Below are 56,870 nucleotides of genomic sequence, written 5' to 3' on the forward strand. Positions count from 1 at the left end.
TTTGAGCTTCAGCTTGCCTTTGAAAAGCTCGGTAGCCGGTGCATGGCCGATGGCGACGAAAACGCCGTCGATCGTCACGTCAGTGACAACGCCGGTGCGGGTGTCGCGCAGGCGCGCGCCGGAAACCGACGGCGGCATCGGCGGCTTGGCCGGCGTGCCGGTGATTTCGGCGACTTCGGTGTTCCAGAGGACCTTGACGTTCTCTTTGGCGAACAGGCGCTCCTGCAGGATTTTTTCGGCGCGGAACGAATCGCGGCGATGCACGACGGTGACCGACTTCGCGATGTTGGAAAGATAGAGCGCTTCCTCGACAGCGCTGTTGCCGCCGCCAACCACGATCACATCCTTGTTGCGATAGAAGAAGCCGTCGCAGGTGGCGCAGGCGGAAACGCCGAAGCCCTGGAAATGTTGTTCGCTCTCAATGCCCAGCCACTTGGCCTTGGCGCCGGTCGCAATGATCAATGTGTCGGCGGTCCAGACCTGGCCGCTGTCGGTTCGAGCCACAAAGGGGCGCTGATTGGTGTCGACTTCCGTGACGAGATCGTTGACGATCTCGGCGCCGACATGTTGTGCCTGCTTTAACATTTGCTCCATGAGCCACGGCCCCTGGATCGGATCGGCAAAGCCCGGATAGTTTTCGACGTCCGTGGTGATCATGAGCTGACCGCCCTGTTCAAGGCCGGCGATCAAAACCGGCTTCAGCATGGCGCGCGCGGCATAGACGGCAGCCGTATAGCCGGCAGGGCCGGAACCGATGATGAGCACCTTGGTGTGGCGGGCAGGCATAATAAGTCCTTTCAATCTCAGCGTTTCGCAAGCGTCGGCTTCAAAATGGGCAAAGCAGGCGATTTCACGATCCGCCGACCCATTTATGATTGCCTTATGCATTTATTCAAGGGCAGCCTTGCATTACCAACAGGGCAAATCTGCTTTGTGTAAGATTCGGTTACGCGAGGGAAACTTTCTTGCGTATTTCCCCGCTTTATATAGAAGCTGCCGGTGGGGATTTAAAGAAAGTATAGAAACTGCCGGTGGGGAATTAAGGAAAGGCAATAAAAGTGCTGCGGGCTGAACTCGACGCCATCGATATCAAGATCTTGCGGGAACTGCAGCGCGACGGTCGCATGACCAATGTCGAGCTCGCCGATCGCGTCGGCATCTCCGCGCCGCCCTGTCTACGCCGGGTGCGCAAATTGGAAGAGGCTGGCGTTATCGAAGGTTATCATGCCATGCTCAACAGCCCGAAGCTCGGTTTCGATCTCGTTGCGTTCTGTATGGTCGGCCTTAAGCACCAATCGGAAGCCAATCTGAAAGCCTTTGCCAGTGCGACGGCGCAGTGGCCGCTGGTGCGCCAGGCATGGATGGTGTCCGGCGACAGCGACTTCCTGCTGCATTGTGTTGCGGAAAACCTCACCCGGTTCCAGGATTTCGTCATCGAAGTGCTGACAGCGAATGAGCATGTCGATACGGTGCGCACCATGCTGACCATCCGGCAGGTGAAGAAACTCGGCCTAGTGGAGCTCTGAGACGATGGCTGACCGCCCCTGGCACCGATCGCTGATCAAGACCGGCGCGCGCCTGCTGCTCGGCGGTTCGCGCGCTCATGCGCAGGACGGGTTTCCAGGACTGAATATCGTCCGAAGTAACGGCCCAGGGGAGGTGTTTTATCGCCGCACCAAGGTTGCCGACCTTTCTTCCGCAGACCGTTTGCGCAAGCAGTCCGGTTGGATCATCCATTTGGTCGGTTCCGGCCCGTCGATCCGCGACTGCGATCTGGCTGAACTGGAGAAAGGCAGCGCCATTCTATTGAATGGCGCCATTGGATTGATCGGCGAGCAGATCGCCATGCCGCTTGCCATCGCCGTCGAGGACGAGCGTTTCGTCTGGCGGCATTCGGAGATGATTATGGACAAGATCAGGTCCGGCACGATCTGTCTGTTTTCCGTCGCCGTGCTGAGGGCGATTTCGGAGCTCGATAGCCGCTGGCTCAAGGACAAGACGGTCATTCTGATCGACGACATCCGCAAACCCTATGGCGGACGGCGTCGTTCCGTCGACGAGTCGAGAGGACTTGATTTTGTTAGGCTTAATACCACCGGCTCCGCCGGCTTTTCCTTTGCGCCAGATCGCGGCGTCTTCCAAGGCGGCTCGGTCGCGGTGTCAGCGCTGCAGTTTGCGCTTTACTGCCTACCCACAAGGATTGGCTTCCTCGGCATCGACATTTCCAATGCCCATGAGCCCCGTTTTTATGAAACCAGCGATGAAACCGCCTTTTCCGGTATCGCGCGGGCTGAAGCTCGCATCCTTGAACATTTTGTTCTGGCAAAGCAAATCGCGTCGGAGCGAGGCGTGACATTTGTCAACCATTCGCCGGTTTCGGCGCTATTGAAGTATGGATTCGGCTATGATGCACGGTTTGCCGCGCTATCGACAATCTGAGTTGCAGGGAACGCACATATGGTTTGGCTGAAGCCAAAGATCTCGGCCAAGCAGCTCACAATCGATCCGCCAAAGCCGCAGGAGGGTCGGCACGGCATCGCGATTGCCGTTTGCGTCAAGGACGAGGCGCGCTACATCGAGGAATGGGTGCGCTTCCATCAGGCCGTCGGTATTCGTCACTTCTATATCTATGACAATGGCTCGACAGACGAGACTAACGCCATTCTGCGCGATCTCCTGGATGCCGATAGGCTGACGATAATCCCTTGGGCGGGACGTATGACCGACGCAACTACGCGCGCGCCTCTGAGCGGTCAGGTCATCGTCTTTGCCCACGCCATCCTCAATTTCGGCGGCGCGTACCGCTGGATGGCCTTCATCGACGTCGACGAGTTCCTTCTGCCGAAAAAGGGGCTGACGGTGGAGGAGGCGCTCCAAGCCGTGGGCGACTTTCCGAATGTTTCGCTGCCATGGCATATGTTCGCCACCAGCGGTCATGAGACGCCGCCTGATGGCCCGCTGGCGTTGAACTACACGAAACGCGGTGCCGATCCGATGACTCCTAAGGAACATGTCAGCAATTTCAAGTGTATCGTCGATCCCTGCGAGGTGATCGAAGTCAGCGTGCATCAGTTCAAGACACGTGCATTCGGCGATCTGACGGTAAACGATGCCGGAAAGCGCTTCACGCGCCGGCTACGGAGGTCGCCGGATTTCTATTCGAACCGGTTCCTGCAGCTCAATCACTACTACACCAAATCCCGTGAAGAGCTGATGGCCAAGCTGGCGCGCGGATGGACCTATGATGCCTCGCCGACCAAGTATCGGGACAAGGTTTTGTCTATCGTCAAAAGCGTCGAGGAAGATCTGGTCGAGGATCGGGCCATGGTCGAGTTCATCGAGCGCAACCATATCGACCTCGGCCAGTTAGTTCGCAAGGCTCAGCGGGCGGCGTCAAGCAATCGCCGATAGATGTCGCCGATCGCGGTGGCTTCCTTTTCGAGCGCGAATTCGCTGCGCACATGACGCACGGCGTTTTCACCCTGTTGAAGCGCCTGTTCGGGATTGGCGAGATACCAGGCGATGGCCTTGGTCAGGGCCTCTCCATCGCCCGCCGGCACGATCGCACCGGTCTCGCCAGGCACGATCAATTCGGCATAGGCGCCCGCATCGGAGGCAACGACGGCGGTGCGCGAAGCCATGGCTTCCAGCGGCGTCAAGCCGAAACCTTCGTTGCGGGAAGGGGCGACGTAAAGTGTCGACCGGCGATACCAAGGCCTGATATCGTCGACTTCGCCGAGGAAGCGGATGCGATCACCAAGGCCGGCTGCAGCCACCATCTTTACCAGTTCGTCGCCGAAGCCGCGATGTTCAGCGGTTACCCGACCGCAGACGACGGCGGTCCAGTCCGGGTAGCGCGGCAGTAGGTCGATCATCGCCTTGACGAAGAGATCCGTCCCCTTCTGGTGGCGAACGCGACCGAAGCAGCCGATCAGATAGGTGCCGGGCAGGCCGGTGGCGGCCATGCGATCGCTCGGCACTTCCGGCGGATGAAACATATTCAGGTCGACGCCATGCTGGATGACGGTGTGCGGCACCTGCAAGAAACTGCCGGAGCGGTTGCTTGTGGCGATCACGGCGTCCATGCGGCGGATCAGAAAACGCGTATAGGCGGTGTGACGACGTTGGGCGGCTGACGTGAAGACCAGTTTCAGTGGCATGCGCAACACGGAGCGCAGCACCAGCCCGACCAGCATCTCGTTATTGCGGCGGGCATGCCAGACGCGCACACGATGGCGGCGCGGCCTCATCCAGAGGCCGGGAAGCCGCGCCCAGCCAAGCTTGGGCAGATCTTCTGGCAAGCCCGGACCAAGTGTCGCGATATGGCAGCCAAGTTCAATCTGCTTCGGGATCAACTGCACGATCGTCGAGGTAACGCCCGAGAGCCGGCGTTTGAAGTTCGTCGCAATGACCTCGATCTCGCTGAGATCGCCTGAGTGCGATGCGTCGCGATCGCGCACGGGCGATCAGCCCCAGGTGACGGAGAGGATTTCGTAGGCCTTGGCGCCGCCAGGCGCGTTGACCTCGATGGAATCGCCGACTTCCTTGCCGATCAGGGCGCGCGCGATCGGCGACGAGATGGAGATGCGGCCAGCCTTCACGTCGGCTTCCTGATCGCCGACGATCTGATAGATCTTCTCCTCCTCGGTGTCCTCGTCGACGAGTTTCACCTTGGCGCCGAACTTGATCTTCGAGCCGGACATCTTGGCGAGATCGATGACTTCGGCGCGCGCCGTCAGATCTTCGAGTTCGCTGATGCGGCCTTCGTTGTGGCTCTGGGCTTCCTTGGCGGCGTGGTACTCGGCGTTTTCGGAAAGGTCACCATGGGCGCGTGCTTCCGAAATTGCCTCGATGATTCGCGGGCGCTCCTCCTGCTGACGCCAGCGCAGCTCTTCCTGCAGCTTGACGAACCCGTTTTGCGTCATCGGCACCTTTTCAACCATTTTTCTTGTCCTTCACTCCCTGCGTTGCTCTGTCGCAGACACAAAAGAAAACAGGTCCCGAAGCGGTACCTCGGAACCATACAGAGCCATTATTCTGTCATCTATAGCAGATTGCGACAGACGATTGCCAGAAAATTCGGTGACTTATGGTGGGGCGGGTCTTGGCCGATACGCGCTGAAGCCAGAATTTATGTACCCATCGGCCGACTGTTTGGAGCGCCTGCCAATCGCTGAGCGGGCAGAAAGATGGCTTCGCTAATGTTCCGTCATTGCGCTCATCGGTAGGGCCTGCGCATGACGCAATGTCGGCATGATCAGGGTCACGCAGGCCGCAGCACAGATCAGGCCAGCAGCGGAGATGATGCTCGCGATAGGCGTTTCGGCGACGAATTGGCTGCCGACCGCCGTACCGATGATAGCGCTGAACAGGGCGATGCCGATCGCGCCGCCAGATGCCTTGCGGCATTCACAACGCCCGAAGCGATGCCAACGGATTGGGGATCGGCATAGGCCAGTGTCGCTGCCATCAGCGAGGGGATCGCGAGCGCTATGCCTGCTCCGGCGACCATGAAGGTGGGAGCGACCAGGAAGGCGCTGGGGTCGGGTCCGATGAAACACATGGCGGCATAGCCGATCGTCGCCAACAAAGGCCGACGATCATGCTCGGACGAATGCCGAAATGAGCAGCAAGCCGGCCGGCCGCGACGTTGACGATCATGATCGCCGCGCTCATCGGAACAAAGGCGACGCCAGAAGGAAGCGAGCGTTATCACGGGCGATGACGAAGCCGCTGTGAAAGCTCCGTCACCGTCAACAACGCCTCAGAAATAGTTCTGCAAAGGCTGGACTTCGAGGTTGCCGGCCTTGAGCGCCTTGATCGCCATGGCAGCAGCTTCCGCGCCGGCCATGGTGGTGTAGTAGGGCACCTTCTGCATCAGGGTTGCGCGGCGCAGTGACTTCGAGTCCGAGATTGCCTTGTTGCTGTCGGTCGTGTTGATGACGAGCTGAACCTGGCGATTGCGGATGGCATCCTCGATATGCGGCCGGCCTTCCAGCACCTTGTTGATCTTGGCGGCGCTGATGCCCTGCTCGGCGAGATAGCGCTGGGTCCCGCCGGTCGCGAGCACCTTGAAGCCCAGCTCGGTCAACATGCGGATGGCGGGAAGGACACGCGGCTTGTCGTCGTCGCGCACGGAGACGAAGACGGTTCCGTCACGCGGCAGTTCGACGCCGGCGCCGAGCTGCGACTTAGCAAAGGCCAGGGCAAAATCCGTATCCAGGCCGATGACCTCGCCGGTCGAACGCATTTCCGGTCCAAGCAGGGTATCGACGCCCGGGAAGCGGGCGAAGGGGAAGACGGCTTCCTTGACGGCGATATGCTTCAGCTTGCGCGGATCGGGCTTTTCGCCATAGGCGGCGAAGGTCGCGTCCAGCTTTTCGCCGGCCATGACGCGGGCGGCGATCTTGGCGATGGGCGCGCCGATCGTCTTGGCGACGAAGGGTACGGTGCGCGACGCACGCGGGTTGACTTCCAGCACGTAGACCGTGCCGTCCTTGATGGCGAACTGCACGTTCATCAAACCGCCGACGTTCAGCGCCTTTGCCATGGCCTTCGCCTGCCGCTCCAGTTCGTCGATCATTGCCGGTGACAGCGTGCGCGGCGGCAGCGAGCAGGCCGAGTCACCCGAATGGATGCCGGCCTCTTCGATATGCTCCATAATGCCTGCGACGTAGACGTCGGTGCCGTCGGAAAGGCAGTCGACATCGACTTCGATGGCGTTGGCGAGATAGCTGTCGAACAGCAGCGGGTTCTTGCCGAGCAGGGTGTTGATCTGGCCGGTCTTGTCATTCGGATAGCGCTGCTTGATGTCTTCCGGCACGAGCTCCGGAACGGTGTCGAGAAGATAGGTCTGGAGCATGCTTTCCGAGTGAATGATCTGCATCGCGCGGCCGCCGAGCACGTAGGACGGGCGCACCACCAGCGGAAAGCCGATTTCGGCGGCGACGAGGCGAGCCTGTTCCACCGAATAGGCGATGCCGTTGTTGGGCTGGTTGAGGTCGAGCTTCATCAAAAGCTTCTGGAAGCGGTCGCGGTCTTCGGCGTGGTCGATTGCATCGGGCGCAGTGCCGAGGATTGGAATGCCGTTCTTTTCCAGGGCTTCCGCAAGCTTCAGCGGTGTCTGGCCGCCGAATTGGACGATAACGCCGACCAGCTCGCCCCTTTCCTGCTCCATCTTCAGGATCTCGATCACGTCTTCTGCGGTGAGCGGCTCGAAATAGAGCCGGTCCGAGGTGTCGTAATCCGTTGAGACGGTTTCCGGGTTGCAGTTGATCATGATCGCTTCATAGCCGGCATCTTTGAGCGCGAAGGCCGCGTGGCAGCAGCAATAGTCGAACTCGATGCCCTGGCCGATACGGTTCGGACCGCCGCCGAGGATGACGACTTTCCTGCGCTCGGAAACCTGCGCTTCCGAGCGGGCAGCGCCGACAAAGGGCGTTTCGTAGGTCGAATACATATAGGCGGTGGGCGAGGCGAACTCGGCGGCGCAAGTGTCGATGCGCTTGAAGACCGGGCGAACATTGAGGCTGTTGCGCAGTTCCGCGACTTCCTTCGGCCGCTTACCCGTCAGCGTCGCAAGGCGCGCGTCCGAGAAGCCCATGGCCTTCAGCATGCGCAGGTTGGAAGCGTCGTCCGGCAGGCCGTGTTCGCGGATGCGGGCTTCCATATCGACGATGTTCTTCAGCTGTGCGATGAACCAGGGATCGATCTTGCAACCTTCGTGCACCTCTTCCGGCGACATGCCGAGGCGCAGCGCCTGGGCAACCATGCGCAGGCGATCCGGCGTCGGCGTGCCGATGGCGGCGCGGATGGCGTTCTGGCTGCCTTCGCCTTCTTCAATGCCGGGGATTTCGATCTCGTCGAGGCCGGTAAGACCGGTTTCCAGGCCGCGAAGCGCTTTTTGCAGCGATTCGGCAAAGGTGCGGCCGATCGCCATGACTTCGCCGACCGACTTCATCGCGGTGGTCAGCACCGGAGAGGCGCCCGGGAATTTCTCGAAGGCAAAGCGCGGAATTTTCGTCACGACGTAATCGATCGACGGTTCGAACGACGCGGGCGTTGCTCCGCCGGTGATGTCATTATCGAGTTCGTCCAGCGTATAGCCGATCGCCAGCTTGGCGGCGACCTTGGCGATCGGGAAACCGGTGGCCTTGGAGGCAAGGGCCGAAGAACGCGACACGCGCGGGTTCATTTCGATGACGACGAGGCGGCCGTCTTTCGGATTGACGGCGAACTGCACGTTCGAGCCGCCTGTCTCGACGCCGATCTCGCGCAGAACCGCGATCGAGGCGTTGCGCATGATCTGGTATTCTTTATCGGTCAGCGTCAGTGCCGGGGCGACGGTGATCGAATCGCCGGTATGGACGCCCATCGGGTCGATGTTTTCGATCGAGCAGATGATGATGCAGTTGTCCGCCTTGTCGCGGACCACTTCCATCTCGAATTCCTTCCAGCCGAGTACCGATTCCTCAATGAGGACTTCCGTGGTCGGCGAAGCGTCGAGGCCGCCGCCGACGATCTCGAAGAATTCAGAGCGGTTATAGGCGATACCGCCGCCGGTGCCGCCGAGCGTGAACGAAGGACGGATGATGGCCGGCAGGCCGACATGATCGAGCGCTTGGGCGGCGACCGCCATGGCGTGGTTCATGTAGCGTTGCTTGCGGTCGCTTTCGCCGAGGTTCCACTGGTTTTCCAGCTCGTCGAGCGCAGTGTCGAGTTCGGCGCCCGAGAGCTGGGCCTTCAGCTTGGTGCGCTCGGCCTCATGGGTCTTGCGGTCGCCATCCTTGATGTCGGTGGCATTCGCCAGCATCGAGCGGGGAGTTTCGAGGCCGATGCGGGCCATGGCTTCGCGGAAGAGGGCGCGGTCTTCGGCCATGTCGATCGCGGCCGGCTTGGCGCCGATCATCTCGACATTGTAGCGGTCTAGCACGCCCATGCGCTTCAGCGAGAGCGCGGTGTTGAGCGCCGTCTGGCCACCCATGGTCGGCAGCAGCGCGTCCGGTCGTTCCTTGGCGATGATCTTGGCGACCACTTCAGGGGTGATCGGCTCGACATAGGTCGCGTCCGCCAGCCCCGGATCGGTCATGATCGTCGCGGGATTGGAATTGACGAGGATGACGCGATAGCCTTCCTCTCTGAGCGCCTTGCAGGCCTGTGTCCCGGAATAGTCAAACTCACAAGCCTGGCCAATGACAATCGGTCCTGCACCGATGATGAGGATCGATTTGATATCTTGGCGCTTCGGCATGGGCTCACATCCGTTTTTTTGTTGCGCGAAAAACCGGCCAGGGTGGGAGGTCACCGGCCGGGGCGCATGGGCAAATATTTTCAGGCTAGAAGCGGCTTATAGGCAAATGTATCTGCAAACGGAACCCCATAAATCGCGGAATCGACAGGAATCGGAAGAGAAGGCCGTTGCCGCGTTTGGCGCTGTCGGCGCGGGCATTGACCGCTGAACGGCGGCCGCCTCGCCAATATCCGTCAATCCAGTATATAGTGCGGCACAAAGCGCGAGGTGTCGCGTGTGATCGGCGTGTCGTCTTCGCGGATGCCGATGCCGGCCGGCTGCCCGGCGATAATCCAGGAACCGATGACGGTCCAGTCGTCGCCGAAGCGGGGAAGGAGTCTAAGCGCCTGCCTGATATAGCCTTCCGCGCCATAGGGGCCGTCGACGCGATAATTGCCTCCATCTGCCTGATGGTTGACGAGCGTTACGTTGGCGCCCTCACGGGAGAGCAGCGGCTTGCGGACATATGTCTCGCCAAGGGCTTCGGCACGGGGATCATCATCGAAATATGCGGGAAGCAGATTTTCGTGATGGGGAAACATATCCCATAGAACCGGCAATAGTCCCTTGTTTGAAAGCGCCAATTTCCACAAGGGCTCGACCACTCTCGTCGGCGTCGCCGGTAGATGGCGAGCGAAGGGCTCGCGCACCATGTCCTCGAGCGGATAAAGCTTGAAGAGGCAATCGACGCGCTGATCTTGTAAGTCGGTCAGCCAATGTTTGGCATCAACGCCGATATCGGCCATGCCGAGCAACATCGCCTCGCACCCCGCCTGGGCGGCGCAGTCGACGAGGTAATTCAGCGTCACCAGGTCCTCTTCCGAGCCCAGAATGCCGGCGAAATGCATTCGTCTGGATGGGCCGGGGAGAAACCGCAGGGCATCGATCAGTCGCTCGTGGATCGAGTTGAATTGGTCGGCGGTCCTCGAAATTTCTCCACGCGCCTTCATGTCTTCCAGCCATCGCCACTGGAAGACGGCGCTCTCGAACAAGCTCGTCGGGGTGTCCGCGTTGAACTCCAAAAGTTTCGCCGGTCCGTCGCCGCCGTAAGCCAGGTCAAAGCGGCCATAGAGATCGCGCTCCCGGTTGCGCCAAGACCGGAAAACGGCCCCATGAAATTCTGGCGGGATCGCCATGCGGGACATCAGACCGGCATCGGCAACGATCCGGTCGACCGCACTGTAGCACATTTGCAGGAGCGTAGCGGACGGGTCCTCGAGCCTGGTTTCGATCTCGTCCAGAGTGAAGACGTAGGCGTGGCGCTCGTCCCAATAGCGCTCGTCGTTGATGGAGTGGATGGTAAAGCCGCAGTTCTCCGCATCGGCCTGCCAATTTGGTCTTTCGTTGACGACCACGCGTTTCATCGGCGGCTGTTCCTCAACCGGCAAGGTGAAAACCGCGGAAGCCCCAGCCGCCGCGTTCCACCGTTGTCGTCGAATTGACAGATGGTTTCGAATAGCCGCGCCAGGATCCTCCGCCACCGCCGGATGACGAAGAATGGGAAGGCTGGGTGCCGTCATCCTTCTTCCGTGACGCAAAATCGGTGTTGGCGATCGGCTTGCTGTTGGCGAGACTTTGCCCGGCAGCGGTTCTAAGATCGCTACTGCCACGCGGTTGGTACAGTGCATTGGCATTGTAGGTTTGCGCGACGTTGCCAACGACGTAGCCGGCCATGAAAGGAATGAAATGGCCCAGGCCGGCACGGTGGGCACCTGTTGTCGGCTGGCAATCGTTGACGCCATAGTCCTTTTCACATGCCGCCACCGTTTCGTAGGCCGGCGCATTTTGGAGGCGTTCTTTTTCGGCTGCCGCAAAATCGGATCGGCACCTCTCAGCCGTATAGATGTCTTCGGCGATGCAGGCATCGACGTCCTTGTAAATTTTTGCGGTGTTGTTGTCCTTCTGGCCACAGCCCGTCAGTGCCGCCGTTCCCATCACAAGCAGCGACACACTCATCGATCGTTTCATCAAACCCTCGGTGCATAGTTATGACGCGCATATACTTGCGCAACCGCAACGCGCCGCGAAATGCCGAATTGCGGTTGTCCACATGGTAATAAAATGCAACGTATCGGCGCGTGGAAAGACGTAGGTGGGCACCCGAGATATTTAAAGAATGCTCGCCCAGATTTTGTTACTGTCTGAGGTCCGATGGACATAATGGTGAAAATTTTCTTTCCGGTTTTCATAATTTATAGTGGGACGATGTATTTCAGAATGAGTTAGACTTTATTGTCTCAAGGACCTGCATCGCTGGAGGTGCAATCATGGATTGGAAGGGACGTCGGCAATCCGACAATATCGAGGATGAACGCGGTTCTTCGCAGATGGGCGGCAGTTCCGGGGGTGGTCCCTTCGGTGGCGGCGGCATGGGCTTTCCCGGCGGCGGCATGCGGCGCGGCGGCGGCTTGAGCATCAGCACCATTGTCATCCTGGTGGTGATTTTTCTGGTGCTGAGGGCCATGGGCGTTGACGTCATTGGGCTGTTGCAGCAGAGCGGCGCCTTGGATGGCGGCACCGGCCCTGGCTACCAGCAGAGTAATTCAAGCGGCGGCAGTGGCGCGCCTGCCAACGACGAGATGAAGCAATTCGTTGCTACGGTGCTTGCCGATACCGAAGACACTTGGACAGGCATCTTCAAGTCGATGGGCAAAACCTATACCGATCCGAAGCTGGTGCTGTTTTCGGGTCGTTTCCCTTCAGCTTGTGGCACGGCCTCTGCCGCGACGGGGCCGTTCTATTGCCCGAGCGATCAGAAGGTCTATCTCGATATGGCCTTCTTTCAGCAGATGAAGGATCAATTCGGCGCATCTGGTGATTTCGCGCAAGCCTATGTGATCGCCCATGAAGTCGGCCATCATGTTCAGGATTTGCTGGGGATTTTGCCGAAGTTCAATCAGGCGCGCCAGAATATGAGCGAGGTGGACGCCAACAAGTTGTCTGTGCGCATCGAGCTGCAAGCCGATTGCTTTGCTGGCATCTGGGGTAAGTTCACCCAGCAGAAAGGCATCCTGCAGGCTGGCGACCTCGAAGAGGCGCTGAATGCCGCGCAGCAGATCGGCGACGATACGCTGCAGAAGCGCAGCCAGGGCTATGTCGTCCCGGATAGTTTCAACCACGGCACTTCGGCGCAGCGTGTGAAATGGTTCAAGCAGGGCTTCCAATCCGGCAAGCTCAGCGACTGCGATACGCTGAATAATCCGGTTTGACTTCTGGCGCCTTCTCCCCTCTTATCCGAGGGGAGAAGGCAAAGCCCTTATTTTTCGCTATCTATATGCGCCAACTGCGCTTCCGGATAACGGCCGCCAGCGGCGGCGTCCTTCGGGACTGCGCGTTCGATCGCCGCGAAATCTGCTGCGGACAATTCGACAGACAGCGACCCGAGGGCCTCGGTCAGGCGATCGCGGCGGCGGGCGCCGATCAGGGGGATGATGTCCTTGCCCTGGGCTGCGACCCAGGCAATGGCGATCTTCGCCACGCTAACACCCTTGGCGTCTGCGATCTGGCGCAGGGCTTCCACAAGTTCCAGGTTCTTTTCGACATTTCCCGCCTGGAAGCGCGGGCTGAAGGCACGGAAATCACCGCTCTGCGCCGCGTCCTTCTGCCAGTGACCGCTGATCAGGCCGCGCGACAGAACGCCATAAGCGGTAATGCCGATGCCGAGCTCGCGGCAGGTGGGCAGGATCTGATCCTCGATACCGCGTGAGATCAGCGAATATTCGATTTGCAGATCGACGATCGGATGTACGGCCGCGGCACGGCGGATGGTGTCGGCGCCGACCTCGGAAAGGCCGATGTGCCGGATATAACCTTCCTTGATCAGCTCGGCCATCGCTCCGACCTGATCCTCGATCGGCACCTTCGGATCGAGGCGGGCAGGGCGGTAGATATCGATATGGTCGACGCCGAGGCGCTGTAGCGTGTAGGCGATGAAGTTCCTGATCGCGGCTGGACGGGCATCATAGCCCAACCAGGCGCCGGCCGGATCGCGCAGCGCGCCGAACTTGACGCTGATCAGGAAATCGTCGCGCTTAAGGCCTCTGATCGCCTCGCCGATCAGCATTTCATTATGGCCCATGCCATAGAAATCGCCGGTGTCGAGCAGGTTGATGCCGGCATCGAGGGCGGCGTGGATGGTGGCAATGCTTTCGGTACGGTCAGACGGTCCGTACATACCGGACATGCCCATGCAGCCGAGGCCGATGGCGGATACTTCGGGGCCAGTCTTGCCCAATTGACGCATCTGCATTTCAGTTCTCCTTGGTCAGCGGCGCCGTCAGACTTGTTAGATCAAGTTCCTCGCGGACGGCGTCTTCGTGATCGGTTTTACTCCATCGGCTTTTGTGCGATAATCCTGGCAAATCGAAACGGGTTGTTTGGAATTTCGTACAATGGATGATTTGCCACTTGCCGACCTCGATGCCTTCGCTGCTGTCGCCCGCGAGCGCAGTTTTCGTGAGGCGGCACGCAAGCGTCACGTCTCCGCGTCGTCGTTGAGTGAGGCGCTCCGACGGCTCGAGGAGCGGCTCGGCGTACGCCTGCTCAACCGTACCACCCGCAGCGTCACGCCGACAGAGGCCGGCGAGCGGCTGATCGAGCGGTTGGCGCCGGCGATAGGCGAGATCGCGACCGCGCTCGACGACATCAACACATTTCGCGACAGTCCTGGCGGGACGCTGCGGCTCAACGTGCCGACAATTGCCGCCATCGTCATCATGCCAGGGATCATCAACCGCTTCCTGCAAGCCTACCCGGGGATCTCGGTCGAAGTCGTCGCCGAAGACAGTTTTATCGATGTGCTGGCGGCGGGTTATGATGCCGGCGTTCGCTATGATGAGCGACTTGAACTGGATATGATCGCCGTCCCAATCGGGCCGCGGCAACAACGCTATGTCACCGCGGCGTCACCGGCCTATCTATCGGCGAACGGTACGCCCCGTCACCCGCGCGACATTCTGCACCATCGCTGCATCCGGCACCGCTTCGTCAGCGGCTCGGCTTTTCCCTGGGAGTACGAAAGGGAGGGCGAGACGATCGCCATTTCGCCGCCCATGGTTCTCGCGACGAATTCGGTCGACATCGAGCGTAGTGGCGCGGTGGAGGGGCTGGGCATCATCAGAACTTTCGCGGAATTCGTTGCACCACAGATCGAAAGCGGTGAGCTGATACCGCTTCTCGAAGATTGGGAAGCAGCTTTTTCCGGCCCGTTTCTCTATTACGCCAGTCGCCGCCACATGCCGGCGCCGCTTCGGGCCTTCGTCGACTTTGTGAAATTGGAGCAGCGCCGGCCGAACGAAGCATAAGCGCCGTCCACATGCCAAGGATCAAAAAAATCGTTCGATAAATCAGGAAGATTGAAGCGTTCACTGATTGTTTCCGGCAAAATCTTTAGGTAAGGGGAACGCTTCGTTTTTTCGTTCACGTTCTGTCTCTTCATGGAGATGGGGCCCCCCAGAGGCAAACTCCATGATCGACCAGAAATTCGTACGTCGCGGCCTGTTCCTCGTCTTCGTCATCCTATTCCTGGACGTCATCGGCATCGCCATCATCATGCCGGTCATGCCGAAATACCTGGAAGAGCTGACGGGCGCTTCGGTCAGCGAGGCGGCCACCGATGGTGGCTGGCTGCTGCTTGCCTATGCGGCGATGCAATTTCTGTTCTCACCGCTGATCGGCAATTTAAGCGATCGTTTCGGCCGCCGGCCGGTCTTGCTTGCCTCTGTGTTAACTTTCGCGATCGACAATTTTATCTGCGCCATGGCCGGCAGCTATTGGATATTGTTCGCCGGCCGCATCCTGGCCGGCATCAGCGGGGCGAGCTTCTCGACATGTTCGGCCTATATCGCCGACATCAGTACGGACGAGAACAGGGCAAAGAATTTCGGCCTGATCGGCATGGCCTTCGGCTTGGGTTTCGTGCTCGGGCCCGTCATTGGCGGGTTCCTCGGCGAACTCGGCCCGCGCGCACCCTTCTTTGGCGCGGCGGCGCTGGCGTTCCTAAACTTTATCGGCGCCTATTTCCTACTGCCGGAAACGCTGGAGCCGAGGAATCGCCGCCGTTTCGAGTTCTGGCGCGCCAGTCCGCTCGGGGCGCTGCGGCAGGTGCGCCGTTATCAGGGGCTCGGCTGGGTATTCATCGTCATGTTCTTCAACTGGCTGGCGCATGGTGTCTTTCCGGCAGTCTGGTCCTTCGTCACCTCCTATCGATATGGATGGACCTCGTTGGAGATCGGCATTTCGCTTGGCACCTACGGCATTGGCATGGCGCTGGTCATGGGGCTTGCTTTGCCTCGCATCGTGGCCGTGCTCGGCGAATGGAAGACCGTCGTGCTCGGGCTTAGCTTCTCGGGCCTGGGCCTGCTGGGATATGCCTTCGCCTGGCAGGGCTGGATGGTCTATGTCGTCGTCGTGTTAACGGTGATCGAAAATGTGTCGGATGCGCCATTGCGCTCCATCGCCGCAAGCAAGGTGCCGCCGTCGGCGCAGGGCGAGTTGCAAGGCGCTCTCGGCAGCCTCACCAGCATTACTGCGATCATCGGGCCGGTGCTGTTTCCCTATCTGTTTCGGTATTTTACCACGCCGACCGCACCCGTCGTATTCGCCGGTGCCCCGTTCATCATGTCAGCGATCCTGATCTTGGCAGCCGTGGTTGTCTTCGTTGCCAGGGTGCGCAAGGAAGAACCAAAGGCCATCGTCGAGCCGCCTGTTCAGGAAGTGGCCTAAATAATCATCAGATATTTTGATGATCTGATGAATTCTTCAGCATCAAGGTCTTGCCGACTGGCTTTTTAGGCCAAGTTGCGTTAAGTCGACAAGCTTGCGCACCCCTAGGTAGGGCGATTTGCGCTGTCTTAAAATCGAGTTTTAGAGATGGATATGCCAGTGGCTGCGCGCCCGTTCGCGCACGACAACAATAATTCGTGGTCTGCGCATCTTCGCGCCACCCTGGCGCTCGGCATCCCGCTGATCGGGGCGCAACTGGCGCAGCTTGGCATCAACACCACGGATGTGATGATCGTCGGCCGTCTCGGCGCCGAGCAATTGGCCGCCATGGTTCTTGCGGGCCAGTTCCTTTTTACGATTCTACTCTTCGGTTCCGGCTTTGCCATCGCCGTCGTGCCGCTGGTGGCGCAGGCCTATGGTCAAGGCGATGTCACGTCGGTTCGACGGGCATTGCGTATGGGTCTCTGGGCGGTCACCGTCTATTGGCTGATTGCGCAGCCGGCCTTTCTCTATTCCGAGCAGATCCTGTTGGCTGCGGGGCAGAAGCCCGACGTAGCGAAGCTTGCCAGCGATTATATCGCCATCGGCCATTTCGCCGTGCTGCCGGGCTTGCTCTATAACGTTATCCGCGCCTTGGTCAGCGCCATCGGCCGGGCTGGTGTCATCCTTTGTGTCACCATCACCATGCTGGTGATGAACGCGGTGCTTGCCTATTGCCTGGTACTCGGCCATTTCGGCATGCCGGCGCTCGGGCTGCATGGCGCAGCCATGGTGTCGGTCGCAGTGCAGACAGCGGGCTTCCTGTTCATCGTCGCCTACGTGCAGAGCCGCAAAGAGACACGCCGCTACGAAATCTTCGTCCGCCTTTGGCGGCCGGATTGGCATGCGTTGTGGGAAGTCGTTCGCCTTGGTTTTCCGATCAGCGTCACGGTTCTGGCTGAAGTCAGCCTGTTTACGGCCGCGTCGCTGCTGATGGGGCAGATCGGCACGATCGAGCTCGCCGCCCATGGCATCGCGCTGCAATGGGCGTCGATCGCCTTCATGATCCCGCTTGGCCTCAGCCAGGCTGCAACAGTTCGGGTCGGGGTTGCTCACGGGCAGGGAGACCACGCGGGGCTGACGCGTGCGGCGATCGTCGTGATCATCGTTTCGAGCCTCATCTCGCTGTGTGGCAGCATCCTGTTCGCGACAGCGCCGGCCTGGCTCGGAAGCTGGTTTCTTGACGTCAAGTCGGCCGATGCGCCGCGGGTGCTTGCCTATGCCGCGCCGCTGATTGTCGTGGCTGGCCTGTTCCAGCTCGTCGATGGCCTGCAATCGATCGCAAGCGGTCTGTTGCGTGGCCTGAAGGATGCGCGCGTGCCGATGATCCTGGCGCTGATCGCCTATTGGCCGATCGGCTTCTTCCTCGCCTGGCTGCTGGCATTCCCGCTCGGTTTCGGCGGCATCGGCATCTGGTTCGGCTTCCTGCTTGGTCTGGCCTCGGCGGCGGCGATGCTCTGCACGCGGTTCTACATTCTGGTGCGTTCGCAGAAGATCCCCGACTGACAGTGGAATCGATCCTCGATCGAGACTGCTGACAAAAATTGACAGCAAGTTCGTCTATAGTCGTCTCATACCAAAGACGGGAGATGACCATGACATTGAAAGCAAGCGATCATATTGATGCCGCGCTTTTCCCGCGGGAAGATTCCATTGATCAGGGCAGGATGGTTCGCCTCTTCCCTCACGCCAACGCGTCCGGCCGGCGTCCCGAACCGGCGCGGAAATCCTACTGGCTGGCAGTTGCCTGCGCTGAGCATGTTCGCCATGGCAGGGCACGGGGCTTCATGCAGGTTTGCCACGGCAAGCCCGGGCCGCTGAGGCGAGTGAAGCCGGGTGACGGCATCGTCTACTATTCTCCGTCGCTGACGATGGGGGACAAGGACGGCTTCCAGAGCTTCACGGCCATTGGCTATGTCCGTGACGGCGAGCCATATCCGGTGCAGATGGATTGCGCAAAAGCCTATCGGCGCGATGTCGATTGGCTCGATGCGCCCGAACAGCCGCTCCGCCCATTGCTGGGCTGGCTGGAATTTACCCAGGACAAGAACTGGGGCTACAGACTGAGATCCGGACTTGTCGCCTTTGGGGAGTCCGATTTCGAGTTCCTGCAGGAGATCATGACGAGCGAATTGGAAGTCGTGAAGCAGCGTCGCCTGCAGGCGTGAGCCGATGTGAAGACTTATTCCTCCCAAGTCGACGCATAAAAGAAGCCTCGGATTGGTTGCCAATCCGAGGCTTCTTTATGAGTTCAGGCAGTCGGCTTGCTCAGGCGCGCTCGGCCATTGCCGCTTCGCCCTTCTTCTGCCGCACCAGATTGACGAAGCGGCGGAAGAGGTAGTGGCTGTCCTGCGGGCCGGGAGAGGCTTCCGGGTGATGCTGCACGGAGAAAACCGGCTTGCCGGAAACGCGCAGGCCGCAATTGCTTCCGTCAAAGAGAGAAATGTGAGTCTCTTCAACGCCTTCCGGCAGAGTATTCGAGTCGACTGCGAAGCCGTGGTTCATCGATACGATCTCGACTTTGCCCGTCGTGTGGTCCTTGACTGGGTGGTTGGCGCCGTGGTGGCCCTGATGCATCTTCGCCGTCTTGGCGCCAAGTGCGAGACCGAGCATCTGGTGACCGAGGCAAATGCCGAACAATGGGATGTCCGTCTTCAGTAGATCCTTGATGACCGGCACTGCATATTCGCCGGTCGCTGCCGGATCGCCCGGGCCGTTTGACAGGAAGATGCCATCCGGCTTCAGCGCCAGCACGTCTTCGGTGGATGCGGTGGCCGGCAATACGGTGACCTTGCAGTCGAGGCCGGAGAAGAGCCGCAGGATATTGCGTTTCACGCCATAATCGAGGCAGACGACGTGATACTTGGCATCGTCGGCGTTGAGTTCGCCATAGCCTTCGTTCCAGATCCAGGGCGTCTGCGACCATTGCGACGACTGGCCGGAGGTGGCGACCTTGGCAAGGTCGAGACCTTCCAAGCCACTCCAAGCCTTTGCGTCCGCCTTCAGCTGGTCGATATCGAACACACCGTTGGGATCATGGGCGATGACGCCGTTTGGCATGCCGTTTTCGCGGATCCAGGCGGTCAATGCGCGGGTATCGATGCCACACATGCCAATAATGCCGCGAGCCTTCAGCCACTGGTCGAGATGCTTTGCGGCGCGGTAGTTCGATGGATCGGTGATGTCGGCCTTGAAGATGACGCCGACGGCGCCGTGGCGGGCGGCCGGTGTCAGATCTTCGATATCTTCGTCGTTGGTGCCGACATTGCCGATGTGGGGGAAGGTGAAAGTGACGATCTGGCCGAGATAGGAGGGGTCGGTCAGGATCTCCTCGTAACCCGTCAGCGCCGTGTTGAAGCAAACTTCGGCCTGGACCTTGCCGGTCGCGCCGATGCCCTTGCCTTCGATCACGGTGCCGTCGGAAAGAACGAGAAGGGCACTCGGCTTTTCAATTGTCCATGGGGCTGTCGCGGTCATTATCATCCCGTTTCCGGCGTCGTGCGCGGCCTTGAAAAGACCGGGGGCTTCCGCCATGTTTGTCGCAGATTTGCGGCCGGCGACCTCAGTCGCGGCTCGAGACCTTAATATCGATCTAATGTGCAGGTGCTGGACATAACCAAACAAGGCGCGCCGGTCAATGCGCGCTCATCGTTTCCTGTCAAGGAATTCGCCGGCTTTCGGTCGATCCAACGCAATTGCAATGATCGCCGCTCATGGTCTATGAGACTGGCAACGTGAAATGAGAGGCCAGGTGATCGTCGCCCGGCCTGCTTAGGGAGTTAAAGATATGATCCGCGAAACGCTTTCCAACGCCCAGAAGGATGCCATGAGGGCCAAGGATACGGCAAGGCTCTCGACTGTGCGCCTCGTCCTTTCCGCGATCAAGGACAAGGACATCGCCAATCGTGGTCTCGGCAAGGAACAGGCAAGCGACGACGAGATCCTCCAGTTGCTGGCCAAGATGGTCAAGCAGCGCGAAGAGTCCGTGAAGATCTATATGGATGGCGGCCGTCCGGAACTGGCCGACAAGGAGCGCGAGGAAATCGTTGTCATCCAAGGCTTCATGCCCGAGCAGCTTTCCGACGAGAAGGTGCGCGAAATCTGCGTCGCCGTCGTGGCCGAGCTTGGTGCGCAGGGCTTGAAGGACATGGGCAAATGCGTCGCCGCGCTGCGCGAGCGCTATGCCGGGCAGATGGATTTCGCCAAGGCTTCGGCGATCCTCAAAGAGCTTTTGAAGTAAGTTTCTGCCCTTCCATCGGCGCCGGCTCCGGCTGAGCGCCGAATGTCTCTTCAAAGACCGCGGCGATGATGGCGAATTTTTCGGCCTGATAATCCCAATATTCCTGAATAAAGCCACGCGACAGCCAGAAGGCGCTCTTTCCCGGCGTGCCCATCCAGCCGACGCTCCCCATAGCTGACGCCTTGCTCATCAGGCGCTTCACATGCGTTCTGGAGATAAGGAATCGGTCGCAGATCTCCGTGAACGAAATCGGGCCAATGGCGGTTCTCGCCGTCATCGGATCGAACGTTTCGATACGGGAGATCAGGTAGTCCATCATCACGCCGCCGGAATTTGCCCAGGTGAAAAGATCGAAGGTTTCGCCGGGATGACGGACTTTGTCGCTGGCGATGATCCTTGTCGCGATCGCCGGCTGCAGTGCCGCAACGATCTGCGGCCGTTCGAGGAAGGTCATGGCCCGCATGCCGCCATCGAGGCTGTCGAGTAGCGCCAAGTGTATATGGAGCCAGTTGGCGAAGTTTTCGACCGCCGTTTCGGTCGGCTCCATCGGCCTCACGCGCCTGTTGGGCGCATCGGCTAGATAGCGCAGGTAGCGATAGGCCAGCATTTCGTGGATGAAGCTGATCGCCGTATTGTGGCTGGCGATCTCATGGCTGAGGACGTAGTCGGCAAAGCGGCCGGCATGGATGCCCGGTTGCCCTCCGTCGGCTCCGCCGTAAAACAGCGCAAAGCCCGCCTGTGCCATCAGCCAGCGTTGCTGCGACGCGAAAATCGAACTCATGCGCGGATTTTCAGCGTAGCCAGCAACCATCTGGCGCGAGCAGCTAAGAACAGTTGTGAAGAAGTTAAGATCAGATGCGAGTTCGTTTGCGGTCAACGACATGCAGGGGTTTCCCGATGAAATTGCGGAACTCATTGGCACGGCGAAGGTGATTGTCAATGAATTTGCTGTTGCTGTGATGGCGCGATGTCGATCGAATTTGCGAGCTGCCGCCAACGGCAAAAATAGAGAAGGCAGGAGCTGGGGAAGCTCCTGCCTTCTTGCGCTTTGCAGCCGTTTGATGACGCAGGGTGGGGCCCAAAAATCAAACGTCTATCGCAAAGGCACTCAGGTGAGGCGGCGCCGGGGGTAGGGATGGTGCCTCACCTGAGTATGGGGTGAACTTTACCTGATGATCCTGATTTGCTGAGGCGCGTCTTGCGTCTGAGACCAGGATACCTGAACCTGGATGCCGGCCCTGAGCGCGTGAACTTTCGCATCAACCGGCAATTGATCGCCGGCACCGGTATGAAGCACGTTTGTCGTGACCGCCGGGGCTACGCTGTCTGTCGTCGTAGCCGAGCTATAGGTAGCTGTGGCGAAGAGGGCAGCGGCAGCAAAGGGTACGAGCAGAACGCGCATATTTGAATTCTCCTAAACTGAAAACCTGTACCTTTGGCTTTCCGTCCGGGGGGACGTCTAGGCATGTCGCGTCGCGAAGCATTTTGTTCGCCGGCTTGTCTCGTCCCGTGAGAAGAACGCTATTGCGGTGCACACGAACAATCAAATTACAAAAAAATAATGTTTGGCTTACCAACCGCGCCGCAAATGCGCCACCAATGGGCGAAATGGCGCGCCAATCGACCTTCGCCAGCGGTTGCCGCGGGCATCATCCCACGTCCTTGCCCATCCTCTCTGATAGTCAGTAATTCTTTGTTTTTGATGTGTTTTTCTTGCGCGACAAAGCTGTTGTCGCGGGCTCTCCTTGTGCACTTACAGGCTGCAGAAAGTCGATCGGATTGTTTGTGAGACGATGCCAAAATTGCCTTCCAGCAGATGCTCGAACATGAATTTTTCTGAGGTTTTCACGGAGTTGTGATCGGAAAAGTTGAATTCGCCCATCCCATCGGAGGGGCTGTGAATAGCGGGAGGTAGTGGTTGGTTCTCGTGGCAATGCGCTCCGTTCCTGATTATATGGGGGCAGGCCAGAGGTAATCATGCGATTTTCCAATACGTTTCTCGATGAGATTCGCGACCGCGTTCCCATTTCGGACGTGATCGGTCGACGTGTGACCTGGGATCGGCGCAAGACGAATGTGCCGCGCGGCGATTACTGGGCTTGCTGCCCATTCCATGGCGAAAAATCGCCGAGCTTTCACTGCGAAGACCGCAAGGGCCGCTATCATTGCTTCGGCTGCGGCGTGACGGGCGATCATTTCCGTTTCCTGACCGACCTCGAGGGGCTCAGCTTTCCCGAAGCGGTGCAGCAGATCGCCGACATGGCGGGCGTTCCCATGCCGGTCGCCGATCCAATGGAAGCCAAGCGCGAAAAGGAACGCACGTCGCTTCTCGACGTCATGGAGATGGCGACGCAGTTCTTTCAGGATCAGCTCCAGACGGCAAACGGGGCAAGGGCGCGCGCTTATCTGCGCGATCGCGGTCTGACTGGCCGAACCATCGAGACGTTCCGCCTTGGCTATTCGCCGGATAGCCGCAATGCGCTGAAGGAATTTTTGGCCGGCAAGGGCGTGCTGAAGGAGCAGATGGAAGCTTGTGGCCTGGTTGTGCACGAGAATGTACCGGTCTCCTATGACCGTTTCCGCGACCGCATCATGTTTCCTATTCTGTCGTCGCGCGAAAAGGTGATTGCGTTCGGCGGCCGGGCAATGTCGCCGGATGCACCGGCCAAATATCTGAATTCCAATGAGACCGAGCTCTTTCACAAGGGCAATGTGCTCTATAATTTCTCGCGCGCGAGACGTGCCGCCCAGGGCAATGACGGCGCCGGCACGATCATTGCCGTCGAAGGCTATATGGACGTCATCGCGCTCTATCAGGCTGGCGTCGAAAACGCTGTCGCGCCGCTCGGCACGGCACTGACGGAAAACCAGCTCGAACTGTTGTGGAAGATGACCCCGCAACCGGTACTCTGCTTTGATGGCGATGGCGCCGGCATTCGCGCCGCCAATCGTGCCGCCGATCTGGCGCTGCCGCACATCAAACCCGGCCGCACGGTCCGTTTTGCGCTTTTGCCGGATGGCAAAGACCCGGACGATCTGGTGCGCCACGACGGTCGCGCGCCTTTCGAGAAAGTGATGGCGCAGGCAAAGCCACTGGCGGAAATGATATGGACCCGCGAAGCGGGCGGCGGCACCTTCGATACGCCGGAAGCACGCGCAGAGCTTGAGGCGCGGCTGAAGCAGATCGTTTCGGTTATCGCCGATGAGAACGTCCGCCGACATTATCAACAGGACATGCGCGACCGGTTGCACGGGTTGTTCCAGCCGCAGTTCCAGCGCGGCGGCAATCAGCAGGGACGCGGTTTTTCCCGCGATGGCAATGGCCGCAATTTCGGCGGCCGTGGCGGGCAGGGCAGGGATCGGCAGCAGGTCGCTCATATAACGGCGTCGGATCGCCTGACGCGTTCAGGCATGATCAAGGGCCATCAGGACATTCCGGGCCTGCGCGAGAGTGTGCTGGCGGTGACCATCGTCAATCACCCGCTGCTGTTGCAGGACGAATATGATGAGATCGCCGCGATCGATTATGAGAGCCGCCAATTGCAGCGTCTATGGTCCGCCGTGCTCGGCGCGGCAGCGGCTACAGCCGGTCCGCAGCTTACCCGCGAACGGCTGCTCGAGCAGTTGGAGGAAAAGGGTTTCGCCCCGTTGCTGAAGAGCCTCGACCAGCAGGTGCGCAATGCCCGGCTTTGGACGGCGACCGAGGAGGCGGCCACGGAGGATGCACGCGAAGGTTATCGCCAGGCACTTGCACTTCACAAACGCTCGAAGGCTTTGCGTTGGCACAAGATTGAGCTCGAAAGCGCGATCGCGGAGGCAACGGAAGAGGGTGACGGGGATCTCATCGAGCAGTTGATGCGCGCTTTGCAGGAAGTGCAGCTCGAAGCTTTGCGCCTGGAGAACCAGGAAGCGATCATCGACGGTTTTGGCGTGTTGTCCGGCCGCATCAAAGGGGCCGCGGGGAAATAGGGATTAGATGCCACAGCCAGATCGCCAGGACCCCCGGTTTTCCGCAGACGATGCACTGTTTGGCGGGCAAAATTTCCGCGCCGCGCCGCTCGATATTCTCAAGCGCGTCTACGGCTATTCCGCCTTTCGCGGCAAGCAGCAGCAGGTGGTCGACCATGTTGTTTCGGGCGGCGACGCGGTTGTGCTGTTTCCGACCGGTGCCGGTAAATCACTCTGTTTCCAGATACCGGCACTGTGCCGCGATGGAGTGGGTATAGTTGTCTCTCCGCTGATTGCCCTGATGCGCGACCAGGTCGAGGCGATGAAGCAACTCGGCATCCGCGCGGCGGCGCTGAATTCGTCATTGTCGCGGGAAGAGGCAAGTGACGTCTATCGCGCCATCTCGAGCGGCACCCTCGATCTGCTTTACGTCACCCCCGAGCGCATCCTGACGGAGGGCTTTCAGCAGATGATCGCCAGGGCGAAGATTGCCTTATTTGCGATCGACGAGGCACATTGCGTCTCGCAATGGGGACATGATTTCCGGCCGGAATACCGCGAGCTCGGCAAGCTCGCGGACCTCTTTCCCGACGTGCCGCGCATCGCGTTGACGGCGACGGCCGATCCGCACACGCGCGACGATATTATCGAGCGGCTGGCTCTCGATAACGCCAAGGTTTTCACCACCAGCTTCGATCGGCCAAACATCACCTATGAGATCGTTGAGCGCGATCAGCCGCGGCAACAATTACTGCGTTTCCTCGATCGTCATCGTGGCGATAGCGGTATCGTCTATTGCCTGTCGCGGGCCAAGGTCGAGGATACCGCGGAATGGTTGAACGGGCAGGGCATTCGCGCGCTTGCCTATCATGCCGGCATGGATCGGTCGCTGCGCGACGCCAATCAAGATGCCTTCTTGAAGGAAGAAGATCTTTGCCTTGTGGCGACGGTTGCCTTCGGCATGGGCATCGACAAACCGAATGTCCGCTATGTCGCCCATCTGGATCTGCCCGGGTCCGTCGAGGCCTATTATCAAGAGACGGGACGGGCGGGACGCGACGGTTTGCCATCGGAAGTCTGGATGGCCTATGGTATGGCCGACGTCATCCAGCGGCGGCGGATGATCGACGAGGGCAATGCGGCGGAAGAGATCAAGCGTGTCGAGCGTGCGAAGCTCAATGCATTGCTCGCGATCTGTGAGACGGCCGGATGCCGCCGACAGGCGATCCTGGCGCATTTCGGCGAGGGGCATGGCGGCGGTTGCGGCAATTGCGACACTTGCCTGAAGCCGGTCGAGACATGGGATGGGACGGAAGCGGCGATCAAGGCGCTCGCCGCGGTCTATCGCACCGGCGAGCGTTTCGGCACGGGCCACGTTATCGATGTGCTAGTGGGGACGGCCAATGAGAAGACCGAGCGCTTCGGCCATGCGAAAATGCCGGTCTTCGGGGCCGGCAAGGACATTCCTGTGCGCACTTGGCAGTCGGTTTTCCGTCAACTGCTGGCGAGCGGTTTCGTCAGTATCGATCATACCGCTTTCGGCGCAATGAAACTGGAGCCGGAGGCGCGCGCGGTTTTCAAACGCGAGTGTCAGGTTTTCTTCCGCAAGGACAGGCCAGAGACTGGTCGGCGCGCCAAGAAGTCGGCACGGATCGACAAGCGGCAGTCAAGCCTGTCGGGCGAGGCCCAGCCATTGTTCGAGGCATTGCGAGCGGAACGGACGAAGATCGCCAAGGCGCTCGGCGTGCCGCCCTATGTCGTCTTCCCGGATACGACGCTCATCGCGTTTGCCGCTGAGCGGCCGACGAGCCGCGACGCGCTCCTCGGCATTTCGGGGGTCGGGCAGGCGAAGCTGGAACGTTACGGCGATGCGTTCCTGAAGGTCATCCGGGCGTTTGATTGAGCATTTGCGACATTGCGCCGTCCCGCAAAATATCTCAAGACCGACATAGCCTATCGTCTGCATTCGCGACAAGACACCAGTCGATGTGATAATTCTTCGCCGTAACTGAGACAGAGACCATCGGAAAGCGCGTTCATCATGACTTCTGCCTTCATCTCCCACCTTCGATCCGAAATCGCCGGTCTGAAGGATGCGGGCCTCTATAAATCGGAGCGGGTCATCACTTCCAAGCAGGCAGGCGAAATCGCCGTGGCTGGCGGCGAGCGGGTGCTGAATTTCTGCGCCAACAACTATCTCGGTCTCGCCGATAACGAGGAACTGGCCGAAGCGGCGAAAAAGGCACTCGACCGCTACGGCTACGGCATGGCCTCGGTGCGGTTCATCTGCGGTACGCAGGAAGAGCACAAGCAGCTCGAGGCGCGAATTTCGGCTTTCCTCGGCATGGAGGATACCATTCTCTACTCATCCTGCTTCGACGCCAATGGCGGGCTTTTCGAGACGTTGTTGTCGGAAGAGGATGCGATTATCTCCGACGCGCTGAACCACGCCTCGATCATCGATGGCGTGCGACTCTCCAAGGCGAAGCGGTTCCGATACGCCAATAACGATATGGCGGCCCTGGAGGAGGAGCTGAAGAAGGCCGACGGGAGCCGCTTCAAGTTGATCGCGACCGATGGCGTTTTCTCCATGGATGGCATTATCGCCAATCTCGAGGGCGTCTGCGATCTCGCCGAAAAATATGGCGCGATGGTCATGGTCGATGATAGCCATGCCGTCGGTTTCGTCGGCGATCATGGCCGAGGTTCGCCCGAATACTGCGGTGTCGAGGGCAGGGTGGACATCATCACCGGTACGCTCGGCAAGGCGCTCGGCGGTGCATCCGGTGGCTATACCTGCGCGAAAGCCGAGATTGTCGACTGGCTACGGCAGCGCTCGCGCCCCTATCTCTTCTCCAATACGCTGGCCCCGGTCATCGCGGCCGCCTCGCTGAAAGTCTTCGATTTGATCGAAAATGGCGATGATCTTCGTGATCGGCTCTGTGGTAATGCGGAGTTCTTCCGCAGCGAAATGACTAAGCTCGGTTTCACTTTGGCGGGCGCCGATCATCCGATCATCCCCGTCATGCTCGGCGATGCCAAGCTCGCCCAGGAGATGGCGGCGCTGATGCTGAAAAAGGGCGTCTATGTCATCGGCTTCTCCTTCCCCGTCGTACCGAAAGGACAGGCGCGCATCCGAACGCAGATGTCGGCGGCTCACTCGCGCGCCGATGTCGAGCGTGCGATCGCCGCTTTCGCAGAAGCAGGGCGTGAACTCGGAATCATTTGAATTGGATGGAGACGACTGATCATGTCGAACATGATGAAGGCGCTGGTCAAATCGAAGCCTGAAGTCGGGCTCTGGATGGAGAACGTGCCGGTTCCAGAAGTTGGGCCGAACGATGTGCTGATCCGGGTCAAGAAGTCGGCAATCTGCGGCACGGATGTGCATATTTGGAATTGGGACCAATGGGCGCAAAGAACCATCCCGGTGCCGATGGTGGTCGGCCACGAATTCTGCGGCGAGATTGCCGAGATCGGCTCGGCGGTCACCAAATATCGTGTCGGCGAGCGTGTCTCCGGCGAGGGACATATCGTTTGCGGCAAGTGCCGTAACTGCCGCGCTGGCAGGGGACATCTCTGCCGCAATACGCTGGGCGTCGGGGTCAATCGTCCCGGTTCCTTCGGCGAATTCGTCTGCATTCCGGAATCCAACGTCGTGCAGATCCCCGACGATATTCCGGACGAAGTGGCGGCGATCTTCGACCCCTTCGGCAACGCCGTGCATACCGCGCTTTCCTTCGATCTGGTGGGTGAGGACGTGCTGGTCACGGGCGCCGGACCGATCGGCATCATGGGCGCCATGGTGGCCAAGCGTTCCGGCGCACGCAAGGTGGTCATCACCGATATCAATCCCAATCGCCTGGCACTCGCCCGCAAGCTCGGCATCGAGTATGTCGTCGACGCCTCGAAAGAAAATCTTGCCGATGTCATGAAGTCTATCGGCATGACCGAAGGTTTCGATGTCGGTCTGGAAATGTCAGGCGCCGCCCCCGCTTTCCGCGACATGATCGACAAGATGAACAATGGCGGGAAGATCGCCATTCTCGGCATCGCGCCGGCGGGCTTCGAGATCGATTGGAACAAGGTGATCTTCAAGATGCTGAACCTGAAGGGCATCTACGGGCGCGAAATGTTCGAGACCTGGTACAAGATGATCGCCTTCGTTCAGGGGGGACTCGACGTCTCGCCGGTCATTACTCACCGCATCGGCATCGATGATTTCCGCGAAGGGTTCGAAGCAATGCGCACAGGCAACTCCGGCAAGGTGGTGATGGACTGGATTTGAGCCGAATTGCGGCCTGATCGCATCACCACCGCCAGCCAAACTGCGGAAATTCAGGCGGTTTCAAAAACACGCTCTTGTCATCGCGCAGGGACTTCCTAAATACCGGAAGCAATTGTTTGTGGCGTGCTTGAGCCTGTGGAAAAGGCTTTTTCACGTTTTTAAGGGGCTTTTTTGCTGGAAAAGCTTGACGGGAGCAAAAATTGTAGGAATCACCGTTTGTCCTCGGAAAAACGGTGAACTGGATCAGGCGGATCACATAATACCATGGCCGGAAATCCAAACGCAATCCAGCTTTGCTGTCCGGTGCCGGTGATCGTGGTTAATTGGGCGTTAAAGGTCATTCCGTTAGGTGTTTGTCGGTGATTCGGGGCTGGCGTGAGGCGCGCCGGGCCAACGCGGCCATTCACCGCGTGTAAGTTTTAAGCGTCAGGGAAAGCGACGATATAGAGATGGCAACCAAGGTCAAAGAGAACGAAGAAGCTGAAGTCGAACGCGACGGCGCCTCCGATGGCCCGCTTCTCGATCTTTCCGACGACGCGGTCAAGAAGATGATCAAGGCCGCGAAGAAACGCGGCTACGTGACGATGGACGAGCTCAACGCCGTTCTGCCGTCCGAAGAAGTGACGTCCGAACAGATCGAAGATACGATGGCTATGCTCTCCGATATGGGCATCAACGTCATTGAAGACGAGGATGTCGAAGAGGCGGGCGCGGCAGCCGGTGGCGGTGACGACGACGATTCCAGCGGCGACGAGGATGGTGAAGGCGGCGAACTCGCGCCTTCGGGCGGCTCGGCGCTGGCAACCACCAAGAAGAAAGAGCCGACAGATCGCACCGACGATCCGGTGCGCATGTATCTGCGCGAGATGGGCTCGGTCGAGCTGCTGTCGCGCGAAGGCGAAATTGCGATCGCCAAGCGTATCGAGGCCGGCCGCGAAACCATGATCGGCGGCCTCTGTGAGAGCCCGTTGACGTTCCAGGCGCTCATCATCTGGCGCGACGAACTCAACGAAGGCACGACGCTGCTGCGCGAGATCATCGACCTCGAGACCACCTATTCCGGTCCTGAAGCCAAGGCTGCGCCGCAGTTCCAGAGCCCTGAAAAGATCGAGGCCGACCGCAAGGCCGCTGAAGAGAAGGAAAAGGCCCGCCGTGGCCGTCCCTCCGGCGATGACGATATCACCGATGTCGGCGGCGAAGGCCTGCCGATCGAGGAGGAGGAAGAGGACGAGGACGAATCCAGCCTCTCGCTCGCCGCCATGGAAGCCGAGCTTCGTCCGCAGGTCATGCTGACGCTCGACACGATCGCCGAGACCTATAAGAAGCTGCGCAAGCTGCAGGACCAGCAGGTCGAGCAGCGCCTGTCGGCTTCCGGCACGCTGTCGTCGGCGCAGGAGCGCCGCTACAAGGAGCTGAAGGACGAGCTGGTCAAGTCGGTCAAGTCGCTGTCGCTGAACCAGAACCGCATCGACGCTCTCGTCGAGCAGCTCTATGACATCAACAAGCGTCTCGTGCAGAACGAGGGCCGCCTGCTGCGTCTTGCCGAATCCTATGGCGTCAAGCGCGATTCGTTCCTTGAGCAGTATCAGGGTGCCGAGCTCGATCCGAACTGGATGAAGTCGATCGGCAATCTGGCCGCTCGTGGCTGGAAGGAATTCGCCAAGAGCGAAAACACCACGATCCGCGACATCCGCCAGGAAATCCAGAACCTTGCGACCGAAACCGGTATTTCGATCTCGGAATTCCGTCGCATCGTGCATATGGTGCAGAAGGGCGAACGCGAAGCGCGCATCGCCAAGAAGGAAATGGTCGAAGCGAACCTGCGCCTCGTCATCTCCATCGCCAAGAAATACACGAACCGCGGCTTGCAGTTCCTCGATCTCATCCAGGAAGGCAACATCGGTCTGATGAAGGCGGTCGACAAGTTCGAATATCGCCGCGGCTACAAGTTCTCCACCTACGCCACCTGGTGGATCCGGCAGGCGATCACCCGATCGATTGCCGACCAGGCACGCACGATCCGCATTCCGGTGCATATGATCGAAACGATCAACAAGATCGTTCGCACCTCGCGCCAGATGCTGCACGAAATCGGCCGCGAGCCGACGCCGGAAGAACTGGCTGAAAAGCTCGCCATGCCGCTCGAAAAAGTGCGCAAGGTGCTGAAGATCGCCAAGGAGCCGATCTCGCTCGAAACCCCGGTGGGTGACGAAGAGGATTCGCATCTCGGCGATTTCATCGAGGACAAGAACGCACTGTTGCCGATCGATGCGGCGATCCAGGCGAACCTGCGCGAAACGACGACCCGCGTGCTGGCTTCGCTGACGCCGCGTGAAGAACGCGTGCTGCGCATGCGCTTCGGCATCGGCATGAACACCGACCACACGCTCGAAGAAGTCGGCCAGCAGTTCTCGGTTACCCGCGAACGTATCCGCCAGATCGAGGCCAAGGCGCTGCGCAAGCTCAAGCATCCGAGCCGCTCCAGAAAGCTGCGTTCGTTCCTCGATAGCTGAGCGATTTTTATTGTTGCGAAATCAGAACCCGGTTCGTGGAAGCGAGCCGGGTTTTATTTTATCCGGATATGCTTGCAACGATCAGCTCATAGGCCACCTCTTAAAGCGCCACGCGCTTGACCGCTCTTTCGCCGCCAGGATATTGCGCTCTCCTGCTGGAGCACTGGGTGCAATTTCGCTCAGAACTCGCGCGGCCGTTCTTGGATATCTTCCGATGCACTGGTATGGATGGCAAGATCACGCAGGTTTGTTTTCCGGCCATCGCGAAGCTGTGGTTTGGAGTGACAGTCTACAATTTCCCGACTGCCTCTTTCCGGCCTTAATCTTTAACACCATATGTCGGGGTCTAGGCATCATCGGGTGTCGTTTGTTCGGTAAGGTTTTGATGAAACTGTTGACCGCTTCTCCGTCTGCCCTTCGTCGTCAGCCGTGCGGCCGCTGAGCGATGGAGCGCGTCGCCGAACAGCGAGAACCGGAGAAGCGTGGATGGGGACTAATCCCTTCCATCCTGCTGCACATCCTGTTTTTCGCCGCGCTTTTCTTCTTGCCGGTGGTCGCCGTGCCGTTACCGCAGCCGGAAGAGAGCATCAACGTCGAGATGGTGCAGCAGCCCCAGGAGCAGGCAAAGAATGCCGTAAAGCCGGTCGAGCGATCCGGCCGCGTGCCGACCCCGACGCCCAAGCCCGACCAGAAGCAGCCTGAGACGGAGCAGAAGGCCGCGTCCACCGACAAGACGGAAGGCGAGCAGACTGCCGAGAAGCTGAGCGACGAGAGCAAGACGAAGACCGAGAAGGCTCCCGATCCCAATGCGCAGGACCAGAACGGGAAATCGCAGGAACCGGCGCAGGCCGATAAGCCCGCGGATGTAAAGGCCGATCAGCCGACGCCGCCCACCGAGCAAGCTGAGGAAAAGCCGCAGCCGGGCGATGCGCTGTCGCCAAAAGCGGCCGATGATCAAGCCAAGCCTCAGGCGCCAACGCCTGCGGACGCACAACAGCAAAATCAGGCGCCGCCCGCTACCAACCCTGATACTGAGACCCAGCAGACGGCGGCGGATCAGCCAAGGCCGGACGCGCAGATGGACCAGGCCAGCACAAAGCCGCCGGCCGATGATCCGACACAGCCGACGCCCGCCGAACAGGCTGCCCCAGAAGCCGCCGCGCCGCAGCAAAAAGACGCAACGCCGCCCGCAGCCGACGCCGATATGCAATTGCAGCAACAAGCCGAGGCCGCGCAACCCGCGCAGGCGGCACAGGCGGCACAGGCCAATGCCCAAGCAAAGGCAGCCGAGACTGCTGCCGCATCGGCAACCGATCCGAACGCCCGCGATCTGGCGTCTACCCCGACACTTGAAGAGCTGGCGACGGACCAGCCGTCCGACACCCAAATTGCCGAACCGGACAAGCCTTCGGCCGATGCCGCAGGCGCGCAGGCGGACCAAAAGCCCGGAACCGCGTCCGACCTCGCAAAGGGGCATGCGAAAGCTGCGCAAGGGCAGGTGGATCCGAACGCGCGACAGCAGGCTGCGGCTGATCAAAAGCTCGCGCCGGATGTCGTCGTTCCGACAACGGGCGGCGCAGCGCCACGGCAGCAATCACAGGATCAATCAACATCCGGCGGCCCTAGTGACCCGACGGCCGGAACCGCCTTCGTTCCCGAGCCTCAATCTCGGCCGCAGCAACAGGCATCAGCGGATGGCCCACAGGAGGCATCGAATACCGATCCGTCGCAGACTGAGCAAAAGCCCGGCGGCCAGCAGGGCAAATTCATCGAGGCCAAGCGCTTCTACTCCGGTACGGAGCTGGCGCGTTTGTCCAAGGACGAACTGGATGCCTGGAAAAAATTGCCGCGGCGTACACGAGTGCAGCGGCTTTGCAATAGCGAGGAAAAGCTGCAGTTCGGGTACGACCTAAAAGCCCGAGGTTTTTATAACTCGCTGGTTACGCCGGCCATGCTGTCGGACGTTGACCTCGTCGGCGACGGAGCTGGTGTGCTCACGCCGAAAGGTTGGCTGAGGGTGGCATTTAAATGTAACGTTGACGAAGCCGCCTTGAAAGTGGTTGCCTTCTCCTACTTGGTTAGAGGTCACGTTTCCGCAAACCAGTTGGAGAGGATCGGCCCTGCTGGCAATTGACGAACAACACCGGTCTCGTCAGCTTGAAACAATAGTTTATTTCCCCGCCTGATCGAAATTCGGCCCGTTTCATCATATGTTTGCGGCTGATAACGTCTGATAGAATCCCCTCCCTTCGCATTGCACAGTTCCAATGACATCGATCACAGCCGATTCCAATTCGATGGCCACCGGCCATTCCACGCTTCGTGGTGTCCTCGTAGCATTCGCATCCTATGCCGTCTTCGCCTTCAGTGACGCCTCGATTAAGGTTTTGAACGGGACGCTGCCCTCCTACGAATTGGCCTTCATCGGTTCGCTGTTCGGATTTGCCGCGATCCCATTTCTAAGGGCGCGTGGGGATGGGTGGCTGGATATCGTCAAGACGACGAACCGGCCGTTGTGGATGTTGCGGTTTGCCTCTGGCGCTACCAGCGCCATAGTTTCGATTGTGGCTTTTACCAAGCTGCCGATGGCGGAGGCTTTCGCGCTGTTGTTCCTGCTGCCGTCCTTCGTCACCATCCTGTCCGTCGTCTTTCTCAAGGAGGATGTGCGCTGGCAGCGTTGGACGGCGGTGATCCTCGGGTTCGCCGGTGTCCTTATCGTGCTGCGGCCGGGATTTCGCGAGCTTTCGATCGGTCATCTCTGCGCGGCGATCGGCGGGTTGAGCGGGGCAGTCTCGATCGTCACCAATCGTGCGCTCGGGCCGAAGGAGAAGCGTGTCTCGCTTTATGGCGCAGCACTGTTCGGCTCGCTGATTGTCAGCGGCTTTTTGATGCTGCCCGAAATGGTGTGGCCAACAGCCTGGCAATGGATATTCCTTGCAAGCTACGGTCTTCTCGGCGCTGTCGGCACCGTTTTGCTGATGACTGCCGCGCAACTGGCGCCGGCCAATCTCGTCGCGCCGCCGCAATATAGCCAGATGATTTGGGCGATCGGCTTCGGTTATCTGCTGTTCAACGATGAAATCGACCTGCCGATGGCGCTCGGTATCCTCCTCATCATCTTTTCCGGCCTGCTGACGCTCGCGCGCGAGCGCAAACGCGGCACGCCGCTGCCGGCAGCCGTCGTTGCAGCAGATACCTGGGCATCGTTTGCGACAGCGCAGGAAACTGAGGCCGAGACACCAGATAGGTGATCCCCCGTCGGCGATCGCATCACTTCGTCACCCGAATGAATGGGGATTAGGTTTATTGTCGCTGCGAGCTTAAAAGCCTATGATTTTCGCAAGGGGACTGCATCTGCGGGAGGGGACATCGAAACACCGGGGCGGCGGCGCGTAACCCCGAAAATCAGGGTGGATTTTCAAGGGGCCTACGTGTGGATCAAACCGCAACTGCGCGTGCGTTCAATAGACGCGAGACGCAGCCGAGGAGGTGTGAGATGACCACTTATATCGTTCTGCTCAATTGGACCGACCAGGGTGTGCGAAGCGTAAAGGAGTCGCCGCGGCGCCTGGACGCAGCCAAGAAGCTGCTGGGAGAGATGGGCGGTTCGTTCAAGCATTTTTTCCTGACCATGGGTGAGTATGACATGGTCTCTGTCTGCGAGGCGCCCGACGATGCTGTTATCGCCCGTTTCGCTTTGGAGCTTGGGATGGGCGGCAATGTGCGCACGCGTACGCTGAAAGCGTTCCCCGAGGCCGCCTATCGCGAGATCATGGCATCCTTGGGTTAGCTGGGATGATTTTGCCGTTCTGAATGCATAAACCCGGCCAGCGGGGGCTGACCGGGTAGCGGTGCATCTTGCGCCCATCGCGTCCCAGCCATGTCATCTCGTTGCTTGACCTTCCTTCGATTTTGGCGACCCTGAAATTCCTTCTCTAAAGCCAAAGGAATTTCAGTATGCGTATTCTCGTGGTCGGCGCTGGCGCTATCGGCGGATATTTCGGAGGCAGGCTGGCAGCGGCCGGACGTGACGTTACCTTTCTGGTGCGGCCGAAGCGGGCGGAGATTTTGCGCGAGAAGGGCCTTGTCATCCGCAGCCCGCTCGGTGACGCCCATATCGCCGCGCCGAAACTCGTCACGGCCGATGATGTCGGCGGAACCTTCGATCTGATTTTGCTGAGCTCAAAGGCCTACGATCTCCAAGATGCCATTGCCTCCTTCGCACCGGCTGTTGGACCGCAAACGGCGATCCTGCCGCTTTTGAATGGCATGGGGCATCTCGACCGGCTGGAGGCGAGGTTCGGGCCCAAAGCGGTGCTCGGCGGCACTTGCTTCATCTCAACGACCATCGGGCGAGATGGCGAGATCCTGCATATGAACGATATCCACCGCCTGACCTACGGCGACCGCCACGGCGGCATGACGGCGAGAATAGAAGCCATAGCCACGGTCTTTGCCGAGGCCGGCTTTACGGCTGAGGCGAGCGAGACAATCCTCAGCGACATGTGGGGGAAGTGGATTTTCATCGCGGCGACAGCCGGCATGACTTGCCTGATGCGCTGCTCCATCGGCGACTTCGTTGCGGCGGGCGCCAGCAATCTGGCATTGAAGCTGATCGACGAATGCGCCGAGATCGCAGCCGGCCACGGCTTTAAACTTTCCAAGGCAGCGCAAGAACGCATCCGCGAAAATCTGACGCGCGCGGGCTCTCCAATCACCGCTTCGATGTTGCGCGACATCGAGGCCGATGGCCGGATCGAAAGCGACCAGATCATCGGCGATCTCCTGGCCCGTGCCGATCCTGTAAAGCGTCCGTCCTATTTCATGCTGGAGACGGTTTATGCGCATCTCAAGGCTTATGAGGCGCGGCGAGCACGGGAAGGTTGAGACACGAGCGATCGCCTTGACCGCAGCGCCCCCCTCCGAAAAAATGCCGGTTGATGAACTTAAATGGCGTTGCGACATGAAAAAGCCTTGCCTGTTTGGCGCAGATTATAGCGTCTATGTGAGAATTGCGCGGCTAACGCTGCTCGAGAAAGGCGTCGATCATCAGAGGATGCCGGTCGATATTTTCGCCGACGGCGGGCCTTCGGCATCCTATCTGGGGCGGCATCCATTCGGCCGGATTCCGGCCTTCGAGCATGATGATTTTCGGCTTTATGAGACGGCAGCGATCACACGCTATGTCGACGAGGCATTCGACGGGCCGCGCCTGCAGCCTTTGACCCCTCGGCAGCGGGCGCGGATGAACCAGATCGTCAGCATCGCCGATGCATACCTCTATCCTCACTTGGTATGGGGGGTCTATGTGGAACGGGTCTCTAAGCCGGCGAAGGGCGTTGCCGCCGACGAAGAGCGGATCGCGGCGAGCCTTTCCAAAGCCGCCATCAGCCTTGCCGCCCTTTGCGAACTCATAGACGGTACGCAGTGGCTCTGCGGCCCGGATCTGACGCTTGCCGATTTGTACGTGGCGCCGATGTTCGACTATTTTCGCAAGGCGCCTGAGGGACGGAAGATGATCGCGCATCACTCGAAATTGGTGTCATGGTGGTCGCGTATTGCTGCCCGGCCAAGCGTTGAGATGACGGATTTCGACAAACTGGACGGGCGGCACGCATGAAACCCGGCCAGTTCAGGATATTCCGCTCTTCGGTCGCCGGCATCGAAGCGGTGACGGCGGAGACGGGACATAGTTTTCCCAGGCATACACATGATCAGTTCGGCATCGGCGTCATCGAGCGCGGCGCGCAGATATCGTTGAGCGGGCGTGGCATGGTGCGGGCTGAAGCAGGCGACGTCATCACTCTCAATCCGAATGAGGTGCATGACGGGCTGCCGGTTGGGGAAAGCCGGGCTTGGTCGATGCTCTATTTCGATCCACGGCTGATGACAGATCTTTTGGGCGATATGGGCCGAGGTGACGCCAGTGGCTCGGAATTTCCTTCTCCCGTCATTCGAAACGGGCTGGCGGCAGCACGTTTCAGGACACTTTTTTCGACGGTGATCGTCCAGGATGGTCCGCAAACCACGCTGCAGCGCGATGGACTGCTGTTGTCGATCGTCGCGGACGTAATGCGCGAAAAGCGGCGACAGGACGGCTTTATCGACGCTCCCGCCGCGATCATGCGCGCCCGCGAACTCATCGATGATGACCCGGCGGCACCGTTGACTTTGGCCGATCTCGCCGAGGTGAGCGGGCTCAGCCGTTTCCAGCTCCTGCGCGGTTTTGCCAAGGCGACCGGACTGACGCCGCACGCCTATCTCGTTCAGCGCCGCATTCATGGAGCAAGGCGGCTGATTGCTGGGGGCATGCCGTTGGCGGAAGCGGCCTTTGCCAGCGGCTTTGCCGATCAAAGCCATATGACACGGATTTTCGTGCGCAATTTTGGTGTGTCGCCACGCATCTATGCTGACACGATGCGCTGAAAGCATCTGCAATTTCGTTCAAGACCGGATGCCCGCATCGGGTTTTTCTGCTGCTCCAAGTCAAAACCGCGCAGAAGGAAAAGCCATGTATTTCCGCCATTCGAATGAGATGTGGAACGAATTCCCCGATCTGGTTCCCGGCGCACTCTTCGTCGAAGGGATCGCCGCGGGTGCTATTCTCGCTGACCCTATCGCGAAGTTCTATCAGATAGCCGAAGAGCGTCTGGCAGCAAGTTCGGAAGGCGAGATGCCCGAGATCCAAGCCTGGCGGCGCACCTTCTCGAAAATGGGACTGAAGCCGACGCAATATCGCTGCGCTTCCGAGGCTTTGCTCCGGCGATACCGCCAGGAAAGATCGCTGCCGCAACTGCATCCGCTGGTTGACCTCTGTAACGCCGTTTCGATCGCCTTTGCTATACCTATCGCCGTCTTCGATCTTGCAAAGATTTCCGGCGATCTCGAAGTCAGGCATGCGACTGGCAAAGAGAGCTATCTGACCTTTGCCGGCGAGACGGAATATCCGGAGCCGCGCGAGGTGATCTTTGCCGATAGCGCGGACCGGGCGCATGCACGGCGCTGGACCAACAGGCAAAGTGGCCTTTCCGCCGTTCGGCAAGATACGCGATCCGTGCTGATCGTCGCTGAGGCCATGCATGAAACGGCCGGCCATGATGTGCCGAGACTGATCTCCACCCTTGCCACGGAATTGGCCGGCGCATGGTCGGTCGACGCGAAGACCGGGGTGCTCAGCAGCTCTTCACCACGATTTGATCTCTAGAGCGACATGCGTTCATGAACGCACAAAGGTCGCTCTAGTCTTTGGAATCTGGAGCATCTTGTCCGCTTTTAGTCGATTTCGCCTGAAAGCGCGATGCTCTGGGTCTTGGCGCTTCTACGGCAAATTGAAGATCCAGGCAAAAATGCAGTTGACAAGCGCGGCATTCGGGCAGAGCAGGGGGCATAGATAAATATTTCATATTGCTCATAAAGTTTGGTCCGCGAGGCGACATCCGGACCAGAAGAAAGACATATGGACACCCTGCAAAGTCAAAACCGGGTAAGCGTGCTCGCCCACCCCGGATATCGTTCCTTCGCTGCCTCTCGCGTCTTTTCCTCCATCGGTTTCCAGTCGGTCACCGTTGCCATGGGCTGGATGATTTACGATCAGACGCATAGTGCCTTCTTTCTTGGCCTGGTCGGCTTCTGCCAGTTCCTGCCGATGGTGATCCTGACCTTCATCGTCGGCCAGCTTGCCGATCGGTTCGAAAGGCGGCGCATCGGCCTGGTCTGCCAGTTGATCGAAGCCTTGACGGCGCTGGTCCTTGCGGTTGCCATCTGGCAGCACTGGATCGGTCCGGCCGGCATCCTCGCCGCCGTCGCCGTCATGGGCGCCGCCACCGCCTTCGAACGCCCGACCATGGCCGCGTTGTTGCCGAATATCGTGCCGTCGTCGATGTTGCAGATGGCGATCGCCACCTCCACGTCGATGATGCAGACTGCCTTCATCATCGGGCCGTCGCTTGGCGGCCTACTTTATGGCGTCAGTCCGATCGCGCCTTTCGCGGTGTCCGCCTTGCTATACGTCATCGCGAGCTTCAGCGTCATTTCGATCCGCGTCGAGCGACAACAGCCGTCGTCGCGCGAGCCAGTGACGCTGAGATCGGTCTTTGCCGGTGTTTCCTTCATCAAGAGCCGGCCGGTGATGATGGGCACGATTTCGCTCGATCTCTTCGCCGTCCTTCTCGGCGGCGCCACGGCGCTGCTGCCGATGTTTGCGCGCGACATCCTGCACGCCGGTCCCTGGGGTCTCGGTCTGCTGCGCGCCGCGCCGGCAATCGGTGCATTGGTCATGTCGATCTGGCTGGCGCGCCGACCGTTGGAGACGGATGTCGGCAAGAAGATGCTGCTTGCCGTTTTCGTCTTTGGGATCGCGACCATCGTCTTCGCGCTCTCGAGCAACATCATCCTCTCAGTCGCAGCACTGCTTATCGTCGGCGCATCGGATACGGTCAGCGTCGTCGTGCGCAGTTCGCTCGTGCAGCTCCTGACGCCCGACAACATGCGCGGCCGTGTCAACGCCGTGAACTCGCTGTTCATCGGCACCTCTAACCAGCTCGGCGAATTCGAATCGGGAATGCTTGCCAGCGCAATTGGCCCGGTTCTCACCGGCATCGTCGGCGGCGTCGGCACGGTCGCGGTCGTCCTGCTCTGGATGTGGATTTTTCCGGATCTGACCAAGGTCAAAACACTTAAGGGCTGACGTGATGTCGGCGACATCGGCACGGCCATCGGCGCGATATGCGAGCGCCGAACGCCTCGAGTCCTAGCGACGCCAACCGTTCGCGGTTTCATGGATCATCCTTGATATCGTCGAGCCCGGCAGCGCCGGAAGCACAGGCGGTGATGTAGAGGCCGATAGTCTGATCCGGGGGGAAGGGAGGAAGGTTGGAGCGCCGGCACCACGCGGCAAAGTGTTTCCAGTCGGACGCATAGGCCTTGCGGCTGTTGGCGGAACTCGCCCCCTCGACGTAGCCCGGGCGCGATCGGCGAGGCGCTCGAGATGCATGGCCGGGGCGCCGGTCGCCTTCGCGATAGAAGGGGGAGCACCGGTCGGATTGCTGTCATCCGCCGCATCGGCAGGAAACGCAATTTCGTTGTCTGCCGGTCGCACGTCCGTGGCACCGCTCATATCTAGGTCTCCCACGGATTGATCACGAATGCGTCCCTATCCTCGAAATCCCTGATGTTGCGCGTTACCAGGATCAGGTCGTGGACGATCGCCGTCGCGGCTATCAGACCATCGATATCGCCGCGGGGGCGAATGGCAGCAAGGCGGCCCCATTCCACGGCGATCTGGTCGGTCACCGGCAAGATGCGGTCGCCATGATCGTGGCGCAGCTTGCGCAGCCATTCGCTGAGGTGAGCGGCGGCCTTCGGATCGGATTTGTGCTTCAGCGCGATGCCGCGCATGATCTCGCCGAGCGTCAGCGCGCTCAGATGGACACTGAGTGGGTCGACCGAGCGCAGCCAGGATACCGCCTGCGGCGTGCCGCGTCGCGCCTCCGAAATAACGTTGGTGTCGACCAGATACATCAGAACGCCACGTCGCGGCTGGGGGTGTTGGTGCGGGTTTCGATCGCATCGGCGAGTTCATCATCCCAGACCGGACCGCCGAGCAGATCGTCGACGAGTGTCGGCCGTCCGGCGCGCAGTGCGTCGTAGTCGCGGGCGGAGAGCACAACCGCGGTGCGCTCGCCGCGCAGGGTGACTATCTGTGGTCCTTCATGTCGCGCCTTTTGCACCACTTTCGAAAACTGGTTCTTGGCGTCCTGCAGTTGCCATTCCATCGATTTGCTCCAATCTAGCTAGACTGTCTAGCTGCTATATGGCACGTTTGACCGGCAAATTGAAGGGGCGGACGAGGAATTCGTCGTCAGCTCGCCAGAACTGTTTGGGCGGCTTCCGAAGCCTAATGCCATAAGGCAAGCACCTCTACTGCGATATACCGGCATGCGGCACACCGTGCTGGATTGGCAGCGCTGGTACGAACAGGTGATTGGCCATGTCAACTCTGACGGGATGGCAGATTTCGATATCGCGCAAGCGGCGGAGAACGGACCTTTGTTCGAGACCTTCGCGGATATGCTTGCAGCATGGCGAGACGGCCTCGGCTTCGCGCTGGTTCGCAGTTCCCTTGTCGCGAAAGACATTGCCGAAGGCAGCTGGTGCGCTGCTTCGTGGAGGTTCAACCCGCAGCCGTCAGCTATAATCTGCTCTATCCGCCAAATGCCCTACAAAACCCTTCAGCGGTGCTGTTTCGTACCTGGCTAATGGCTCGGGTCAACGCAGTTGGTTGAGAGGCGATCGCCGTCAATCGAGTAGCCTGATCAAACCGGCCTCCGTCGCCGCCAAGCCCAGGCGCCGATAGAACTCGGTGAGATGCGGTTCGAAATCGACATGCAGCCATTCCGCGCCGCGGTCGCGCGCGACATTCGTTGCCATTTCGACAAGTCTGGTCGCTATTCCTCGTCGACGGAATTCCGGGGCGACGCAGGTATCGAGGATGAAGGCATGCGTGCCACCGTCTGAGGCGACATTGACGAAGCCCACCAGGCGCAGGCCATCGAACGCGCCTATATGCGCGAGGCTTCTCGATAGGATCGGCGAGAAATCGCGCGAGGCAGCCTCGTTCCAAGCCGCCGCCCGTAAGGCGTTGAGTGCATTGTTGTCAGGATAGGGATCGATCCTGAATTCGATCGTCATTAATCGCCCCATTGTTGTCGTTGTCTGCAACGCCAAGCTTACCCGCAGGGAGAACGGACGCAACGGGCGCGTAAGGCTAGCGATATTAGTGTGATTGGATTGGAAAAGTGCATCCCATGTCGGATCGCGCTATGATCTATCGTCCTTTGCGTGTGATTACAGAACAGGGAGACTGCTATGGCCTATGTGGATGGTTTTGTTATTGCCGTTCCGAAAGACAAGATTGAGATTTACAAGGCGTTGGCGCGGAAGGCCGGCGATATTTGGATGGAATATGGCGCGCTGAGCTATGTCGAGTCGATCGGGGATGATGTGCCTTACGGCGAGCTGACATCCTTTCCGCGCTCCGTGCAGGCGAAGGAAGACGAGGTGGTGATCTTCTCGTGGATCACCTATCAATCGCGTCAGCAGCGGGATGCCGTAATGGAAAAGGTCATGGCCGATACGCGATTGAAGGACGAGATGGCGAGCATGCCTTTCGATGGCAAGCGCATGATCTACGGCGGCTTCGATATCTTTTTGCAGCTCTAATCTAGCCCGGCGGCGGCCGGGCTTGACCTTCCGGCCGCCGCGACCGATTTCACACAGACCACTGTGATCGTAGTTAGAATATGTCATGCCGCAGGCCGTCATTACCCTGTCCACCCATGGTCAAGGGCTCTACGAATTCACAGGGCAGGCCGAGGATTTCGTCCGTGCGACGAGCTCGGGAACGGGTGAGGGGTTGCTGACGGTTTTCGTTCCCCATACCTCCTGTTCCCTGCTCATTCAGGAGAATGCCGATCCTGATGTGAAGACGGATCTCAACGCCTTCTTCCGCCGGCTCGTGCCACCGTCTTCCGACCCGTCGATGCGGTGGATCATACACACCACGGAGGGGCCGGACGATATGCCGGCGCATATCAAGGCAGCGCTGACACAGGTTTCCATCGGTATTCCCGTGATGCGCGGTCGTCTGGCGCTCGGCACATGGCAGGGCATCTATCTTTTCGAGCATCGCGACCGGCCGCATCGGCGCGAAATCGTTCTGCACCTCTCTGCCTGAACTCCCGAATATTCCCGACTGCCGGTTGTTAATTGTTCTGAATACAATCTGAACCGCCAATTCGCGTTCGGTTCAGATTGGCTGACCTAGGGTGGCTCCAATCCCAAGGGCATCGGCCCGAAGCATCGGCCAATTACCGGGATTGCAACGACCCATAGCGGGACTTGAAGGAGAAACACTCATGACCAGTATTTTCGCCAAGGCAGGCATTGCAGCTCTTGTCACGCTCGGCGCCACCGCAGCCACTGTATTGACGGCGTCGGCCAATGACCTTTCGGCGAGCCGTCACAGCCGCATCTGCTCGCCAATTACTGCCGTGCAGAAGGCTCGCGCCATGGGCCTGCGTCACGCCCATATCGAGAACATCACGCCGCGGCGGGTCGTTGTAGAAGGTGTTGGACGCCATGGTCCGAACCGCGTCGTTTTCGCGAACGAGCCTGGCTGCCCGTTGATCCGTAGTTGATTTCGAACTGTTGCAACGGCAGGTAGCATGAATATATAAGGTCAATGTCGTGCCGTCTTGACGATATTCCAAGATTAATGAAGTCGTTCTCACAAAAGAGGGCGGCTTTCATTTTCCGTTGCGCAGTGACTCCGCCTCTGGCCTCTTTTTTGCTTTCATTGTAGCTGAACAGCGTGTCAACGGCTGATTCTGGACTTGTTCAGAAACGCGTCGTTACTCCCAAGGCACTCGCTCAGCAGATGCGGCACGACTGGGAAAGAGGCTTCTCGTTCCATGGAGGACAAATGAAAGAATTGCTGGCTAAGTTGGGGATCGCCGCTGCGATCACCGTTACCGTGCTGTCGGGCACGGCGGAATATGCTTCCGCTCAGGGTGTCGATGTCTATATCGGCCCAGGTTACCATCGGCCGCCGCCGGATTACTATGCCCCGCGGCCGCATTACGACCGTCGCGGCTGCGATCCGCGAGAAGCCATGGATGTGGCCCGCAGCTACGGCCTGCACCGCGCTCGCGTGGTCGACGTGACGCCGCGTCGCGTCATTGTCGATGGTTTTGGCCGCCGTGGTCCGGATACGATGATGTTCGCCAATGTTCGCGGCTGCCCGCTGATCGGCCGCTGAGACCGCCTGCGGGCGCATTGCGCCCGACGGCCACCGATTGATGTTTTCGCTTTGCCGGTGGGAGCCGCGAAACCGCCCTTTGCTCGGTCTTTCCGGACCTGAGCGAAGGGCGGTTTTGTTTGCGGCTATTGCTGGATTGCGTAGGTGATGCTGACCGAAGCGTTATAGGTGTTTTCGCCGCTCGCCACCGGCACCGCCTTCTCGGCAGGCGCCATGGCCATGGAGCGCATAACCGGCTGCGGCGGCGTGACGATGGCGCCCGCGTTGATCGCAATGACACGGCCGAGCTTGACACCCGCCGCCTCGGTCAAGGTTTTTGCCTTGGCCGCGGCATCGGCCACCGCGCTCTTTCGGGCTTCTTCAAGCGCTGCATCCGGCTTATCGTTGGTGAACTGGATATCGCCGCCCTGGTTGACACCAAGGTTGACCGCCTTGTCGAGGAGGGCGCCGAGCTTGGAGAGGTCCCGCACGCGCACCGTCAGGCCGTTGGTCACCTGGTATCCGGTCAGCGTCGGCGGCTGTGGCTGGCCATTCTTGTCGTTCTGATAAAGATATTGCGGCTGGATCGAGAAGCCCGATGTCTGGAGGTCGCGTTCGGCTATGCCGCTGTCCTTCAGCGTCGCCAGCACGGCGCCCATCGCCTTGTTATTCTGGTCGAGCGCGTCCTGGGCGGCTTTCGCCTCCTTGACGACCGAGAGCGTGACAACGGCCATATCCGGCGCAATGGCCGAATGCCCCTCGCCGGTGACGGTGATGATAGCCTCGCGCGGTTTTGCATCCTCTGCGAAACCATGGGTGGCGGGCACTAGGAGAGTCGCGCCGAGAAGAGCAGTAAAAACAAAATCTCTGGTTTTCATTATGGGCATGGCTCATTCCTTGGTTGGTGTTTCCTTGGGATTCGCTTTTGCGGATTGATTGTGAAGGTATTGCGGCAGTCCCTTGTGGGAAAAGACGAATTGGGTTAGAGCCAGATCGGCTTCCGGGGAACCATTGCCCCGGCGCTGCATGCGCGATCATTTTTAGTCGTGCTGGGCCTGTAGCTCAATGGTTAGAGCCGGCGGCTCATAACCGCTTGGTTGGGGGTTCGAGTCCCTCCGGGCCCACCACTTTTTCCAGAGTTTTCGCCGCGCCTGCCCGTGTCGCCGGCGTTTCTGGGCGGCGGATCGGAGTCTTTTGAGGACTCTCCGCCAGCGCCAACTATAGCAAAAAACGCCGAATAATCAAGAAGTTGCAGAAGCGTGACCTGGGCGTAGCCTGCTCGTGTTCAGTTGGAAAGGGCGAGAAAGCGGTGCTCTACCGCTTGGCCGGTGGTTCGACCCTGAAGCGCGATCCGATCGCAGACGGGATAAGCCAGGACGGCCCGACCGACGCGGAAAACTGGGCGGCAGTCTGGGCGGCAAAAGTGCCCGATTCGGCGAACGCCGTTCATTGGCCCGGAGAGGCCTGGCCGACAGACGATCCGAACACCCGGGCAACCCGCGGGCGGGCGTTGCTTTGGAAAATTGTACACCCGATTCCGCAAACACCCAAACTCGGATCACGCTACCTGTGACCAAGGGACCAAGGGCAAACGCGCCGGGCCCGGAGCTCCGCGGACCCCATGCCTCGCGGGTACGTCCGGACGCGAGACCTCGTGCAGCCGAGTGCACGGCGAACTGCCACGCCCGGGCGGATCCGACAAATGCGGGTCGGTGCGATGGACGCACCGTGCTGTAGTGGGGAGGTCGACCGCGCGCGTGCAACCTGACCGTCGTCAACTCAGGGCCTCGCCCCCCGGACCACATTCCCGAGGCCAGGTTGTTGCTCTGTAACATTTTGCACGCAGTAGTAATCAGGCGTTATTGAATTCGCTTCAATGCTTGCCAACCAAGGTGCTAGGGGCTGACGCATCGAGAGCGTGGTTCTTAGAAAAGCCTGCCACGTGAATTGCCGTAGAGGCGCTACTTAACCGCCCAACAATAATAAAACACTGGTCAAGACCGGGCCTTGTCCGAACCCCATTGGACGCCAACGCCGTAGTATTTCCCAGTTGACGGGTCACCCCATCCAGTAAACTCGAGGCCTTCAGCTTTGTAGTAGCGCACTAGCGTTTGGTAGGACTCGGCCCACGTCTTGCCAGCTTCCAGACCTTTAACGGCAGCAGGTGTCAATCCTGCGGCCGCGGCTACATCCGTCTGCTCTCTGCCGAGGAAGGCTCGTGCCGCTTTAAACGATACGGCGACGTCCATCGCGTGGAGACCTTCAAGTGCCTTTCCGGTTACCTGCGAGCTTGGAGCTGCCCATCTAACCCCACATCGAGTGATTTCCGAACCAATCGATGCCTCGCCCAGAAATTGGATATTGTTCGCGAGATAGAAGTCTACGAGGAGCAAGTTTGTGTCCGCCAGCAGATAGCTCGAATTCTCGACAACAGAGAGCGACTTTTGGGAAATGCCTGCCCGTTCCGCAACGCCACGCTGCGAAAGGTTCAGAAGCGCGCGAGCGGCTCGGAGAGCCTCGGCAGGAGCCAGTATTCTCATTACGTCGAAAAGCCGGTCGCAGCCGAAATTGTCAATAAGTGACGTCTGAGGTCTTCCAAAACCTCAAGAAGTCGTTATAAGGGACTCAGTGATGGCAGAATCGGTATCAATGATTTGAGGTCAGCTTTGAAACAGGACGAATCGGATACCCGAAATTGTTTTGGAACGTCCCGATTGGCGCTCGCCGGACTCCTAAGGGGCTGGCAGGTGATCTCGAAATCGTCGACGAATGTGACGTCTCGAGGTCGGCACAGGTGGCAATCGATCGCTGGACGAATAGGGCTCAGGAGCCTGCCATGCCTTATTGGCAGGCCACTCGGACATCCCGGCATTCGGGACGGACGGGCGGCATGTTCAAGCCAGTTGCTTTATCTGGACCCCCATCGCGGTGTGGCACGCACTCTGTCACGCTGGTATGGCCTCGGGGCGCAGTTGGAGCCCGACTACTGGGATGATCATTTTTCCAAGTGCCATGATCACCGAGTAATCGGATCTCCGGACACCAACTTTACCGGAGTCTTGAAATCGCAGGAGTATGCGATGCCAACAACACGTTCGCGCAAACGAAAAGCGTCAATCCTGGCCATCGACGAACTAGACAATTTTGGGCGATCGGACCGAGGCGGGTCGAAACGGCCCTATCTGGAAGCCGTGATGGCGGGGCTTCTTCACTTTCTGGATGGCTTTGATCGCGGTGAAAGCGCCGTTGTCGTCGGAGCCCGCGTTCATCCCGATCGGCCTGATCCAGCAATCCGGGCGTCCGGGACGACTGGACCACCGGCTCGGAACTCCTGAATACCGGAGTGATCGCATTGCCAGCGGCAAGACTGCAAATTTCCTGAGGCCAATTTGAGCAGTCTGAACCGTTCGGGGTTTTAAAATTCTAGGAGAGCGTAATGCCGTTCGGGCAAACGAACTCGTGTGCCCTGGTATTCAACCGAAGCGATGGATTGAACGCCGATTCTTTTGCGCTTCACCTAGCGGAGCTTGCGGAGACACATATGACGGAACCCAACAGAGGCATATATCTCGGGGACGATCGCCGGCTACTGCTTGCCAGGCTGCAGTCTCTCGTAGCGGATTTGGGAGCAACCGAATTTCCGGACCCGTCGAATATTTCGGTGGTCATGGATCAATGGCAAGTCGGTAAACGGGAGGTGCCGTGTCTCCTGGGCAGTGCGTTTGGACATCCCAAGTTCTTCGATGGAAGCCTGTCCATTTCGTCCGAGCTTTTCTACCTTGATGTTGAAAGCGGGATCGCTCGAACACTTTCGCGATGGTATCGCCTCGGCTCACGATCCAATCTGGAAAGATAGCAAAACTTCGTCTGGCCATGTCCGGCGACGACCTCATTTTCGATAGCTAGATCACATTTCCGCAACCGATAACGTCGGAAGGCATTGCCGTGCGCAATAAAGAGTTGAACGTCTTGCCTACACTAAAACAAGCTTTGGCCTTCTGCATCGCCAAGCGATTTCTGAGACCTTTCCGTAATCGGAAAGATGTCAATTTCCTCGCAACTGTCGTCGTCGCAATCGAAGGGATGGCGGACGCCATCGAGGTGGCTTGCGAACTCGTCCTGAACGGTAGAGCGCGCACCAGAATCTGCGCCGGTGGTCGCGACGCGGTCATCGAACTGATCACAGACTCCAAAAAGCAAAGAGACGTACTGGCCCGAGTTCAGGAACCCAACGTGGTCGTGCTGGTGTTTAAGGACGAAGGTCAGGTCCCGCCTGAAATTAGAGATTTCGCCGATGTATATGAGGTCATCGACAAGCTCGACCCGCGCCTAATGAAAGCCGCGGTCTACCAAGCATTTGCGACCAAGATTTCGCTGAGCGACGCCCAGTTTATTCTGGAGCAACCGATTGAAGATTGGTCGATGGCGTTCCGGACGGGTCGACCAGTCGAGCGATCCCTGATGTTGTTGAGGAAGAAGGACGAGCAGCGACAAGCCGCGGTGCAGAAAACGGAGATGGTGGCGAAGCCGCTCAGTCTGGAGGAACTCCATGGCTACGGAGAGGCCAAGGTGTGGGGTCTTGAATTGGCCAGCGATCTTGCTCGGTATCGACGTGGCGAGATTGCCTGGGCGGACGTCGAACCAGGACTGCTGCTATCCGGTCCAACGGGAGTCGGCAAGACCCGCTTCGCCCAGGCTCTCGCGACCACTTGTTGCGTGCCCTTGATCCACGCTTCATACGCGCGATGGCAGAGTGAAGGACATCAAGGCGATATGCTTGCTGCAATGTATCAGGACTTCAAAGCGGCACAGGCAAAGGCACCCGCTTTACTACTCGTCGACGAGCTCGACAGCTTCGGGTCACGGGCGAACGGAGATAGTCACTCACGCAGCTATACCCGCCAAGTCGTCAATGGCTTTCTTGAATGTCTCGACGGAGCGACCGCGAGGTCAGGTGTTATCGTCATCGGCACTACCAACCATCCCGAAATGATAGACCCTGCGATCCTTCGTCCCGGAAGGTTCGATCGTCACATCGCCATTGCGCTTCCAGATTCGAAGGCCCGGCTCGCAATCTTGCGGCAGTACCTCCCGACGGCCATCCCGGGCGAACACGAAACGCGGATTATTGAGGAAACGGAAGGGATGTCCGGCGCAGAGCTTGAGCAGCTGGCACGAGAGAGCCGGCGTTGTGCAAGGGCTCTGAACCGTGAAGTCGCCGTTGACGATATGCTTGCATGCCTACCGAAAACGCAGATCGTTCCGCCAAAGCGATTGGCCATTTTGTCGATCCATGAGGTCGGGCATGCCATTGTCGCGCTCGCTCTCGGCCGGCGTATCGAAATCATCAGAATAGCGGACCGCTATCGGGCGGACTCAGGTGGAGGCATCGAGTTGGGAACTGTCCGCCTCGAACACACCGATCGTCGTCGCACCGCTCGATCCTATTGCGAGGAAATTTGCGTCGCTCTGGCCGGAATCGCCGCAGAGATCGAGCTCGTCGGCGAACACGACGACGGCGCGGCTGGCTATCCGGATTCGGATCTCAACAAGGCGACGCAACTGGCCACCCTTGTCGAAGGCGTCCTCGGTTTCGGTGACACGCTTGTCGTGGAGCAAAATCCTCTCGATATCGACCAGCTCTCAAGACTTCGGTTGAGAAGCCCGCACTTGTGGGGGCGCGTTGATCGATTGTTGGCATCGCAGATGCGCGAAACGAGAAGGATCGTAGCCGAAAATCGGTCGGCGATTGGGGCTCTCGCGGCGGAGCTCACCGTGCGGAAAACGATGACCGGAACGGAAGTCTCGGAGTTTCTGCAGTCGGCAGCCTACGTGGTCGTCATGGCCAGGGACCTCGCGGGAAACAACCCTGAAGACATAAAGATGCGACGACAGCGAGCGGAGAGGGCAAACTGATGAAGCTATGGATTCTGTCCGATCTCCATCTAGACGTTAGCGAGCTCGCCGAACTCGATATTCCGGAGGCCGACGTCTGCGTCGTCGCTGGCGATATCTTTACTCGCGGCGTCGTTCCAAGCCTCCGATGGCTTGATGACCGCATCACCGCGCACATGCCGGTCGTTTTCGTCGCCGGCAACCACGAGTTCTATCACAGTGGAATCATTCAAGGGCACATCGCGGCGACCCGCTATGATGCAAGAGGAGACCTCCACTATCTTGAAAACGGGTGTGTGGAGATCGACGGTGTTCTTTTCGCCGGCGCAACGCTCTGGACCGATTTCGACCTGTTCGGACCGGAGTGGTCGCACAGAGGGATGCAAAATGCCGCCGCCGCGATGAACGATTTCCGGCTCATCGCCTTCGGTGATGAACCGTCGCAGCGCTTCAAACCGATACATTCGCTGAAGATCCACCAGGAAAGTCGACGTTTTCTGGACGGTATCCTCGCGAAATATCGAGATCAGAAAGTTGTCTTCGTGACACATCATGCCCCGAGCATGCTGTCGGTCGAGGAAAAATATCGTACCGATCTGCTTACCACGGCGTTCGCATCGAATCTCGAGGACTTGATGGCACCGGGCGGTCCGACTCTATGGATTCATGGGCACGTCCATCACTTCGTCGATTACACCATCAACGACACGCGGGTGATCGCCAATCCGAGAGGCTATCCCCGGGAAGAGTGCTATCGGCAATTCGACCGGAGTTTCGTCATCGAAGTCTGACATCTCGGAAACCTGGCTCCACCGAATCGTTGCAGAGAAGGACGGATGCAATGGCGAAACGCTCGCGGTCGTCTCCAAAAGGTAAAGCACGGACTGCTATGCCGGGCTCGCTCGGGGAGGCGCTCGACGAGGTCGGCTTTCAGCCGCTGGGCCGCCGGATCACGGTCGGAAAGCAGACCGCAAGACATCCCCGGGCTTCGACCGACTGGGCGGTTCCCGCAATCGAGTTCTTCCGGTTTACGCTTCCGCGCGCTCCGAACGGCAACTGGGAACATCTCTTTATCGCGGCTCACGAAGTAGCTTGCCAAGCTTTGGCGATGCTGGGTCACTCCGTCGTTATCGACGGCGGTGCAAAACCAGTCTCCAACCCCGTATTGCCGGCGGTACTTCCGCGATGGGACGATATAGCCACCGCAGTCGTTTGGTCGGCGGGTCAGTCGGGGCTCCTAAGCTATCGGCGGCGCGGGGGAACGGGCTATGGAAAAAGATCGCCAAGCCTTCCAAGATCGAACATACGGGCTGGATATGGATGCCCTCCTGCCTACCTGGCGGCGGAGGCGTTTCCAGTCTTCCAAAGTCTTGGACTGATTTTGGATCGCCGCTGGACAGCGGTTGCTGAAACGATCCTCTGGCGCGATACCCCTCACGAGGCGGGAATGAATTTCGCGAAGGACCGCCGTTTCATCGAGGCCCTCGAAGTTGCCCTAACAAGCGTTCCCGAGGATGTCGCGGCGAAAATCAGAGACATCGCGGCGATGCCCGCGACGGACGTCGCGGAGATAGTGGAATTCGTAGAGCGGCACGCACCCTTCCATACGACGAAAGACGAGGTTCTGGTATATCTGCAAGACCGAAGCCGCCGCTTGTTGTGTGAACTGTTCGCAAAGCGATGGCGGTTGGGCGACGGATGGCTGTCCGCCGGAGAATGCAAACGCGCCCTGTTTCTCGAGTTGGACCCGCTTTCAATTCAGATGAGCTTGGAGTTTGCCAAAGTCTTTGTTCCTTCAGGTATCGGATGAGAAGTTAGGGATTGAACGACTATCGATTTCTCCTGGTGGCAGTCGAAACGCGAGGCAGCCGCCTTGCGCAAAATGGCTCTCTACCCACGCACGACTTCATAGGCCGTACGCTTGCGGCTGAGACACTAGACTTGGAGAACACCACGAAAATGCGCCTCAGAGGGTCGCTCGATGTTGAAGAACACGACCATGAATCTGCCGGATGAACTGATTGCCAGGGTAAGAGCGTACGCCGCGCAAAATCGGCCAACCATGACCGCGATCCTGCGTGAGCATTTTGAAGCGATCACAGAACCAGAGAGAGAGATTTCCGACGAAGACCCGCTTCTGGCTTATTCCAAAGGGCTACTCTCAACGCGAGAAGCTGTTCGCCGCCTTGGTCTGAGGGACTACGCCGACCTGCCCGTCGCGCTGGGAGACGCCGACCTTCCTATGCCACCCCCACCGGCGCACGAAATCGACAGCCAGGCCGCCATCTTCGCAAAGCTTTGGAGGATGGGATGAAGAGGTGCACGATCATCCTGCCTGAAGCGGGTCCGATCAATAGCTTGTGGGTGGCTGATCGGCTCAATCTCCTGCTTGAACTGGATATGCGGATCGTTATCGTCGACGCCGCCTATGACGAACTCACCCGCAATCTTTCCTGCCTCAAAGATGCCGAGGTTAAGGATTTCATCGATGGCAACTCTCCACCTTTCGTGATCGAGCGGACAGACATAGGTGAGACCGAACGGCATAAGCGGCGGCTTGGACAAAAGCTGAAGAAAAATGCCGGAGAGCTCGCTATGGTCGATTTCATCTCCGACGAAGGAGGTCTTGAACGCTATCTCAAGGCCAAGGAACCTGTCGCGATCCTGTTCGAGGACCCTGGCCTAAGGGTTTTCAACAGGCCACCAAATCTCCACCTGATCTCAACCGTGGGCCTGCTCCGTGGATTGGAAGATGTGGGCGTCATCGCGTCAGCGGACGATGTAATCGATGAAATGCTTCATCCGAGCAAGCCCGGCAGAAGGCCCGAGGACGCCAGAAAGTTCACCGATCTTCCTGACGGGATCGATGAGCTAGCAGCGATTGGCAGCTCTGGGAAGCCCTGAACGAGAGGCAGTCCGTCTCTATGTTTTATCGCCTGATCTCGATTCCACATTCTCGTTAGTGGCTGGGGAGGATTTCTATACGCATTTCTATCGCAGATGGCGTCTTCGGGAGGGTGGCTTTCGAAAGACGTCAACCTTGACGATCGTTTCCTCAAATAGTGCCTGGACGAAAGCGAGTTTATCGAGGTCAACGGATGACTGTTCGTCTTCGAAGATGTCGAGCCGAAAGCGCCGCGGCTGGGACGTGGCGGATACCAGCCATGACTGAGCGATCTATTTCCCAGCATAACAAAGACCATCACGCGGAAAGCCATTGCCCGAAAGGCAATCGAGCCGAAATAATTTGGCTCCGACAAACGTCGCGGCAGTCGCCTCGCGCCAGGTGCCAAGCTAAAGCATTGTTCCTGCAATGGGATCACCGTCACGCCAGTCGTGCAATCACGACAGAGCTGTGCAGGCGCTTCCCGAGCTGCTGGGATGGTGTGGGCCATGGTTCGCCGGGGGCGATGCCGACGGATCGGGACACGTCTACGTGCAGGCGAGCGAACATTTGCTGTGCGCGGGGAGGTATCGGGATGGTTAGGGTTCAAATTCCAGCTTATACAGATCGTTGGATTGTGGGCGATCGCTGAGGCGGGCTCCTCAAGGTCACGCGACCGAGGGCAGCGCTGGCAGTATCTGCGCGGCGCTACTGACCAGCGGAGAAGGCCCACGGCGTTGGGTTCGCACACGTAAATGCGGCAAGGTGGTGCGGGTAATCCGGGCTGATTGCGAGGTGGTCTGAATTGAAACCGATCTACATTGCATGGGCTATTCGGTTAGCCATTGAAGCATTGACCATCGCCGCTATCGCGGCCTTCTACGTTGCCAACGCATTTGATCCCAGCCCGTTCCTTAAAACCTTCCTGATCATCTACGGGGTTTGGTACGGCTTCTGCTTCGTGATGTGGTTCTACCGGAACATCGCTGACTGGATCGTTTACCGATTGACGAAACAGATGTTTGTCGACGAGGAAGTCAAGGGAATGGAGCTGTGCAAGCTGCCGGTCGACCAGTTCCCATACGAAGAACTTGGGACGTATCTTGACCGAATCGTCGAAGATCCCGCAGCGCCCGGCATCGCCAAGGCCAAGGTCGGTTACTACACGGCAATTTTGGAACGTGCCCAGACCAGCGGGTTTCTGTACCGAATGCGTTTGGAGCGCGTCCTCAAGGAGGCGCGCATCAAATACAAACAGCTGCACGGGGAACATCTGTGAGCGACGGTGAACAATGCGGTGGAACTGATCGCGGCAAGCTGAAACAGGTGATCCGTGCGCTGTCACAAGGGTCGGGCGGCAATCTTCAACCTGACCGGCGACGGACGCGATGAAGCCCGAATTTCGAGCGGGCATTCGGACCAAGCGCTCTAACAGAAGCTGTGACTTTGTTTGGCCAACGTCTTAACCGCGAGACTGCCGGACCCAACCAAAGTGAGCAAAGATGGACTTGCGTAGCCAAGCAGATTTTTTCCAAAGAGCCTTTCAATGGGGATTATAGTCGTATGCAACCCAAACGTATCGTAATAACCTCTGACCTGTTGCGCGTCACAGCTGAAAAAACGTCACGGAAGGGATTTGCGACAAACACAAATCTCTTCGCTGCAATTCTGACGCCACAGATTTCGGCGGCAACCCGCCTACCGGTTACCATATTAGAATGGGACGATGCATCACCATTCGACGGCAAGGCCGTTTATGACGCCTTTGGTCTGGAGGCGAACGCCGGGAGTTGGGCAAGGATCTTCGCGGCCGATGCGACAGATATTGTTTGCGCGTTGTTCCTGCCCCACGTCGAAAATTCATTGGTAATAGGTTTCGAGATCTCACCGCTACTGCAGAAAGTTCTCAATCGCCTGGATATACCCTTTGTCGACATGCGATGGCATCCATTGCGGTTTCTCGACGATATATTCTTCGGATTTTCGTCGAACCGTAGCGAACTATCGGCCGCAATCGCGCCATATGCGCTATCCTGTCAGGAAGTCGATTTCCATGTCGGCCTTCACAAGGCGACTGCAATTCGGCGTAGCGCTTTCAAAACAAGGGGGCGATCCTGCGATACGCTGATCGTCGGTCAGACCCCATTCGATGCGTCGTTGATCAATGACGAACGGATCGCTACCCTGCTTGATCATAAAGACAGAATAGCGGAACTTGCCAAGACCGGTTCCGTCGCTTTTCGCCCACACCCCTTCTCGCCTCATCCGAGCCCGGCATTGGCCGCGTTCCTCGAGGATCATGGCATCGCGCATGTCGACAGCGATATCGATATGTACGAGCTTCTATGCGACGACTCCCTTCAGCGCGTTGTCGGTCTGAGTTCGGGAACCCTTGATGAAGCAACGTTCTTCGGACTGAGTGTGACCAGATTCATACCCCAACGATTCCGTTACCTTCCACACGTCATGGACGCTTTTCAGACGGACAATGAGTCATTGGTCTATACGGGGATTTATCATGCGTTTCTCAACGTCGATTTCTGGGCTGACATCCTCCGATCGACGCTGGAGCGTACCTGGCCAAACGGCAATCCAATTCCCTTCAAATCCGATCGTTTGCGGCATGTGAACGGAGCTTACTGGGGCCTTCTCAATACTGGTGGAACCAACCTCGTTATGTCTTACAATACGCCAGAATGAGTGCGCCGCGGCTACATTCGTGGTGATCTCGGCGGTGGGATGTTAACCGGCACACCCAGACACATGGTTCGAAGACATGACAAACCCCGGCCCATAAAACTCAAACGTCTCCAAATAGACGTAGCTAAGCGGGCACCGAGTTGTGATGCCCTACTGAACCTCTGTCAACGTTGAGAGGAGTTCTCTAGACGTTCCGCAGTTCCGACGGGAGCAGCCGGTATTCCTTTATCAAGATCACGCCATTACCGTTGAAGAAGAGAGCCTGATTCAGCCAATATTGATCGGGGGCCTTCTGCGATACCACTCCCTTTGATAGCAATTCGTTGAGACCACTTTGAAATTGTGTTTCGTTCATCTCCGTCCTTTTGCCGTTCAACTGGCCCTCGGAGAAGAAGAGCGTGAGACTATCACGATGCCCGTCCGATATTCTGGCTTGTTGGTATTCGACCAGTATGACTTTAAACACTTCATATCCAGCGCTGCCAAGATCGAACGCAGCACGAACGCCATCCGTGAGCGCCTCTGCAAAGTGCTCCTCGTTGACGTCTTCAATGACGTGAATCACGCCGGAACCTACTTCCCCAGCATTGGGGTCCATCAACTCGCGCGGAGTGGTGCGAGTCTTCACCCTCTTGCGCTGGACCTGGACTTCTTTTGCTCCGGACGTAAAAGCGCTGCTTGTCGGGGAGGGCGCCGGCGCCCGCGCCCGCAATTGGGCATCATCAGACATAGTTTATCCTTTGAAAAAATGACCAAACTTAGCTTCCATGAGAAGCTTAATATACGCTACGCGGATAAATGTAAGCCATTTCCGGTGTGACGGGTGCGGCAGGCGTGATTTTCGAGCAGCTGATATTCTCTTGGGCGTGGCGGAATAGGTATGGCATCAGACGAAACAATAATAAATTTCGCCACTTCCTCAGGTTGTTTCATATGGATGACCACTTTATGCGAATTTCGAACATTTCCAAAATTGCGCTGATATTTCAAGCACGATACACGCTCATACCATCGAGGCATGGGCGAGGGCCGTCTGAATTGAATTAAACCATGTAGTTTCGATAAAAGGGATCTATCGGTATGCTTAAAAGGACGATACTTTCTTTCATGTGGGTGATGATTGGCGCCTATTTGGGTGCGGATGTGACACATGCAGCCCTGCGCCTTCCGAATGGATGTAAGCAGAACGTCTTCCTGACGATTTCTGGCAAAATTGATAAGATAACGAATAGCGCAGACAGTAGCTATGAGATGTCCGAGCGCGAATTTCTTGCGCTGCCGACATCGACGGTGACAACATCCACACCATGGACTCCCAAGAGCGACTTCGTTGGGCCTTTGCTTGCTAAAATTCTCCAAGAAGTAGCGGCGAGAGGAAGTAAACTGCGTCTCGTAGCGCTTGATGATTTTAGCGTGGAGGTTGATGGTGACTATCTGGGCAAATATGGAACTATATTGGCTAGTAGCAAAGACGGGGTTCGTCTAACCGTCAGAGATTTCGGACCGATCTTCGTGATGTATCCTCGCGACAGCTTCAGAAAGGAACTGGACACGC

55 protein-coding genes, 1 tRNA gene and 1 pseudogene (2 of these 57 running past the window's edge) are annotated in these 56,870 nt (G+C 58.8%); 38 read left to right on the top strand and 19 right to left on the bottom strand.

Annotated features, from left to right (window positions below; all coding sequences use genetic code 11):
- A protein-coding gene (gene trxB, locus PY650_RS05590) for a thioredoxin-disulfide reductase (RefSeq protein ID WP_285878048.1) crosses the window boundary here: on the bottom strand, positions 1–786 show its 5' portion. The gene continues 189 nt to the left of window position 1, outside the view; 786 of the gene's 975 nt are visible here — the first part of the coding sequence; its start codon is at positions 784–786; its stop codon lies beyond the left edge, outside the window.
- A 272-nt stretch (positions 787–1,058) separates the two neighbouring features.
- Here trxB and PY650_RS05595 point away from each other — a divergent pair, with 272 nt between their 5' ends.
- From PY650_RS05595 to PY650_RS05605, 3 genes are read left to right on the top strand one after another with little or no spacing between them, the layout of a single operon-like run.
- Positions 1,059–1,526 (top strand): Lrp/AsnC family transcriptional regulator, encoded by a 468-nt coding sequence (locus PY650_RS05595; protein ID WP_285878049.1) that lies wholly within the window; start codon positions 1,059–1,061, stop codon positions 1,524–1,526.
- Between the two features lie 4 nt (positions 1,527–1,530).
- Positions 1,531–2,439, top strand: coding sequence for a glycosyl transferase (locus tag PY650_RS05600; protein ID WP_285878050.1), 909 nt, complete (start codon positions 1,531–1,533; stop codon positions 2,437–2,439).
- 18 nt (positions 2,440–2,457) lie between these two features.
- Complete coding sequence (locus PY650_RS05605; RefSeq protein ID WP_285878051.1) at positions 2,458–3,411, top strand: glycosyltransferase family 92 protein; 954 nt, start codon at positions 2,458–2,460, stop codon at positions 3,409–3,411.
- On the opposite strand, the gene PY650_RS05610 is transcribed toward PY650_RS05605, so the two are convergent.
- The 6 genes from PY650_RS05610 to PY650_RS05635 all read right to left on the bottom strand — a co-directional run bounded on the left by PY650_RS05610 (position 3,381) and on the right by PY650_RS05635 (position 11,257).
- Positions 3,381–4,460, bottom strand: coding sequence for a glycosyltransferase family 4 protein (locus PY650_RS05610; RefSeq protein WP_285878052.1), 1,080 nt, complete (start codon positions 4,458–4,460; stop codon positions 3,381–3,383). The genes PY650_RS05605 and PY650_RS05610 overlap by 31 nt on opposite strands.
- A gap of 6 nt (positions 4,461–4,466) precedes the next feature.
- The gene (gene greA / locus PY650_RS05615; RefSeq protein ID WP_120704739.1) at positions 4,467–4,943 is read right to left on the bottom strand and encodes a transcription elongation factor GreA; all 477 of its coding nucleotides are present in this window, start codon (positions 4,941–4,943) and stop codon (positions 4,467–4,469) included.
- 341 nt (positions 4,944–5,284) lie between these two features.
- A complete protein-coding gene (locus tag PY650_RS05620) occupies positions 5,285–5,590 on the bottom strand; it encodes a hypothetical protein (RefSeq protein ID WP_285878053.1) in 306 nt (101 codons plus the stop codon).
- A gap of 174 nt (positions 5,591–5,764) precedes the next feature.
- The gene (gene carB, locus PY650_RS05625; protein WP_285878054.1) at positions 5,765–9,250 is read right to left on the bottom strand and encodes a carbamoyl-phosphate synthase large subunit; all 3,486 of its coding nucleotides are present in this window, start codon (positions 9,248–9,250) and stop codon (positions 5,765–5,767) included.
- Positions 9,251–9,483: 233 nt separating this feature from the next.
- On the bottom strand, positions 9,484–10,653 hold the full coding sequence (locus PY650_RS05630) for a glutathionylspermidine synthase family protein (protein ID WP_285878055.1): 1,170 nt from the start codon (positions 10,651–10,653) through the stop codon (positions 9,484–9,486).
- Between the two features lie 13 nt (positions 10,654–10,666).
- The gene (locus PY650_RS05635; RefSeq protein WP_285878056.1) at positions 10,667–11,257 is read right to left on the bottom strand and encodes a DUF1190 domain-containing protein; all 591 of its coding nucleotides are present in this window, start codon (positions 11,255–11,257) and stop codon (positions 10,667–10,669) included.
- Positions 11,258–11,556: 299 nt separating this feature from the next.
- Between PY650_RS05635 and ypfJ the strand changes: the two genes are divergently transcribed.
- The gene (gene ypfJ, locus PY650_RS05640; protein ID WP_285878057.1) at positions 11,557–12,498 is read left to right on the top strand and encodes a KPN_02809 family neutral zinc metallopeptidase; all 942 of its coding nucleotides are present in this window, start codon (positions 11,557–11,559) and stop codon (positions 12,496–12,498) included.
- Positions 12,499–12,545: 47 nt separating this feature from the next.
- Here the strand turns inward: ypfJ and PY650_RS05645 are convergent, their stop codons facing one another.
- A complete protein-coding gene (locus tag PY650_RS05645; protein WP_285878058.1) occupies positions 12,546–13,538 on the bottom strand; it encodes an aldo/keto reductase in 993 nt (330 codons plus the stop codon).
- Positions 13,539–13,680: 142 nt separating this feature from the next.
- Here PY650_RS05645 and PY650_RS05650 point away from each other — a divergent pair, with 142 nt between their 5' ends.
- The 4 genes from PY650_RS05650 to PY650_RS05665 all read left to right on the top strand — a co-directional run bounded on the left by PY650_RS05650 (position 13,681) and on the right by PY650_RS05665 (position 18,219).
- Positions 13,681–14,592 (top strand): LysR family transcriptional regulator, encoded by a 912-nt coding sequence (locus PY650_RS05650; protein ID WP_285878059.1) that lies wholly within the window; start codon positions 13,681–13,683, stop codon positions 14,590–14,592.
- A gap of 163 nt (positions 14,593–14,755) precedes the next feature.
- Positions 14,756–16,012, top strand: coding sequence for a TCR/Tet family MFS transporter (locus PY650_RS05655; RefSeq protein WP_285878060.1), 1,257 nt, complete (start codon positions 14,756–14,758; stop codon positions 16,010–16,012).
- Between the two features lie 147 nt (positions 16,013–16,159).
- Positions 16,160–17,557 carry an MATE family efflux transporter gene (locus PY650_RS05660; RefSeq protein ID WP_285878061.1) on the top strand — a complete coding sequence of 466 codons (1,398 nt, stop codon included), beginning with the start codon at positions 16,160–16,162 and terminating at the stop codon, positions 17,555–17,557.
- An 89-nt stretch (positions 17,558–17,646) separates the two neighbouring features.
- Positions 17,647–18,219: an EVE domain-containing protein gene (locus PY650_RS05665; RefSeq protein ID WP_285878062.1), complete on the top strand. Its 573-nt coding sequence runs from the start codon at positions 17,647–17,649 to the stop codon at positions 18,217–18,219.
- Between the two features lie 100 nt (positions 18,220–18,319).
- Here the strand turns inward: PY650_RS05665 and carA are convergent, their stop codons facing one another.
- Positions 18,320–19,528 (bottom strand): glutamine-hydrolyzing carbamoyl-phosphate synthase small subunit, encoded by a 1,209-nt coding sequence (gene carA, locus PY650_RS05670; RefSeq protein WP_285878063.1) that lies wholly within the window; start codon positions 19,526–19,528, stop codon positions 18,320–18,322.
- A 310-nt stretch (positions 19,529–19,838) separates the two neighbouring features.
- On the opposite strand from carA, the gene PY650_RS05675 reads away from it, so the two are divergent.
- Positions 19,839–20,291 (top strand): GatB/YqeY domain-containing protein, encoded by a 453-nt coding sequence (locus tag PY650_RS05675; RefSeq protein WP_285878064.1) that lies wholly within the window; start codon positions 19,839–19,841, stop codon positions 20,289–20,291.
- Here the strand turns inward: PY650_RS05675 and PY650_RS05680 are convergent.
- The gene (locus PY650_RS05680; protein WP_285878065.1) at positions 20,272–21,174 is read right to left on the bottom strand and encodes a hypothetical protein; all 903 of its coding nucleotides are present in this window, start codon (positions 21,172–21,174) and stop codon (positions 20,272–20,274) included. The two genes, PY650_RS05675 and PY650_RS05680, sit on opposite strands and share 20 nt — an antisense overlap.
- 282 nt (positions 21,175–21,456) lie before the next feature.
- Positions 21,457–21,693, bottom strand: a complete 237-nt coding sequence (locus tag PY650_RS05685) for a hypothetical protein (RefSeq protein ID WP_285878066.1) — start codon at positions 21,691–21,693, stop codon at positions 21,457–21,459.
- 575 nt (positions 21,694–22,268) lie between these two features.
- Between PY650_RS05685 and dnaG the strand changes: the two genes are divergently transcribed.
- From dnaG to tdh, 4 genes are all read left to right on the top strand, one after another.
- Positions 22,269–24,260 (top strand): DNA primase, encoded by a 1,992-nt coding sequence (gene dnaG / locus PY650_RS05690; protein ID WP_285878067.1) that lies wholly within the window; start codon positions 22,269–22,271, stop codon positions 24,258–24,260.
- Positions 24,261–24,267: 7 nt separating this feature from the next.
- A complete protein-coding gene (gene recQ, locus PY650_RS05695) occupies positions 24,268–26,142 on the top strand; it encodes a DNA helicase RecQ (RefSeq protein ID WP_285878068.1) in 1,875 nt (624 codons plus the stop codon).
- 138 nt (positions 26,143–26,280) lie between these two features.
- Positions 26,281–27,468 carry a glycine C-acetyltransferase gene (locus tag PY650_RS05700; protein ID WP_285878069.1) on the top strand — a complete coding sequence of 396 codons (1,188 nt, stop codon included), beginning with the start codon at positions 26,281–26,283 and terminating at the stop codon, positions 27,466–27,468.
- 21 nt (positions 27,469–27,489) lie between these two features.
- Positions 27,490–28,527, top strand: coding sequence for an L-threonine 3-dehydrogenase (tdh, locus tag PY650_RS05705; protein ID WP_285878070.1), 1,038 nt, complete (start codon positions 27,490–27,492; stop codon positions 28,525–28,527).
- Positions 28,528–28,549: 22 nt separating this feature from the next.
- Here the strand turns inward: tdh and PY650_RS05710 are convergent, their stop codons facing one another.
- A complete protein-coding gene (locus PY650_RS05710) occupies positions 28,550–28,813 on the bottom strand; it encodes a hypothetical protein (RefSeq protein WP_285878071.1) in 264 nt (87 codons plus the stop codon).
- 163 nt (positions 28,814–28,976) lie between these two features.
- Here PY650_RS05710 and rpoD point away from each other — a divergent pair, with 163 nt between their 5' ends.
- The 9 genes from rpoD (at position 28,977) to PY650_RS05755 (ending at position 39,726) form a co-directional block, all read left to right on the top strand.
- Positions 28,977–31,040, top strand: a complete 2,064-nt coding sequence (rpoD, locus tag PY650_RS05715) for an RNA polymerase sigma factor RpoD (protein WP_285866173.1) — start codon at positions 28,977–28,979, stop codon at positions 31,038–31,040.
- A gap of 445 nt (positions 31,041–31,485) precedes the next feature.
- Positions 31,486–33,174, top strand: coding sequence for a DUF930 domain-containing protein (locus tag PY650_RS05720; RefSeq protein WP_285878072.1), 1,689 nt, complete (start codon positions 31,486–31,488; stop codon positions 33,172–33,174).
- 133 nt (positions 33,175–33,307) lie between these two features.
- Entirely contained in the window at positions 33,308–34,291 is a 984-nt protein-coding gene (locus tag PY650_RS05725) for a DMT family transporter (RefSeq protein ID WP_285878073.1), read from the top strand.
- 245 nt (positions 34,292–34,536) lie between these two features.
- A complete protein-coding gene (locus PY650_RS05730; protein ID WP_285878074.1) occupies positions 34,537–34,830 on the top strand; it encodes a GYD domain-containing protein in 294 nt (97 codons plus the stop codon).
- Between the two features lie 167 nt (positions 34,831–34,997).
- Positions 34,998–35,927: a 2-dehydropantoate 2-reductase gene (panE, locus tag PY650_RS05735; RefSeq protein ID WP_285878075.1), complete on the top strand. Its 930-nt coding sequence runs from the start codon at positions 34,998–35,000 to the stop codon at positions 35,925–35,927.
- A gap of 76 nt (positions 35,928–36,003) precedes the next feature.
- Positions 36,004–36,660 (top strand): glutathione S-transferase family protein, encoded by a 657-nt coding sequence (locus tag PY650_RS05740; RefSeq protein WP_285878076.1) that lies wholly within the window; start codon positions 36,004–36,006, stop codon positions 36,658–36,660.
- On the top strand, positions 36,657–37,466 hold the full coding sequence (locus PY650_RS05745; protein WP_285878077.1) for an AraC family transcriptional regulator: 810 nt from the start codon (positions 36,657–36,659) through the stop codon (positions 37,464–37,466). Before PY650_RS05740 ends, PY650_RS05745 begins: the two co-directional genes overlap by 4 nt.
- An 85-nt stretch (positions 37,467–37,551) precedes the next feature.
- Positions 37,552–38,244 carry a B3/B4 domain-containing protein gene (locus PY650_RS05750; RefSeq protein WP_285878078.1) on the top strand — a complete coding sequence of 231 codons (693 nt, stop codon included), beginning with the start codon at positions 37,552–37,554 and terminating at the stop codon, positions 38,242–38,244.
- A gap of 252 nt (positions 38,245–38,496) precedes the next feature.
- The gene (locus PY650_RS05755; RefSeq protein ID WP_285878079.1) at positions 38,497–39,726 is read left to right on the top strand and encodes an MFS transporter; all 1,230 of its coding nucleotides are present in this window, start codon (positions 38,497–38,499) and stop codon (positions 39,724–39,726) included.
- Positions 39,727–39,844: 118 nt separating this feature from the next.
- Here PY650_RS05755 and PY650_RS05760 read toward each other — a convergent pair.
- The 3 genes and pseudogenes from PY650_RS05760 to PY650_RS05770 form a co-directional block, all read right to left on the bottom strand.
- A pseudogene (locus tag PY650_RS05760) lies at positions 39,845–40,155 on the bottom strand (integrase); the annotation flags it as partial.
- 2 nt (positions 40,156–40,157) lie between these two features.
- Positions 40,158–40,559, bottom strand: a complete 402-nt coding sequence (locus tag PY650_RS05765; protein ID WP_285878080.1) for a type II toxin-antitoxin system VapC family toxin — start codon at positions 40,557–40,559, stop codon at positions 40,158–40,160.
- Positions 40,559–40,813 carry a type II toxin-antitoxin system Phd/YefM family antitoxin gene (locus tag PY650_RS05770; RefSeq protein WP_285878081.1) on the bottom strand — a complete coding sequence of 85 codons (255 nt, stop codon included), beginning with the start codon at positions 40,811–40,813 and terminating at the stop codon, positions 40,559–40,561. Before PY650_RS05770 ends, PY650_RS05765 begins: the two co-directional genes overlap by 1 nt.
- A 163-nt stretch (positions 40,814–40,976) precedes the next feature.
- Between PY650_RS05770 and PY650_RS05775 the strand changes: the two genes are divergently transcribed.
- Positions 40,977–41,297: a hypothetical protein gene (locus PY650_RS05775; RefSeq protein WP_285878082.1), complete on the top strand. Its 321-nt coding sequence runs from the start codon at positions 40,977–40,979 to the stop codon at positions 41,295–41,297.
- 39 nt (positions 41,298–41,336) lie between these two features.
- Here PY650_RS05775 and PY650_RS05780 read toward each other — a convergent pair whose 3' ends face one another.
- Entirely contained in the window at positions 41,337–41,729 is a 393-nt protein-coding gene (locus PY650_RS05780) for a GNAT family N-acetyltransferase (protein WP_285878083.1), read from the bottom strand.
- A gap of 177 nt (positions 41,730–41,906) precedes the next feature.
- On the opposite strand from PY650_RS05780, the gene PY650_RS05785 reads away from it, so the two are divergent.
- From PY650_RS05785 to PY650_RS05800, 4 genes are all read left to right on the top strand, one after another.
- On the top strand, positions 41,907–42,260 hold the full coding sequence (locus PY650_RS05785) for a DUF1428 domain-containing protein (RefSeq protein ID WP_285878084.1): 354 nt from the start codon (positions 41,907–41,909) through the stop codon (positions 42,258–42,260).
- Between the two features lie 85 nt (positions 42,261–42,345).
- Positions 42,346–42,774 (top strand): secondary thiamine-phosphate synthase enzyme YjbQ, encoded by a 429-nt coding sequence (locus PY650_RS05790; protein WP_285878085.1) that lies wholly within the window; start codon positions 42,346–42,348, stop codon positions 42,772–42,774.
- 181 nt (positions 42,775–42,955) lie between these two features.
- Positions 42,956–43,237, top strand: a complete 282-nt coding sequence (locus tag PY650_RS05795; protein ID WP_285878086.1) for a hypothetical protein — start codon at positions 42,956–42,958, stop codon at positions 43,235–43,237.
- A 284-nt stretch (positions 43,238–43,521) separates the two neighbouring features.
- Positions 43,522–43,857, top strand: coding sequence for a hypothetical protein (locus PY650_RS05800; protein WP_285878087.1), 336 nt, complete (start codon positions 43,522–43,524; stop codon positions 43,855–43,857).
- A 125-nt stretch (positions 43,858–43,982) separates the two neighbouring features.
- Here PY650_RS05800 and PY650_RS05805 read toward each other — a convergent pair whose 3' ends face one another.
- Positions 43,983–44,723: an SIMPL domain-containing protein gene (locus PY650_RS05805; RefSeq protein ID WP_285878088.1), complete on the bottom strand. Its 741-nt coding sequence runs from the start codon at positions 44,721–44,723 to the stop codon at positions 43,983–43,985.
- 164 nt (positions 44,724–44,887) lie between these two features.
- On the opposite strand from PY650_RS05805, the gene PY650_RS05810 reads away from it, so the two are divergent.
- Positions 44,888–44,963 (top strand) — tRNA-Ile (locus tag PY650_RS05810).
- 122 nt (positions 44,964–45,085) lie between these two features.
- A complete protein-coding gene (locus PY650_RS05815; protein ID WP_285878089.1) occupies positions 45,086–45,409 on the top strand; it encodes a hypothetical protein in 324 nt (107 codons plus the stop codon).
- Between the two features lie 421 nt (positions 45,410–45,830).
- Here PY650_RS05815 and PY650_RS05820 read toward each other — a convergent pair whose 3' ends face one another.
- On the bottom strand, positions 45,831–46,376 hold the full coding sequence (locus PY650_RS05820) for a helix-turn-helix domain-containing protein (RefSeq protein WP_285878090.1): 546 nt from the start codon (positions 46,374–46,376) through the stop codon (positions 45,831–45,833).
- Positions 46,377–46,916: 540 nt separating this feature from the next.
- On the opposite strand from PY650_RS05820, the gene PY650_RS37330 reads away from it, so the two are divergent.
- From PY650_RS37330 to PY650_RS05855, 8 genes are all read left to right on the top strand, one after another.
- Positions 46,917–47,171: an AAA family ATPase gene (locus PY650_RS37330; protein ID WP_432761490.1), complete on the top strand. Its 255-nt coding sequence runs from the start codon at positions 46,917–46,919 to the stop codon at positions 47,169–47,171.
- 634 nt (positions 47,172–47,805) lie between these two features.
- On the top strand, positions 47,806–49,752 hold the full coding sequence (locus tag PY650_RS05825) for an AAA family ATPase (protein WP_285878091.1): 1,947 nt from the start codon (positions 47,806–47,808) through the stop codon (positions 49,750–49,752).
- On the top strand, positions 49,752–50,522 hold the full coding sequence (locus PY650_RS05830; protein WP_285878092.1) for a metallophosphoesterase: 771 nt from the start codon (positions 49,752–49,754) through the stop codon (positions 50,520–50,522). The genes PY650_RS05825 and PY650_RS05830 overlap by 1 nt, the downstream gene beginning before the upstream one ends.
- Positions 50,523–51,178: 656 nt before the next feature.
- Positions 51,179–51,541 (top strand): hypothetical protein, encoded by a 363-nt coding sequence (locus PY650_RS05835; protein ID WP_285878093.1) that lies wholly within the window; start codon positions 51,179–51,181, stop codon positions 51,539–51,541.
- 171 nt (positions 51,542–51,712) lie between these two features.
- On the top strand, positions 51,713–52,045 hold the full coding sequence (locus PY650_RS05840) for a hypothetical protein (protein WP_285878094.1): 333 nt from the start codon (positions 51,713–51,715) through the stop codon (positions 52,043–52,045).
- Positions 52,042–52,635 (top strand): hypothetical protein, encoded by a 594-nt coding sequence (locus PY650_RS05845; protein WP_285878095.1) that lies wholly within the window; start codon positions 52,042–52,044, stop codon positions 52,633–52,635. The genes PY650_RS05840 and PY650_RS05845 overlap by 4 nt, the downstream gene beginning before the upstream one ends.
- A 785-nt stretch (positions 52,636–53,420) precedes the next feature.
- Positions 53,421–53,894 (top strand): hypothetical protein, encoded by a 474-nt coding sequence (locus PY650_RS05850; RefSeq protein ID WP_285878096.1) that lies wholly within the window; start codon positions 53,421–53,423, stop codon positions 53,892–53,894.
- A 167-nt stretch (positions 53,895–54,061) separates the two neighbouring features.
- The gene (locus PY650_RS05855; protein ID WP_285878097.1) at positions 54,062–55,315 is read left to right on the top strand and encodes a hypothetical protein; all 1,254 of its coding nucleotides are present in this window, start codon (positions 54,062–54,064) and stop codon (positions 55,313–55,315) included.
- A gap of 184 nt (positions 55,316–55,499) precedes the next feature.
- Here PY650_RS05855 and PY650_RS05860 read toward each other — a convergent pair whose 3' ends face one another.
- Positions 55,500–56,045: a hypothetical protein gene (locus PY650_RS05860; RefSeq protein WP_285878098.1), complete on the bottom strand. Its 546-nt coding sequence runs from the start codon at positions 56,043–56,045 to the stop codon at positions 55,500–55,502.
- Positions 56,046–56,422: 377 nt separating this feature from the next.
- Here PY650_RS05860 and PY650_RS05865 point away from each other — a divergent pair, with 377 nt between their 5' ends.
- On the top strand, positions 56,423–56,870 hold the 5' portion of the coding sequence (locus PY650_RS05865; protein ID WP_285878099.1) for a putative pterin-binding protein. It continues 53 nt past the right edge of the window; only the first 448 of its 501 coding nucleotides appear in the window; it begins with the start codon at positions 56,423–56,425; its stop codon lies off the right edge, out of view.

The sequence above is a fragment of the Martinezella calliandrae genome, assembly GCF_030272695.1.
In the GTDB taxonomy this organism is placed as follows: Bacteria; Pseudomonadota; Alphaproteobacteria; order Rhizobiales; family Rhizobiaceae; genus Rhizobium; species Rhizobium calliandrae.

Bases quoted from the DNA above. Each gene is read 5' to 3' on its own strand.
- PY650_RS05675 (WP_285878064.1), top strand. From the start codon at position 19,839: ATGATCCGCGAAACGCTTTCCAACGCCCAGAAGGATGCCATGAGGGCC.
- PY650_RS05820 (WP_285878090.1), bottom strand. From the start codon at position 46,376: ATGAGAATACTGGCTCCTGCCGAGGCTCTCCGAGCCGCTCGCGCGCTT.
- PY650_RS05830 (WP_285878092.1), top strand. From the start codon at position 49,752: ATGAAGCTATGGATTCTGTCCGATCTCCATCTAGACGTTAGCGAGCTC.
- dnaG (WP_285878067.1), top strand. From the start codon at position 22,269: ATGCGATTTTCCAATACGTTTCTCGATGAGATTCGCGACCGCGTTCCC.
- PY650_RS05765 (WP_285878080.1), bottom strand. From the start codon at position 40,559: ATGTATCTGGTCGACACCAACGTTATTTCGGAGGCGCGACGCGGCACG.
- tdh (WP_285878070.1), top strand. From the start codon at position 27,490: ATGTCGAACATGATGAAGGCGCTGGTCAAATCGAAGCCTGAAGTCGGG.
- PY650_RS05720 (WP_285878072.1), top strand. From the start codon at position 31,486: ATGGAGCGCGTCGCCGAACAGCGAGAACCGGAGAAGCGTGGATGGGGA.
- PY650_RS05700 (WP_285878069.1), top strand. From the start codon at position 26,281: ATGACTTCTGCCTTCATCTCCCACCTTCGATCCGAAATCGCCGGTCTG.
- PY650_RS37330 (WP_432761490.1), top strand. From the start codon at position 46,917: ATGCCAACAACACGTTCGCGCAAACGAAAAGCGTCAATCCTGGCCATC.
- PY650_RS05660 (WP_285878061.1), top strand. From the start codon at position 16,160: ATGGATATGCCAGTGGCTGCGCGCCCGTTCGCGCACGACAACAATAAT.
- PY650_RS05650 (WP_285878059.1), top strand. From the start codon at position 13,681: ATGGATGATTTGCCACTTGCCGACCTCGATGCCTTCGCTGCTGTCGCC.
- PY650_RS05800 (WP_285878087.1), top strand. From the start codon at position 43,522: ATGAAAGAATTGCTGGCTAAGTTGGGGATCGCCGCTGCGATCACCGTT.
- recQ (WP_285878068.1), top strand. From the start codon at position 24,268: ATGCCACAGCCAGATCGCCAGGACCCCCGGTTTTCCGCAGACGATGCA.
- PY650_RS05600 (WP_285878050.1), top strand. From the start codon at position 1,531: ATGGCTGACCGCCCCTGGCACCGATCGCTGATCAAGACCGGCGCGCGC.
- PY650_RS05780 (WP_285878083.1), bottom strand. From the start codon at position 41,729: ATGACGATCGAATTCAGGATCGATCCCTATCCTGACAACAATGCACTC.
- PY650_RS05845 (WP_285878095.1), top strand. From the start codon at position 52,042: ATGAAGAGGTGCACGATCATCCTGCCTGAAGCGGGTCCGATCAATAGC.
- PY650_RS05635 (WP_285878056.1), bottom strand. From the start codon at position 11,257: ATGAAACGATCGATGAGTGTGTCGCTGCTTGTGATGGGAACGGCGGCA.
- PY650_RS05665 (WP_285878062.1), top strand. From the start codon at position 17,647: ATGACATTGAAAGCAAGCGATCATATTGATGCCGCGCTTTTCCCGCGG.
- PY650_RS05775 (WP_285878082.1), top strand. From the start codon at position 40,977: ATGCGGCACACCGTGCTGGATTGGCAGCGCTGGTACGAACAGGTGATT.
- rpoD (WP_285866173.1), top strand. From the start codon at position 28,977: ATGGCAACCAAGGTCAAAGAGAACGAAGAAGCTGAAGTCGAACGCGAC.
- PY650_RS05680 (WP_285878065.1), bottom strand. From the start codon at position 21,174: ATGTCGTTGACCGCAAACGAACTCGCATCTGATCTTAACTTCTTCACA.
- PY650_RS05795 (WP_285878086.1), top strand. From the start codon at position 42,956: ATGACCAGTATTTTCGCCAAGGCAGGCATTGCAGCTCTTGTCACGCTC.
- PY650_RS05685 (WP_285878066.1), bottom strand. From the start codon at position 21,693: ATGCGCGTTCTGCTCGTACCCTTTGCTGCCGCTGCCCTCTTCGCCACA.
- carB (WP_285878054.1), bottom strand. From the start codon at position 9,250: ATGCCGAAGCGCCAAGATATCAAATCGATCCTCATCATCGGTGCAGGA.
- PY650_RS05725 (WP_285878073.1), top strand. From the start codon at position 33,308: ATGACATCGATCACAGCCGATTCCAATTCGATGGCCACCGGCCATTCC.
- PY650_RS05770 (WP_285878081.1), bottom strand. From the start codon at position 40,813: ATGGAATGGCAACTGCAGGACGCCAAGAACCAGTTTTCGAAAGTGGTG.
- PY650_RS05730 (WP_285878074.1), top strand. From the start codon at position 34,537: ATGACCACTTATATCGTTCTGCTCAATTGGACCGACCAGGGTGTGCGA.
- PY650_RS05840 (WP_285878094.1), top strand. From the start codon at position 51,713: ATGTTGAAGAACACGACCATGAATCTGCCGGATGAACTGATTGCCAGG.
- PY650_RS05740 (WP_285878076.1), top strand. From the start codon at position 36,004: ATGAAAAAGCCTTGCCTGTTTGGCGCAGATTATAGCGTCTATGTGAGA.
- panE (WP_285878075.1), top strand. From the start codon at position 34,998: ATGCGTATTCTCGTGGTCGGCGCTGGCGCTATCGGCGGATATTTCGGA.
- greA (WP_120704739.1), bottom strand. From the start codon at position 4,943: ATGGTTGAAAAGGTGCCGATGACGCAAAACGGGTTCGTCAAGCTGCAG.
- PY650_RS05860 (WP_285878098.1), bottom strand. From the start codon at position 56,045: ATGTCTGATGATGCCCAATTGCGGGCGCGGGCGCCGGCGCCCTCCCCG.
- PY650_RS05655 (WP_285878060.1), top strand. From the start codon at position 14,756: ATGATCGACCAGAAATTCGTACGTCGCGGCCTGTTCCTCGTCTTCGTC.
- PY650_RS05755 (WP_285878079.1), top strand. From the start codon at position 38,497: ATGGACACCCTGCAAAGTCAAAACCGGGTAAGCGTGCTCGCCCACCCC.
- PY650_RS05785 (WP_285878084.1), top strand. From the start codon at position 41,907: ATGGCCTATGTGGATGGTTTTGTTATTGCCGTTCCGAAAGACAAGATT.
- PY650_RS05750 (WP_285878078.1), top strand. From the start codon at position 37,552: ATGTATTTCCGCCATTCGAATGAGATGTGGAACGAATTCCCCGATCTG.
- PY650_RS05605 (WP_285878051.1), top strand. From the start codon at position 2,458: ATGGTTTGGCTGAAGCCAAAGATCTCGGCCAAGCAGCTCACAATCGAT.
- ypfJ (WP_285878057.1), top strand. From the start codon at position 11,557: ATGGATTGGAAGGGACGTCGGCAATCCGACAATATCGAGGATGAACGC.
- PY650_RS05745 (WP_285878077.1), top strand. From the start codon at position 36,657: ATGAAACCCGGCCAGTTCAGGATATTCCGCTCTTCGGTCGCCGGCATC.
- carA (WP_285878063.1), bottom strand. From the start codon at position 19,528: ATGACCGCGACAGCCCCATGGACAATTGAAAAGCCGAGTGCCCTTCTC.
- PY650_RS05645 (WP_285878058.1), bottom strand. From the start codon at position 13,538: ATGCAGATGCGTCAATTGGGCAAGACTGGCCCCGAAGTATCCGCCATC.
- PY650_RS05790 (WP_285878085.1), top strand. From the start codon at position 42,346: ATGCCGCAGGCCGTCATTACCCTGTCCACCCATGGTCAAGGGCTCTAC.
- PY650_RS05805 (WP_285878088.1), bottom strand. From the start codon at position 44,723: ATGCCCATAATGAAAACCAGAGATTTTGTTTTTACTGCTCTTCTCGGC.
- PY650_RS05835 (WP_285878093.1), top strand. From the start codon at position 51,179: ATGAATTTCGCGAAGGACCGCCGTTTCATCGAGGCCCTCGAAGTTGCC.
- PY650_RS05630 (WP_285878055.1), bottom strand. From the start codon at position 10,653: ATGAAACGCGTGGTCGTCAACGAAAGACCAAATTGGCAGGCCGATGCG.